The organism is Bacillus sp. REN3 (assembly GCF_017912555.1).
GTDB lineage: Bacteria > Bacillota > Bacilli > Bacillales > Cytobacillaceae > Mesobacillus.
The window spans coordinates 1-57671 of record NZ_JAERSD010000021.1 but is presented as its reverse complement, the minus strand read 5'-3'; the positions used below and the strand labels follow the sequence as shown (position 1 = coordinate 57671).

Annotated in this window: 53 protein-coding genes, 3 tRNA genes, 5 pseudogenes and 1 riboswitch; of the genes and pseudogenes, 16 read left to right on the top strand and 45 right to left on the bottom strand. The window is 44.6% G+C overall.

Annotation, left to right across the window (positions count from 1 at the left end; translation table 11 throughout):
* Positions 1 to 214: 214 nt before the first annotated feature.
* The 4 genes from cshA to JJQ88_RS16550 form a co-directional block, all read right to left on the bottom strand.
* Positions 215 to 1678 carry a degradosome RNA helicase CshA gene (gene cshA / locus JJQ88_RS16565; protein ID WP_210367166.1) on the bottom strand — a complete coding sequence of 488 codons (1464 nt, stop codon included), beginning with the start codon at positions 1676 to 1678 and terminating at the stop codon, positions 215 to 217.
* Positions 1679 to 2102: 424 nt separating this feature from the next.
* A complete protein-coding gene (locus JJQ88_RS16560) occupies positions 2103 to 2789 on the bottom strand; it encodes an alpha/beta hydrolase (RefSeq protein ID WP_210367145.1) in 687 nt (228 codons plus the stop codon).
* A 292-nt stretch (positions 2790 to 3081) separates the two neighbouring features.
* Positions 3082 to 4461: a UDP-N-acetylmuramoyl-tripeptide--D-alanyl-D-alanine ligase gene (locus JJQ88_RS16555; RefSeq protein WP_210367144.1), complete on the bottom strand. Its 1380-nt coding sequence runs from the start codon at positions 4459 to 4461 to the stop codon at positions 3082 to 3084.
* Positions 4462 to 4553: 92 nt separating this feature from the next.
* Positions 4554 to 5636, bottom strand: a complete 1083-nt coding sequence (locus JJQ88_RS16550) for a D-alanine--D-alanine ligase (RefSeq protein ID WP_210367143.1) — start codon at positions 5634 to 5636, stop codon at positions 4554 to 4556.
* A gap of 319 nt (positions 5637 to 5955) precedes the next feature.
* Here JJQ88_RS16550 and JJQ88_RS16545 point away from each other — a divergent pair, with 319 nt between their 5' ends.
* Positions 5956 to 7140, top strand: a complete 1185-nt coding sequence (locus JJQ88_RS16545) for a dicarboxylate/amino acid:cation symporter (protein ID WP_210367142.1) — start codon at positions 5956 to 5958, stop codon at positions 7138 to 7140.
* Positions 7141 to 7305: 165 nt separating this feature from the next.
* Here the strand turns inward: JJQ88_RS16545 and JJQ88_RS16540 are convergent, their stop codons facing one another.
* The 5 genes from JJQ88_RS16540 to JJQ88_RS16520 all read right to left on the bottom strand — a co-directional run bounded on the left by JJQ88_RS16540 (position 7306) and on the right by JJQ88_RS16520 (position 12507).
* Entirely contained in the window at positions 7306 to 7689 is a 384-nt protein-coding gene (locus JJQ88_RS16540) for a VOC family protein (RefSeq protein WP_210367141.1), read from the bottom strand.
* 45 nt (positions 7690 to 7734) lie between these two features.
* Positions 7735 to 9192, bottom strand: a complete 1458-nt coding sequence (locus JJQ88_RS16535; RefSeq protein WP_210367140.1) for a heme ABC transporter ATP-binding protein — start codon at positions 9190 to 9192, stop codon at positions 7735 to 7737.
* Positions 9192 to 10250, bottom strand: coding sequence for a FecCD family ABC transporter permease (locus tag JJQ88_RS16530; RefSeq protein ID WP_210367139.1), 1059 nt, complete (start codon positions 10248 to 10250; stop codon positions 9192 to 9194). Before JJQ88_RS16530 ends, JJQ88_RS16535 begins: the two co-directional genes overlap by 1 nt.
* Positions 10216 to 11181: an ABC transporter substrate-binding protein gene (locus JJQ88_RS16525; RefSeq protein WP_481748310.1), complete on the bottom strand. Its 966-nt coding sequence runs from the start codon at positions 11179 to 11181 to the stop codon at positions 10216 to 10218. The genes JJQ88_RS16530 and JJQ88_RS16525 overlap by 35 nt, the downstream gene beginning before the upstream one ends.
* 279 nt (positions 11182 to 11460) lie before the next feature.
* Positions 11461 to 11640: riboswitch (cobalamin riboswitch) on the bottom strand.
* Between the two features lie 90 nt (positions 11641 to 11730).
* Positions 11731 to 12507, bottom strand: a complete 777-nt coding sequence (locus tag JJQ88_RS16520) for a hypothetical protein (RefSeq protein ID WP_210367138.1) — start codon at positions 12505 to 12507, stop codon at positions 11731 to 11733.
* Between the two features lie 268 nt (positions 12508 to 12775).
* Here JJQ88_RS16520 and JJQ88_RS16515 point away from each other — a divergent pair, with 268 nt between their 5' ends.
* Complete coding sequence (locus JJQ88_RS16515; protein WP_210367137.1) at positions 12776 to 13939, top strand: FtsW/RodA/SpoVE family cell cycle protein; 1164 nt, start codon at positions 12776 to 12778, stop codon at positions 13937 to 13939.
* 193 nt (positions 13940 to 14132) lie between these two features.
* On the opposite strand, the gene JJQ88_RS16510 is transcribed toward JJQ88_RS16515, so the two are convergent.
* Positions 14133 to 14990, bottom strand: a complete 858-nt coding sequence (locus JJQ88_RS16510; protein WP_210367136.1) for a sulfite exporter TauE/SafE family protein — start codon at positions 14988 to 14990, stop codon at positions 14133 to 14135.
* Positions 14991 to 15127: 137 nt separating this feature from the next.
* On the opposite strand from JJQ88_RS16510, the gene JJQ88_RS16505 reads away from it, so the two are divergent.
* On the top strand, positions 15128 to 15706 hold the full coding sequence (locus JJQ88_RS16505; protein WP_210367135.1) for a YqaA family protein: 579 nt from the start codon (positions 15128 to 15130) through the stop codon (positions 15704 to 15706).
* A gap of 309 nt (positions 15707 to 16015) precedes the next feature.
* Here the strand turns inward: JJQ88_RS16505 and JJQ88_RS16500 are convergent, their stop codons facing one another.
* The 4 genes from JJQ88_RS16500 to cspD form a co-directional block, all read right to left on the bottom strand.
* Positions 16016 to 16153, bottom strand: a complete 138-nt coding sequence (locus JJQ88_RS16500) for a hypothetical protein (protein ID WP_210367134.1) — start codon at positions 16151 to 16153, stop codon at positions 16016 to 16018.
* 210 nt (positions 16154 to 16363) lie between these two features.
* Positions 16364 to 17005, bottom strand: coding sequence for an L-fuculose-phosphate aldolase (locus JJQ88_RS16495; protein WP_210367133.1), 642 nt, complete (start codon positions 17003 to 17005; stop codon positions 16364 to 16366).
* 515 nt (positions 17006 to 17520) lie between these two features.
* Positions 17521 to 18756, bottom strand: a complete 1236-nt coding sequence (locus JJQ88_RS16490; RefSeq protein WP_210367132.1) for an ATP-binding protein — start codon at positions 18754 to 18756, stop codon at positions 17521 to 17523.
* Positions 18757 to 19215: 459 nt separating this feature from the next.
* A complete protein-coding gene (gene cspD / locus JJQ88_RS16485) occupies positions 19216 to 19416 on the bottom strand; it encodes a cold-shock protein CspD (RefSeq protein ID WP_210367131.1) in 201 nt (66 codons plus the stop codon).
* A gap of 230 nt (positions 19417 to 19646) precedes the next feature.
* Here cspD and JJQ88_RS16480 point away from each other — a divergent pair, with 230 nt between their 5' ends.
* Positions 19647 to 19829, top strand: coding sequence for a hypothetical protein (locus JJQ88_RS16480; RefSeq protein WP_210367130.1), 183 nt, complete (start codon positions 19647 to 19649; stop codon positions 19827 to 19829).
* Positions 19830 to 20035: 206 nt separating this feature from the next.
* On the opposite strand, the gene JJQ88_RS16475 is transcribed toward JJQ88_RS16480, so the two are convergent.
* The 4 genes from JJQ88_RS16475 to JJQ88_RS16460 all read right to left on the bottom strand — a co-directional run bounded on the left by JJQ88_RS16475 (position 20036) and on the right by JJQ88_RS16460 (position 24956).
* Positions 20036 to 22249: an MMPL family transporter gene (locus JJQ88_RS16475; protein ID WP_246861237.1), complete on the bottom strand. Its 2214-nt coding sequence runs from the start codon at positions 22247 to 22249 to the stop codon at positions 20036 to 20038.
* 38 nt (positions 22250 to 22287) lie between these two features.
* Positions 22288 to 22683 (bottom strand): hypothetical protein, encoded by a 396-nt coding sequence (locus JJQ88_RS16470; RefSeq protein ID WP_210367129.1) that lies wholly within the window; start codon positions 22681 to 22683, stop codon positions 22288 to 22290.
* A 195-nt stretch (positions 22684 to 22878) separates the two neighbouring features.
* Complete coding sequence (locus JJQ88_RS16465) at positions 22879 to 24282, bottom strand: sensor histidine kinase (protein WP_210367128.1); 1404 nt, start codon at positions 24280 to 24282, stop codon at positions 22879 to 22881.
* Positions 24279 to 24956 carry a response regulator transcription factor gene (locus JJQ88_RS16460; RefSeq protein ID WP_210367127.1) on the bottom strand — a complete coding sequence of 226 codons (678 nt, stop codon included), beginning with the start codon at positions 24954 to 24956 and terminating at the stop codon, positions 24279 to 24281. Before JJQ88_RS16460 ends, JJQ88_RS16465 begins: the two co-directional genes overlap by 4 nt.
* A gap of 235 nt (positions 24957 to 25191) precedes the next feature.
* Here JJQ88_RS16460 and JJQ88_RS16455 point away from each other — a divergent pair, with 235 nt between their 5' ends.
* From JJQ88_RS16455 to JJQ88_RS16430, 6 genes are all read left to right on the top strand, one after another.
* The gene (locus tag JJQ88_RS16455; RefSeq protein ID WP_210367126.1) at positions 25192 to 26256 is read left to right on the top strand and encodes a M14 family zinc carboxypeptidase; all 1065 of its coding nucleotides are present in this window, start codon (positions 25192 to 25194) and stop codon (positions 26254 to 26256) included.
* 270 nt (positions 26257 to 26526) lie between these two features.
* On the top strand, positions 26527 to 26997 hold the full coding sequence (yiaA, locus tag JJQ88_RS16450; protein WP_210367125.1) for an inner membrane protein YiaA: 471 nt from the start codon (positions 26527 to 26529) through the stop codon (positions 26995 to 26997).
* 343 nt (positions 26998 to 27340) lie between these two features.
* On the top strand, positions 27341 to 27796 hold the full coding sequence (locus JJQ88_RS16445; RefSeq protein WP_210367124.1) for a DUF3995 domain-containing protein: 456 nt from the start codon (positions 27341 to 27343) through the stop codon (positions 27794 to 27796).
* A gap of 678 nt (positions 27797 to 28474) precedes the next feature.
* A complete protein-coding gene (locus tag JJQ88_RS16440; RefSeq protein WP_210367123.1) occupies positions 28475 to 28774 on the top strand; it encodes a DUF2089 family protein in 300 nt (99 codons plus the stop codon).
* The gene (locus JJQ88_RS16435; protein ID WP_210367122.1) at positions 28774 to 29058 is read left to right on the top strand and encodes a hypothetical protein; all 285 of its coding nucleotides are present in this window, start codon (positions 28774 to 28776) and stop codon (positions 29056 to 29058) included. Before JJQ88_RS16440 ends, JJQ88_RS16435 begins: the two co-directional genes overlap by 1 nt.
* A gap of 59 nt (positions 29059 to 29117) precedes the next feature.
* A complete protein-coding gene (locus JJQ88_RS16430; protein ID WP_210367121.1) occupies positions 29118 to 29771 on the top strand; it encodes a stage II sporulation protein M in 654 nt (217 codons plus the stop codon).
* Positions 29772 to 30124: 353 nt separating this feature from the next.
* Here JJQ88_RS16430 and JJQ88_RS16425 read toward each other — a convergent pair whose 3' ends face one another.
* On the bottom strand, positions 30125 to 30982 hold the full coding sequence (locus JJQ88_RS16425; RefSeq protein WP_210367120.1) for a PhzF family phenazine biosynthesis protein: 858 nt from the start codon (positions 30980 to 30982) through the stop codon (positions 30125 to 30127).
* 201 nt (positions 30983 to 31183) lie between these two features.
* The gene (locus JJQ88_RS16420) at positions 31184 to 31525 is read right to left on the bottom strand and encodes a winged helix-turn-helix transcriptional regulator (protein WP_210367119.1); all 342 of its coding nucleotides are present in this window, start codon (positions 31523 to 31525) and stop codon (positions 31184 to 31186) included.
* Between the two features lie 107 nt (positions 31526 to 31632).
* Between JJQ88_RS16420 and JJQ88_RS16415 the strand changes: the two genes are divergently transcribed.
* Positions 31633 to 32022: a RidA family protein gene (locus tag JJQ88_RS16415; protein ID WP_210367163.1), complete on the top strand. Its 390-nt coding sequence runs from the start codon at positions 31633 to 31635 to the stop codon at positions 32020 to 32022.
* A 368-nt stretch (positions 32023 to 32390) separates the two neighbouring features.
* On the opposite strand, the gene JJQ88_RS16410 is transcribed toward JJQ88_RS16415, so the two are convergent.
* The 10 genes and pseudogenes from JJQ88_RS16410 to JJQ88_RS16365 form a co-directional block, all read right to left on the bottom strand.
* Positions 32391 to 32843 (bottom strand): DinB family protein, encoded by a 453-nt coding sequence (locus JJQ88_RS16410; protein ID WP_210367118.1) that lies wholly within the window; start codon positions 32841 to 32843, stop codon positions 32391 to 32393.
* Positions 32844 to 33160: 317 nt separating this feature from the next.
* Positions 33161 to 34318: a mannitol-1-phosphate 5-dehydrogenase gene (locus JJQ88_RS16405; RefSeq protein WP_210367117.1), complete on the bottom strand. Its 1158-nt coding sequence runs from the start codon at positions 34316 to 34318 to the stop codon at positions 33161 to 33163.
* Position 34319: 1 nt separating this feature from the next.
* Entirely contained in the window at positions 34320 to 34754 is a 435-nt protein-coding gene (locus tag JJQ88_RS16400) for a PTS mannitol transporter subunit IIA (protein WP_210367116.1), read from the bottom strand.
* Between the two features lie 2 nt (positions 34755 to 34756).
* The gene (locus tag JJQ88_RS16395; protein WP_210367115.1) at positions 34757 to 36880 is read right to left on the bottom strand and encodes a BglG family transcription antiterminator; all 2124 of its coding nucleotides are present in this window, start codon (positions 36878 to 36880) and stop codon (positions 34757 to 34759) included.
* 258 nt (positions 36881 to 37138) lie between these two features.
* Positions 37139 to 38566, bottom strand: coding sequence for a PTS mannitol transporter subunit IIBC (locus tag JJQ88_RS16390; protein ID WP_210367114.1), 1428 nt, complete (start codon positions 38564 to 38566; stop codon positions 37139 to 37141).
* A 442-nt stretch (positions 38567 to 39008) separates the two neighbouring features.
* The gene (locus JJQ88_RS16385; RefSeq protein WP_210367113.1) at positions 39009 to 39176 is read right to left on the bottom strand and encodes a hypothetical protein; all 168 of its coding nucleotides are present in this window, start codon (positions 39174 to 39176) and stop codon (positions 39009 to 39011) included.
* An 11-nt stretch (positions 39177 to 39187) separates the two neighbouring features.
* A pseudogene (locus tag JJQ88_RS16380) lies at positions 39188 to 39356 on the bottom strand (ATP-dependent Clp protease proteolytic subunit); the annotation flags it as partial.
* Between the two features lie 493 nt (positions 39357 to 39849).
* Complete coding sequence (locus JJQ88_RS16375; RefSeq protein ID WP_210367161.1) at positions 39850 to 40578, bottom strand: MOSC domain-containing protein; 729 nt, start codon at positions 40576 to 40578, stop codon at positions 39850 to 39852.
* Positions 40579 to 40817: 239 nt separating this feature from the next.
* Positions 40818 to 41414, bottom strand: coding sequence for a TetR/AcrR family transcriptional regulator (locus JJQ88_RS16370; RefSeq protein WP_210367112.1), 597 nt, complete (start codon positions 41412 to 41414; stop codon positions 40818 to 40820).
* Between the two features lie 7 nt (positions 41415 to 41421).
* Positions 41422 to 42171, bottom strand: a complete 750-nt coding sequence (locus tag JJQ88_RS16365) for an alpha/beta fold hydrolase (RefSeq protein WP_210367111.1) — start codon at positions 42169 to 42171, stop codon at positions 41422 to 41424.
* Between the two features lie 509 nt (positions 42172 to 42680).
* Between JJQ88_RS16365 and JJQ88_RS16360 the strand changes: the two genes are divergently transcribed.
* The 4 genes and pseudogenes from JJQ88_RS16360 to JJQ88_RS16345 all read left to right on the top strand — a co-directional run.
* The gene (locus JJQ88_RS16360) at positions 42681 to 43337 is read left to right on the top strand and encodes a TetR/AcrR family transcriptional regulator (RefSeq protein WP_210367110.1); all 657 of its coding nucleotides are present in this window, start codon (positions 42681 to 42683) and stop codon (positions 43335 to 43337) included.
* The gene (locus JJQ88_RS16355; RefSeq protein ID WP_210367109.1) at positions 43327 to 44082 is read left to right on the top strand and encodes an ABC transporter ATP-binding protein; all 756 of its coding nucleotides are present in this window, start codon (positions 43327 to 43329) and stop codon (positions 44080 to 44082) included. Before JJQ88_RS16360 ends, JJQ88_RS16355 begins: the two co-directional genes overlap by 11 nt.
* A gap of 10 nt (positions 44083 to 44092) precedes the next feature.
* On the top strand, positions 44093 to 44761 hold the full coding sequence (locus tag JJQ88_RS16350; protein ID WP_210367108.1) for an ABC transporter permease: 669 nt from the start codon (positions 44093 to 44095) through the stop codon (positions 44759 to 44761).
* Positions 44762 to 44988: 227 nt separating this feature from the next.
* Positions 44989 to 45153 (top strand): annotated as a pseudogene (locus tag JJQ88_RS16345) (oxidoreductase); the annotation flags it as partial.
* A gap of 22 nt (positions 45154 to 45175) precedes the next feature.
* Here JJQ88_RS16345 and JJQ88_RS21910 read toward each other — a convergent pair.
* The 11 genes and pseudogenes from JJQ88_RS21910 to sigW form a co-directional block, all read right to left on the bottom strand.
* Positions 45176 to 45420 (bottom strand): annotated as a pseudogene (locus tag JJQ88_RS21910) (YolC/YozM family protein).
* Positions 45421 to 45725: 305 nt separating this feature from the next.
* The gene (locus JJQ88_RS16340; RefSeq protein WP_210367107.1) at positions 45726 to 46553 is read right to left on the bottom strand and encodes an NmrA family NAD(P)-binding protein; all 828 of its coding nucleotides are present in this window, start codon (positions 46551 to 46553) and stop codon (positions 45726 to 45728) included.
* Positions 46554 to 46927: 374 nt separating this feature from the next.
* A pseudogene (gene satA, locus JJQ88_RS16335) lies at positions 46928 to 47247 on the bottom strand (streptothricin N-acetyltransferase SatA); the annotation flags it as partial.
* Positions 47248 to 47307: 60 nt separating this feature from the next.
* Positions 47308 to 47451: pseudogene (locus JJQ88_RS21315) on the bottom strand (DUF3916 domain-containing protein); the annotation flags it as partial.
* Positions 47452 to 47571: 120 nt separating this feature from the next.
* The gene (locus JJQ88_RS16325) at positions 47572 to 48351 is read right to left on the bottom strand and encodes a TniQ family protein (protein ID WP_210367106.1); all 780 of its coding nucleotides are present in this window, start codon (positions 48349 to 48351) and stop codon (positions 47572 to 47574) included.
* A 262-nt stretch (positions 48352 to 48613) separates the two neighbouring features.
* Positions 48614 to 50416, bottom strand: coding sequence for a glutamine--fructose-6-phosphate transaminase (isomerizing) (gene glmS / locus JJQ88_RS16320; protein WP_210367105.1), 1803 nt, complete (start codon positions 50414 to 50416; stop codon positions 48614 to 48616).
* Positions 50417 to 50927: 511 nt separating this feature from the next.
* The gene (gene glmM / locus JJQ88_RS16315; protein WP_210367104.1) at positions 50928 to 52277 is read right to left on the bottom strand and encodes a phosphoglucosamine mutase; all 1350 of its coding nucleotides are present in this window, start codon (positions 52275 to 52277) and stop codon (positions 50928 to 50930) included.
* Between the two features lie 37 nt (positions 52278 to 52314).
* Positions 52315 to 53547, bottom strand: coding sequence for a CdaR family protein (locus JJQ88_RS16310; protein ID WP_210367103.1), 1233 nt, complete (start codon positions 53545 to 53547; stop codon positions 52315 to 52317).
* Entirely contained in the window at positions 53540 to 54367 is an 828-nt protein-coding gene (gene cdaA / locus JJQ88_RS16305) for a diadenylate cyclase CdaA (protein ID WP_210367102.1), read from the bottom strand. The genes JJQ88_RS16310 and cdaA overlap by 8 nt, the downstream gene beginning before the upstream one ends.
* 278 nt (positions 54368 to 54645) lie before the next feature.
* Entirely contained in the window at positions 54646 to 55284 is a 639-nt protein-coding gene (locus JJQ88_RS16300; RefSeq protein ID WP_210367101.1) for an anti-sigma factor family protein, read from the bottom strand.
* Positions 55285 to 55299: 15 nt separating this feature from the next.
* Positions 55300 to 55863 carry an RNA polymerase sigma factor SigW gene (gene sigW / locus JJQ88_RS16295; protein ID WP_210367100.1) on the bottom strand — a complete coding sequence of 188 codons (564 nt, stop codon included), beginning with the start codon at positions 55861 to 55863 and terminating at the stop codon, positions 55300 to 55302.
* Between the two features lie 199 nt (positions 55864 to 56062).
* Here sigW and JJQ88_RS16290 point away from each other — a divergent pair, with 199 nt between their 5' ends.
* A complete protein-coding gene (locus JJQ88_RS16290) occupies positions 56063 to 56233 on the top strand; it encodes an aspartyl-phosphate phosphatase Spo0E family protein (protein ID WP_210367099.1) in 171 nt (56 codons plus the stop codon).
* Between the two features lie 45 nt (positions 56234 to 56278).
* Here the strand turns inward: JJQ88_RS16290 and rocF are convergent, their stop codons facing one another.
* The 4 genes from rocF to JJQ88_RS16270 form a co-directional block, all read right to left on the bottom strand.
* On the bottom strand, positions 56279 to 57175 hold the full coding sequence (rocF, locus tag JJQ88_RS16285; protein WP_210367098.1) for an arginase: 897 nt from the start codon (positions 57173 to 57175) through the stop codon (positions 56279 to 56281).
* 195 nt (positions 57176 to 57370) lie between these two features.
* A tRNA-Ala gene (locus JJQ88_RS16280) sits at positions 57371 to 57446 on the bottom strand.
* Between the two features lie 3 nt (positions 57447 to 57449).
* Positions 57450 to 57524 (bottom strand) — tRNA-Gly (locus JJQ88_RS16275).
* A gap of 71 nt (positions 57525 to 57595) precedes the next feature.
* A tRNA-Lys gene (locus tag JJQ88_RS16270) sits at positions 57596 to 57668 on the bottom strand.
* Between the last annotated feature and the right edge of the window lie 3 nt (positions 57669 to 57671).

The following is a 57671-nucleotide window of genomic DNA, read 5'->3' as shown; positions in this document are numbered from 1 at the left end:
CCCGCTTCTCCTTCCGCGCACCTCTTTGGGATCAATCCACGCCCTTTCGTCTTCGTTCCCGTTTCTCCTCTCCTTACCCTGTTTGAGTACCCAAAAATAAATAGGATCCTCCATCATTCTCCCGTCTGCTGCTATGTGCTGTTTAAGCGGCTTCGTGTCCTTTTTAACCAAAAAACCCCCGATTCCACTAGGGAACCGGGGGGTTTTCCATTCATTAACGGTGTGATCTTGACTTCGGGCTTCCGCCTTCTCTGCTGCCGCCCGTACGTTTTGAGCCAGTTCTTGGCTTGTATGGTCCTTTTTTGCGGCCGCCGCTGTGTGAATCGTATCTTCTCCGATCCTGCGGTTTCTTGTCTCTTCTTGTTGGCAAAGGTTTTTCCTCCGTAAGCTTGACCGGAGTCATATCAGGTTCCTTCACCAGAATTTTCAAGACGGAGGCAACGACTGTCTCGGCGTCATGATTGTTTAATAGCTCCTGTGCCGCCTGGCGGTAGTATTGCAGGTTGTTCGAATCGATTGTTTGAGTGATCTTGTCAATGACAGCCCTTTGCTGGCCTTCAAGTGCTTCGTCCAGTGTTGGAGCTTTCATCTTTTCCATGCGCCTCTTCGTTGTTTTTTCTACCACATGGAGGTACGATGTCTCTCTATACGTCACGAATGTGATCGCCATTCCTGTTTTCCCTGCGCGGCCAGTACGTCCGATGCGATGGACATAGCTCTCCGGATCCTGCGGGATATCGAAGTTATAGACATGCGTGACACCAGATATATCAAGTCCGCGGGCCGCTACATCCGTAGCGACAAGGACATCGATGGAGCCTTCCTTGAACTTCCTCAAGACAGACATACGCTTGGCCTGTGTCAAGTCGCCATGGATGCCTTCAGCCGTATAACCGCGCAGGTTCAATGCTTCCGACAGTTCATCGACGCGGCGCTTCGTACGCCCGAAAATGATCGCAAGCTCTGGAGACTGGATGTCCAGCAGCCTTGTAAGAACATCAAACTTATTTTTCTCCTGCACTTCAATATAGTATTGCTCGATGGAAGGAACGGTCATTTCCTTCGCTTTTACACGAACGATCTGCGGATCGTTCATGAATCGTTCAGCAATCTTCTGGATCGGTCCAGGCATTGTGGCCGAGAATAGTAATGTTTGGCGTTCGTTAGGGATTTTAGCAAGGATTTCTTCGATGTCTTCGATGAAGCCCATGTTCAGCATTTCATCTGCCTCGTCGAGGATGACGGTCTCAACGTTGTCCAATCGGATCGTCTTCCTGTTGATGTGGTCGAGAAGACGGCCTGGTGTGCCGACAATGATATGCGGCCCTTTTTTCAACGCGCGGATTTGGCGGTTGATATCCTGTCCGCCATAAATCGCCAGGACGCCTACTCTCTTGCCGGAGCCAATTTTATATAATTCTTCTGAAACCTGGATAGCAAGCTCGCGAGTCGGCGCGATGATGATACCCTGGATATTGCGGTTTTCTTTCTTGATTTTTTCAACGAGAGGGATACCGAATGCTGCAGTCTTGCCAGTACCTGTCTGTGCCTGGCCGATCAAATCTTTGTTTTCGAGGCTGATTGGGATTGTTTGCGCTTGAATAGGGGTGGCTTCCTCAAAACCCATTCTCTTAACAGCTTTTAATGTTGCTGGGCTTATGCCCATCTCTTCGAACATTGTCAACTTTGCTCATTCTCCTTTGTATTCACGAATTTCACTTTGTCCAGTGCGGGCTCCAAGCCTCTGGCGGCGGGACTGGGCAATAGGTGCCTGCACTTTTCGTTTATTTAAGTGGCTGTTTAAGGATCCAAACCATCATTTCTGATTCTGGTTAGTATATTATACCGTTACGGCAAATAGGTGCTCGCACCTTGATTATTAAGCAGGGCTGAATCAGCGTATGCTCTAACGCGCTGAAGCACAGAACCTGAAATATTAGCAAAAAAAGACATTCTCCAGCTTTGGAGCATGTCCGCTTAAAGGATTTTCTCACATAGACACTTATTATTCATTATATCATTTTTGGGCGGGAAAGGCAATTCACGAAGTATGTCCTATACTAGGTGAAGCAAAAGAACCGTCCCCATGCTTCACCCATGCTTCATGAGGTTAAAAAGTCATGGACTGCTTGGAATAGTTGGTCTTTTTCGTTGCAGTGGCAGATCAGGTGTTTGGATTTTTTATAGTATAGCAGTCGTTTTTGGGTGGCGCCTATCTGTTGATATAGGTATTCGGCGCTTTTGGGCGGGACGATGCCGTCGCTTTCTCCCTGGGCTATCAATGTAGGTACCTTAACCTCGTGCAGGATCGGCCTGATCTGGTTGACAAGCCTGCGAAATTGCAAGGTCGCCGCCATCGGGGTTTCTTTGATTTTCCGTTTGTAACGAAGGTACAATTCATTTTCTTTCAATTTACCTCGGAAAGAATCCCTGGCCATTTCCTTGATATCGGCAAAAAGCTGCTTTGGGTTCACATAATAGGCCGCCGCACTTAACAGGACCAGCTTTTTCACCGGATATTTCGAAGCAAGGTAGCTTGCGATCAGTCCTCCCATTGAAAAGCCAATGACATAAACGGTGTCGCATTCCTGCAGGAGAGCCTGCAGCTCCCTTTCAGCATGGTCGATCCACTGTCCGTAACGGATTCCTTTCAGGCTAAGCTGGTCGCCATGGCCCGGGAGCGTAGGGACAGTTATTTTCCAATCGGTCCTTTCTTTTAAAAAATGGGCCAGCGGCTCTACCTCATAGGGCGAGCCAGTAAAGCCATGGATTAAAAGGCAGCCAATCATACAACCATCCCCATCGTTTTTCTCGTATATATTCATTCCCTATTTTAAACGATTTAACCTCTATTTTCATGAGATATCCGTTACAAATTTCACTTCGTACCTGCTGGTTCCATCATACTCGGGGAGTCAGCTGCGGGGCGGAAAAAAATAAAGCGGAGTTTCCGGAACTTCCGCCCAGGGATGAAAGAAGCGGAGCCAATAATGAACACTGTCCAGGGCATTGGGAGGGATGTCCTCGTTCCAAAATCAAAAATAAAAGATGCCCTTTGTTCGCCAAAGGGCATCTTTTTAGTTATTCCTGGAGGGCCTTGACGACTTCCTCAAGCTTCATCCCGCGGGATGCTTTAACCAGGACAATTGTTTCATTGTTGACGTATTTCTTCAGTTCACTGCTTAACTGCTCTTTATCGAAGAAAGCAAATACCCTGTCTTCATCGATGACTTCCTTTGCGCCCTTCGCGATTGCCGCGCTTAGTTTGCCGTAGGTGAACACATAATCGATTTTCCCGCCTTCTAGTGAAGTGCCGATTTTATAATGGTATTCCTCTTCAAGCGGCCCAAGCTCAAGCATGTCTCCAAGCACAAGGATTTTCCGGCTGTAACCTGTCAGGTTGGCAACAAGGTCTATCGCCGCATTCATTGAGGTAGGACTTGCGTTATAGGCGTCATTGATGATTTTTTCACCATGCGCGCCTTCAGACATTTCCATCCTCATATTCGTCAGCTTCAATCCGGCAAAGCCATCATTCATTTCATTGAATGGAACGCCGAGGAATTCGGCCGCCAGCATCGCAGCCAGCGCGTTGAGGATATTATGGTTCCCAAGCACCGGCAAATAGAAGCTTTGCTCGCTGCGGTTCGTGACGAACATGTTGCCATTTTCCATCGACTTAACGCTAACCGGATAAAGGTCATTGCTTTCGCTGGCTCCGAAGGTCTTAAGCTGGGCAGTCCCCTTGTACCCCTTCAGCCTTTCCTGCAGAAGCGGTTCATCGCCATGAAAAATGATCAGGCCATTTTCCTGCAAGCCGTTGATGATTTCCAGCTTCGCATCGGCAATCGCTTCCCTGGACCCAAGGTCAAGCAGATGCGATTCGCCAATGTTCGTGATGATCACTGCATTCGGCCGGGCAAGCTCCGTTAAAAACTCGATCTCACCTTTGCTGCTCATCCCCATTTCAAGCACAGCCACCTCCGTGTCTTCTTCGAGGCGGAGGATTGTCAGCGGAAGCCCAAGATGGTTGTTGAAATTGCCTTCCGTTTTCTGGACCTTGTATTTTAGCGACAGCAGGCTCGCTGTCATATCCTTTGTCGTTGTTTTTCCATTGCTTCCCGTGATCCCGACAACTTTCACATCAAGAGAGTCGCGGTAGCTTCTGGCCAGCTCCTGCAATGCCGCTGTCGGATCATCGACAAGGATGATTGGCAAATCCTCAGGCGGATTCGGAACATCCTTCTGCCATAATGCAGCTCTCGCTCCCTTTTCGATCGCCTGTGCGACGAATTTGTGCCCGTCGGTATGTTCCCCCCTGAAAGGAACAAACAAATTTCCCTTTTCCAATTTTCTTGTATCGATTGTGACGCCCGTGACGGTGACATTCCCGAATTCACCTGGATTGTTAACGGTTCCTCCGGCCATCCTGGCCATTTCGTTCAGCGTTTTTTGAATCATGCTACTTTCCTCCCATGGACGACAGAAATGAAGGAACACGGCGCACAAAAGCATGGATGCCCAGTCTGCCGTGTTTCCCCAATGGTGTTGATTTAAAATGTGTACTTTATCTTTTGTTTTTCAGTATGGCGTTCTATTGCGAGATTTACCAGCTTTTCGATCAGCTCTGGATAATCCACTCCCGTATGCTTCCACAAAAGCGGGAACATACTGAATGGCGTGAAGCCAGGCATCGTGTTGACTTCATTGATCAACAGCTGTCCATCCTTTGTCAGGAAGAAATCCGCCCTGACAAGTCCCGAGCAATCAAGCGATTTGAAAGCCTTGACCGCCATCTCTTTGATCTCTTCATATTGCTGCTCGGTAATTTCGGCAGGGATGATCATTGCTGTATCGCCATCTTCATACTTTGCTTTGTAATCATAGAAATCTTTTTTCGGAACAATCTCGCCGACTACGGAGCATTCAGGCTCTTCATTGCCGAGGACGCCGATTTCGATCTCCCGGGCTGTGACGCCTTGCTCGATGATGATCTTTCGGTCGAACTGGAATGCATCCTTGAACGCAGCCTCGAGTTCCCGCTTATTGGCCGCCTTGTTGATCCCAACACTGGACCCCAGGTTCGCCGGCTTGACGAAGCATGGGTAGCCGATTTTTTCTTCCACTAGTTTGTATGCCCTTTCGCTGTCCTTTTCCCACTCGCTCCGCAGGGCAAACACATAATCCACCTGAGGCAAGCCGGCCTGGGCAAAGATATTCTTCATAACGATTTTGTCCATCCCCGCCGCCGAGGCAAGGACACCATTGCCGACATAAGGAAGGTTCAGCAGTTCCAATAGCCCCTGGACAGTTCCATCTTCTCCATTCGGTCCATGGAGCAGCGGAAAGATCACATCAAGCGGCTGATCTGACTCCGCGTCGCCCGACTTGAACAATGCCGGTGCAAAAGAAGGAGATGGCAGGTTCGAGCCATTTCCGATCTCAAGCGCCTTGATGTTTTCAGGAGGTGCCTGCAACTGCGGTCCCTTCATCCATTCGCCATCCTCCGTTATGTATATAGGATATATTTCGAATTTGCCAAAATCCAATGCTTTCGTCACAGCCAGCGCTGTCTGCATGGATACTTTATGTTCAGCCGATTTGCCGCCATACAGCAGCCCAATTCTAGTCTTCATCTAAATAGCCCTCCAATAATTTTCATCCTCGTTTATTTTACCACTTTATTTTTCAAGAGAGGAAATGTCATAAATTTTTAATATAACTTCCCCAGCTTTACTATTTCCTCTCTAAAATGTATGAAACCTCTGGCTTGATTTAAAACCGGTCCGTTCAGGCAATCATCTAACATTTACAGGAAAACTTCCCATAATTAATGGGGAATATGCTATGTTAAAAAAAATAATAATTCTGTAAAATCCGAAATCCCTTAACATTTCTGGCCTCAACGTGTATAATCCACCTAAAACAAACAACTGAACATCGAGGGAGGACAAGATGAAAAAGTTAGGGTTATTGCCAAAAATCGTAATGGCTATCGCACTGGGGATCGGCGCGGGCTTGATTTTCCCAGAAAACGTCATCCGGATCTTTGCCACTTTCAACGGCTTATTCGGCAACTTCCTGGGATTTGCCATCCCGTTCATCATCATCGGTTTCATCGCTCCAGGAATCGCTTCATTAGGAAAGGGAGCCGGCAAACTGCTAGGCATTACCACTACGATTGCCTACATATCTACGATCGTCGCAGGATTGTTGGCATTCGTTACTGCGACGTTCCTTTATCCTATCATTCTGCAAAAGCAGGGATTGCAAAAATTCAAGAATCCGGAAGAAGCGCTGCTTAAACCTTTCTTCCAGGTGGAGATGCCCCCTGTAATGGGCATAATGTCCGCATTGCTGCTCGCCTTCATCCTTGGTCTGGGACTCGCTTCAATCAAGGGTACCACACTGCAAACAGCAATGGTTGATTTCAAGGAAATCGTTGAACTTGTCATTGAGAAAGTGATCATTCCTTTATTGCCTTTCCACATCTTCGGTATTTTCGCGAATATGACGCAAGGCGGCCAGGTTTCTGCCATCATGAGTGTATTTATCAAGGTTTTCGCCATGATCATCATCCTTCATCTTTTGTATCTGCTCATCCAATATACGGTTGCCGGCACTGCCGCAAAGCGGAATCCGCTGAAAATGCTGAAAGAAATGGCGCCTGCCTATATGACGGCACTGGGCACTCAGTCGTCCGCCTCGACGATCCCAGTAACCCTGAAGCACGCCCGCAGAATCGGCGCCCGGGAAAAAGTTGCCGATTTTTCGGTTCCGTTGCTGGCAACGATCCATCTGTCCGGAAGCACGATCACACTCGTAAGCTGCGGAATGGCCGTTATGCTTCTGCAGGGACAGGAAGCGACCTTTGCTGAAATGATGCCGTTCATCCTGATGCTCGGCGTGACGATGATTGCCGCTCCAGGCGTTCCAGGCGGCGCTGTCATGGCAGCCCTCGGGTTGCTGGAATCCATGCTCGGCTTCAGTGATACGATGCTGTCGCTGATGATTGCCCTTTACCTTGCGCAGGACAGCTTTGGAACAGCTACAAACGTGACAGGGGACGGAGCCCTTACCGTATTGGCCGACAAGCTGAGCGGTAGAAGCGAACGAAAAAAAGAAAGAGTTACCGCTTAATTTTTCATATTGGTGCTGACCGGGTGATTCTACCCGGTTCTTTTATTTAGTGAACTCATGAAACGTGGAACAATATCGTCCTGCTGGGAATCTGGCGGCTTCCTTAATATACAAAAAGCTCAGATGGACTCTGAGCTTTTGTTGTCTTAGCCAAAAGACTCTTTTTTAGCCAATTGGCGTGCAGATCTCAATATAATGCCCATCCGGGTCCGCCGCATAGGCAACAACCTGCCCCCAGGGCTTCTCATTCGGCTCTAGCAAGATCGGGACTCCGGCTTCCCTTAGTTCTTCAACCTTTCCTTTGACATCCTCAGTGACGAATCCAAGCTCAAAGGTTTGTTCCGTCCTTGGTCCATCCGGTATCGGCAGCTTCGTGATTTCCCTTCCGCTTGCTCTTGTATTCATGGAAAGGATGGTATGCCCGGTATCATATTCGATATAGGTGCCGAATTCATTCCGGAGCTTCAAACCTAATAGTTCCCCGTAAAAATGCTTTGTTTTTTCCAGGTCGGATACATACAGAATGACATAGCCCATTTTCATTTCCATTCAATCACCTCTTTAGTACATTTCGGTGTTCAGCGGAAAACCCCTTCATATAGTGGATTGGTAAGCCCTTCGGTATTTGATGATCGCATCCTTCGTACAGGAGTAAATGCCCTCACTGATCAACCTGCCTAGCGGCGCTGCCGTTCCGGCATACGGGATGTACTCGCCTTGCTGGGTTGCCGCGATGCAAAGGCTGTCCGTTGAAACCCCTGGTGATTGGATTTTGTCTTGCTTCCCTGCATCGAGCCAGCCATCTTCACTATCCAAATCCTCCAGTACATTGATTTTCGATTCGGATGCTGTCATGGCGCTCTGGATGAAGGCTTCCTCTGAAATCCTGCCATTAATGAACAGCCACGTATTGATGTTCCTCGGAAGATTCCGGTGGGCCGTTCCTGCCGAGACAACGATGAAAATCGACAGACCATCTTCCTCGAACAGCTCGAAAGCCGCAGTTTCAGGGTGGACAGCGGTCATCATCCCAACCGTTTCACTAGGCAGAAAGCCAAGCTGTACCAGGTATTCCGCCATCTCCGCCTTATGGTCGCTGCAATCATAATCGGCTGGCACCATCCGATTGACAAAGGCCCGGTGCCAGCCAATTCCGGCACCGGTAATGCCTGATGACATCGTCCTCAGCGGAATCGGCGACTGGATCACGATCCGGTCATCCAGGATATCCAGGACTCCAGGGCCTATTTTCATTTCCTTTACGGACGTATTTTTCCCTTCAGGAATCAACAGCAGCTGCGGCTTGGCAACCTCGGGATGCGGATGGTTCTTGATCTCGGTTTGGTATACATTTTTGATCCGTTCCTCTTTTAAAACTTCAGCTGGCGTATCCACAATCAGAATTTCCCCATTTTCCATGAGCAGAAGCCTGTCACAGTATAACGACGCCAGGTTCAAGTCATGGAAAATCGAAACAACGGTCAGCCCCTGGGCAGCCGTCCATTTTTTCAGCAAATCGAGCAGTTCCTTCTGGAACGACAGATCGAGGTGGTTCGTCGGTTCATCAAGCAGGAGGATCTTTGGCTGCTGTGCCAGCGCCTGGGCAAGGAACACCCTCTGCTTTTCCCCGCCGGAAAGCTCGACGATCGATTTTTCCTGAAGATGGAGGATACCTGTCTGCTCCATCACTTCATGGACGATTCGTTCATCCTCTGCGCGCCAGCTGTTGAACCAGCCCTTCTGGTGGGCGTAGCGGCCAAGCTCCACCGTTTCTTTAACGGAATAGGGAAAGGCCTGATCTGAATGCTGGGGGAGGACGGCCATCAGCCTGGCAAGTTCCTTTGGTGTGTAATCCTCTAGCGGGCGACCGTCAAGTTCGATCAATCCAGAATGGGCATTCAATGCACCGCTGATCATTTTCAACAGCGTCGTCTTTCCGCTTCCATTCGGACCCAGGACGCCGAAAAGCTCCCCTTTTTCCACTTCAAAAGAAAGGCCCTTCAACACCTCTGCTCCCAGATAGCCGCCCGTCAGTTCATCAACTCTTATCATCAGCCAGCACTTCTTTCCCTGCGATTTCTCATCAAAATCAGCGCGAATACCGGCGCGCCAATCAAGGCGGTAATGACCCCAATCGGCAGCTCGGACGGAGCGATGATCGTCCTCGAGACAAGATCAGCGAGGATCAGGAAACCGCTCCCGACCAGCACGGACAGCGGAAGCAAATGCTTATGGTCTGGGCCCCACAATATCCTGGCCAAATGGGGAATGACTAGCCCTACAAAACCAATTGTCCCCGAAACCGCTACTGCTGACCCGGTCAACAGCGATCCGGAAAGCAGGATCATCAGCTTCCGTTTTTCGACATTGACACCTAAATGCTGGGCCCGCTCTTCTCCGAAGGACATCGCATTCAATTCCCTTGTATTCGCGAATAAGATGATGGATCCTATGATTAAAAATGGTAAAATGATTTTTATATATTCCCAGCCTCTCATTGACACACTGCCAAGCAGCCAGCCGATGATCTGCCTTAATTCCTCTCCTGAGAGCGCAATCATCAAGGAGATGAAGGCCCCCAAGAAAGAACTTAATATGATGCCGGTAAGGATAATCGTTTCGACCCTCATCAGCCTGTCGACCCGCCGTGCGAAAAACAGCACGAACAGGACGGTCGCGAAGGCGAACAAGATGCTCAGCACCGGCAAAGTAAAGGATTGGACGACAGGCAGGGAGATGCCGAAGAATAAGGTGATGACCGCGCCAATCGAAGCTCCCGAAGACACTCCCAAAGTATAAGGATCTGCAAGCGGGTTCCTCAAAAGCCCCTGGAATGCGGCGCCCGCAACCGCTAGAGATGCGCCGACCAGCCCTGCGAGAATAACGCGCGGCAGCCTGATTTCCATCACGATGCTTGTCTGCATCGGATCGATCCCCTCGCCCTGCATGCCGAATATTCCAGCGCCAATGATCCTGATGATAGCAGGCACCGGAATGGAGACCGTCCCAATAGAAATCCCGAGCAGCATGGCTGTCACCAGGAAGGATGAGGCAGCGATATAGGCAACACTCTTCTTATTTAAAAATGTCCGGGTATATGGCTTTTGCAAGCTCCTCTGCTCCTTCTGCAAGCCTTGGGCCGGAGCGGGTAACGAGATCGGAGTGGACATCGTGAACCTGCTTGTCCTTGACTGCTTTCACTTGATTCCAGCCTTTGCGGCTTAGCACCTGCTCGGTCGGTTTTTCCGTATAGTAACCATAGGTTGTGATAATGACGTCTGGATCGCGCTCGACCATTGCCTCCTGGTCGACTTTCGCCCAGCCTTCCATATCAGATGCAGCATTCCTGGCGCCAATCAACGACAGCATGTCATCGATGAACGTATGTTTCCCTGCTGTGTAAATTTCCGGCTCTGGCGCTACTTCCACGAATACTGTCTTTTGCTCCTTCACAGCTTCCGCCTGTTTTTTCAAGTCAGCGAATTGGTTTTTCATGTCCTCAATCAGCTTGTCTGCTTTTTCCGGTTCGCCAATCGAACTCCCAATCATCCTGATTGATTCGTACACTTCATCGAAGGACTGGGCATCATTGACGACCACGACATCGATGCCGGCGTCCTCGAGCTGCTGCAAACCAGCCTTCACGCTATCTGCTGTCGATTCGTGGGCAAGTACAAGATCCGGTTTCAGGGAAATCATCTTCTCGATATTGATCTCCATGCCGCCAATTTTCTCTTTCTTCGCCGCTTCCTCCGGGTAATTATCGAAATCGGTCACTCCAGTGATCGCTTCCCCATGATCCAAGGCATAGACGATTTCTGTATTGCTCGGGATGAGCGAAATGATTCTTCCGGGTTTTTCCTCGATGGCAACTTCCTTATCCAGTGCATCTTTGACTTTTACCGGGAAGCCGGCCTTTTCTTCCAAAGACGCTTTGCCGCCTCCTGCGTCTTCCTCTTTCCCGGACTGCGCACCTTTGCAGCCGGCAAGCACAAGCGCGACGGCCATCATGATTAACAGTAATACATTCAGCTTCTTCAATTGTTTCTCCTCCATTTTGCCGGATGGCAATGTAAAAAATGTGACTGGTGATTTCCCGGTCCTGGCACAAAGCTTTCCGCGGACGTGGCAGGGAGCCGGTCCAGCTTCAGCGCTTAGCCCTTTGCGCTCCAACCAACAGGATTCAAATAACTCAGGCCTTTAACTTAGCCTTCCTCATAAAAAAACATCTCCGTCAGAAGAGGAGATGTCCGAGTAAGCGAATCTTTTCAATAGCCAAAAGATATAGAGCCTATCGGCACCTTCCTATCCTCGTAGGCTTTCTGGTGCAATGAACAGGCAGGTCTCCTGGCTCATGGGTAATCGCATGCAGCGCCTTCCCGTACTTCCGACAGTGGCATTGTGCTGCATGTTCCCATTTACAGTGGCGGGACCGCGTTGGACTTCCACCAACTTCCCTTTTAAGTCTTCGAAAAGACACCCGGTTCATTTCCATATGTAATTTCCGCTAATCCAATTATACACGAAGAGACGAAAAATGCTTCAAAATTTCCTGTTCAAATCATATATTTCAGCAGCAATCGGCTGAATTCACTGCGACAGCAGGCTCCATTCTTTCAGCTTTTTATCATATACCAATTTGCCATGGGGCTCGCCTTTGCTGGCTACTTTGAATTCATCATGCATATCATCCATATCGGTAAAATCACCGATGATCCAGATTGGGATTTCGAGCCGGTTGCGGTTTTGCTGGACTTTCCTCAGCGAAAACACCGCTCCTTCCTTCAAGGCGGGCATCAATGCCTTTAGAATTTCCTTGCTGACAGCAGGATACAGCTTCTTTTTCTTGATGCCGAGCAAAGTTTTCTCTGGCTTCAGTTCTCCCATTTTACCGGCAAGGACATTGCCAAGCATCCGGAAAAAATCGTTGAAATTCCGGTAATAAATTTTATTCAGCCAGCCATCCTCCCTGGCCAGGTAGGCAAACCGGTTGCCCAGATGATTATAGAATGGCAGCTTAAGATGATGCTTGATATGGCCGAGATAAAGGAGTTCGGCAATTTCCTGCCCCGTCAGGACATTCAATGCCTCCACTTCCTCGAAATCGATCCAGCAAAAATCACCATAGGCACTTACATTTTCAGCAGAAAGCTTGTGGATCCTGTCTTCCGGAACATAGTCGAATAAGGTGTGCCTGTTGAAATCGCCATCATCATATTTATGCTCGAGCAGCAATAGGTTGTTAAGTGAATCTCCAATTGAGCTTGCAAATTCAAAAAATTCTATTCCCGACGAAACGACATATTGATCGCGGTCATTCAGATGGACATAAATCGAATCCCGATAATATGGATGGGTCTTTTTCAAAGGCAAAACCTCCCGGACAATTTCTTGGATGAGACAGGAAAGGAAACCGCGCTTCCAATGTTTCCACTTCCTTACAGAACATACTCTTTCTATTCTATCAAAAAAATAGAAAAATATCTTTTTTCTGCTTCCGTCAGCAGCCCTTAGGATTTCGTAATTTAAATTGGAACTTTATTGTTCATAGTTCGTCTATTTATCATAAGATCATATTTCTAATCGTCCGGGGAAATGTTAGTCGATAGCATGAAATAAGCAAGGTGTGTTTTAAATGGATAAAGTAACAAAAAAGCCTGAGCGGTTCGACTGGACGCTCGCATTCATCCTCCTACTGCTGTTTATTGTCAGTTGCGCGGCGATCTACAGCGCCCAGCAGACAGATCAATATGGCGGGAATTTCTTGATAAAGCAAATTTTCTGGTATGTTTTCGGCTCGGGTATCATTGCTGTCGTGATGATGTTCGACAGTGAACAATATCGGAGGCTTTCATGGTATCTATACGGCTTTGGGGTATTCTTGCTCTTCTTCCTCCATTTTGCGCCATCGAGCATCGCAGAAGAGCGCAATGGCGCGAAAAGCTGGTTTTTCATCGAACCAGTCGGCTCCATCCAGCCATCAGAATTCATGAAGGTCTTCCTGATCCTTGCCCTCAGCAAGGTGATTTTTTTGCATCATGAAAAATATAGCATGAAAACGATCCGCTCAGACCTTCTCCTGTTTCTCAAACTTTCCGCGATCACCGGGCTTCCGCTTGCCCTGATTATGCTCCAGCCGGATCTTGGGACAGCTCTTGTCATCCTTGCCATCTTCACCGGTTTGATCCTTGTTTCGGGCATCAGCTGGAAAATCATTTTGCCGCTGTACGGAAGCGGGGCGGCTCTTGGAGCAGGCATTCTTTATCTCGTCATCTGGAAGCCTGAAATCCTCAAGATTTATTTGAAAGTGAAAACCTATCAGTTCGGGCGGATTTATGCCTGGCTCGACCCGGAAAGCTATCAGAGCGAGTATGGCTACCATTTAATGAAGTCCCTGATGGCGATTGGTTCAGGAACGATCACCGGAAAAGGCTTCAGCGAGCGGGAGGTCTACATCCCCGAAAGCCATACCGATTTCATTTTCAGTGTCATAGGCGAGGAGTACGGATTCGTCGGCGGAAGTATTGTCATCAGCCTGTTTTTCCTGCTGATCTACCATCTGGCAAAAACAGCGCTCGATACAAAAGATCCTTATAATACATACATAAGCGCCGGTGTCATCAGCATGATCACCTTCCACGTCTTCCAGAATATCGGGATGACGATCCAGCTATTGCCGATCACAGGCATCCCTCTGCCGTTCATCAGCTACGGCGGCAGCTCGCTCATGGGCAATATGCTGGCGATGGGCCTTATTTTCGGGATTCGCTACCACCATAAAACGTATATGTTTTCGTAAAGGGATAACCTCAAAGAAAGACTTCGCCCTAATTCACAGCTGCTATGTCAGTGACCGATACAAGAAAGGTTTTTCGAGCTTGCCGCGCCGGTTTTCCCGGCTTTGACTTTGCCTGCTGACAGGATACGTAGGCATTGGAGTGACCGATGGAATTGACCTCCTGCAAAAAAAGACTGGATGGATCCAGCCTTTCTTAATTGCCCCCGAGCTTTTCTTTTGTTATTTTTACGAAAGAGCGCTGAAGGAAATAGAGAATGAACAGGGCCATGATGATGAGGCCGGCTGTATTCAGGCTGAACAGTTTGAGGACGGCACCTGCGAGTGTTGCGAGGTATAGCAGGCCAAGCATCGCGTTCATTTCCCTGTTTTCAAAAAAATTCGTCAGCCGCGCGCCGAACTGGGAACCGATCAATCCACCGGCAATGAGCATCAGACCGATGAAATAATCGATTTGTGTTTCGATTGCGTAGGAAACAAAACCGACGCTGACAATCATCAAGACCGCGAACAAGCTGGTTCCGACCGCCTTCTTCGGATTGAAGCCAAGGATCGTGATGATCAACGGGACGATGATGAAACCGCCGCCGACTCCAAGGGATGCTGAAGCGAAACCGCCGATAAAGCCGACGGCAAGCAGTTTAGGCACCGAAAACGAGCCAGCGACTGCTGGTTCTGCTTCCTTTTTGACCTGACGGATCATTTTAAAAGCGAAATACGCCAAAAACACGATATAAAGGGAGGGAATGATGATTTCATCCCAGCCCCGCTCCTCCAGGTAATAGACCATGGGCCTCGCGATTTGTGTGGCTGCGATGCCGCTCGCGCCCATGATCAGCCCCTCTTTCCAAAGGATATTCTTCAACCGGATATGGGCAACGATTCCTGAAAGCGATGTGCCGACTGTAAAAAACAGACTCGTCGTAATGGCCTCGAGCGGAGAAAATCCTATCAGCAGCAGGATCGGTGTCAGGATAAAGCCGCCGCCGACTCCAAAGAATCCTGATAAGACACTGATCAGGATTCCAAGCAGAAAAAAGATTGCATAATCCATAGATGACATCCTTTTCATAAAAATTCATTGTATTGACAGGATAACACGTAGAGAGCAGATAGGAATATCATTGGCTCATCCTGTTTGTAAAATGATATACTTCTAACTATACCAACTATCAAAGGAGAAACTGCTAGATGCGTGAAATGATACATGTACTTGAGGAATGGCTGCTTGAATTCGGTTCCTGGGGGCTATTCATCGTCTCCTTCATGGAATCTTCTTTCTTCCCGATCCCGCCGGATGTACTGATGATCCCAATGGGAATCGCCAATCCTGACAGGGCACTCTGGTATGCTTTTATCACGACTGCCGGCTCCGTGCTAGGCGCCTTGCTTGGATGGTATATCGGCAGGAAGGTCGGACGGCCTGTGCTTCGCTATTTCATCAAGGAAGAACGGATTGCCACCGTTGAGAATTACTTTGCAAAATACGGCGCCATGGCGATTCTAATCGCCGGCTTTACACCGATTCCCTATAAAGTGTTCACGATTTTTTCCGGCATTGCCCGGATACGGATCCCGACGCTGATCATTTGGTCCATCATCGGCCGCGGTGCCCGCTTCTTCCTCGAAGCTGCGCTCATCATCGCCCTCGGCGAAAAGGCCATGCCTTTCATTGAAGAGAACTTTGCGGTCCTGACAGCTGGATTAGGCGGCATCGTCATTGTCGGCTACCTGATTTACCTCTTTGCCCGCAAATCGAAAAATGCGTAAGCCAGGCGTTGATGCCTGGCTTTTTGCGTCAGAAAAGATGTCTGTTCGGGAAGTTTTCCGCGCTAGCTGCTTTCTCTGCTCCGCCAATGGATAAAAGCAATGGGGCATCCGCGCTGATTGCGATTATTCCGGGATTTTGTCCATTCCCCAGGACTGCCGCCCCTTGAGACCGAACTCTTTCCGAATCACACGCCGGTATTTGGGAGTCTGATCAGACTTCAACAGGTTTTTCCACCGTACCTCTCCCAGATGTCCGATCATGCTCTAAAAATACCAAAAGGACGGCTTGAAAAACCGTCCTTTCCTCGTTTAGCTAAAGTTATCAATAAAAAAGATGACCAAAAAGATGATGAAAGCATAAAAACTAAGATGCAGCAGCACAGTCGTGAAGAAGCCTTTTACCTTATCAAGCGAAAAAGGTTCCTTTTTTCTCGCCCTTGCTCTCATTGCCCAATGCCCCCTTAGCAAAACTATCCAGCCTGTCCATTTTTTTCTTTAAAAATATCATAGCATATTCATGGGGCTTTGTGTTTCATTCCTCTTGTATTTCCTGTGGCAGTCCGCATGCCAGCGAGAAAAAACGAAGGACAGCTGCTTTCCGGTCCAATCTATTCCCATTAATTATAGCAAACTGGCAAAACCCGCTTGAAAAAAGGGTTACCTTTGCCCATAGCTTTCAAACTTCCTGGCAAGGCGCACCATCTCTTCATCAGGAAGCAGCTTTGGTTCGCCAATTGCTTTGGCCTGGCAAAAAATCCGGGCGCTGAATTCAATTTCTTCGGCGACGGTAAAAGCTGTTTCCATATTGCGGGCACCTGCAATCAGCCCATGATTGGCCAGCAGGACCGCGCGCCTTTCCACCATGCCTTCAAATGCGCGTTCCGCAAGCTCCTTCGTCCCAAAGGTTTCATAAGGAGTGCATCTTACATTCGGCCCTGCGAACGCCACAAGGTAGGAGACCGGAGGAAGGTCCCACCCAAGGGCGGCAATCGTTTTGGCGTATGGCGAATGGGTATGCACAAGCGCATTCAGGTCTTCCCGGCGCTTGTAAAAAATCAGATGCATATCGAGCTCGCTTGATGGTTTCCTGCTTCCATCCATTATTTTCCCTTCAAGATCCAGGACAACAACGTCCTCAGGTTCCGTCTCAAAATAATCCAATCCACTAGGACTGATTGCTACAAGTTTCTTTTCACGATGAAAGATGCTGAGATTGCCGCCTGTTCCTTTTGTCAGACCGCTTGTGATGATTTTCTTTCCATATTCGACGATTTTTTTTCGTTCTTCCAGAAGCAACATGGTCTTAGCCTCTCTTTCTATGCAAATTCTAAACCATTATTGTACACAATGGCCGCAGGCTGCATCCTTCAGGTCGGGGAAAAACCGTGCTCCCTTTATGAACATTTCCAATTTGAAACGCTTTAAACTTCCTCCTGACACGGACCTGGCCATCTTCAGGCCTGGCCAGATCCTTAACATACTCAAGCAGAAAATCCTCATACAGATGCAATTTGTGCTGAAGATTGAATCCAGCTGCAGGCAGAAGGCCGGGTTCCATCGCCATCGCCATGGCTTATTGGAGGCGCAAACGATGACTTTTTTCAGCAAAAAAAGAAAGGGCAAGCACCTATTCGATGGATTTTCACCTATCCATACAAAGGAAACGCTTCCATTTCCCCCAAATGAATGGAAGCTGTTCCGGCATCGCAAATAGTAATTGAAGTCCGGGATATTATCTGTTTGCTTGGATTTTTATGATATTCAGGAAATATCCACTTTCCATTTCCGATCAATGGGATTTGGATGGAGCTCCTTTATTCGCACGGTAAAAAAATGGTGAAGGTTGTTCCCTTTCCTTTCTGGCTGTCGACATGGATCTTGCCCCTCATCCTGTGAATGATGTCATAAGAAATCATCAGGCCCAAGCCCGTTCCTTTTTCCTTCGTCGAATAATATGGGTTGCCGAGCCTGCCCAGCTGCTCTTTGTTCATCCCGATGCCTTCATCCCGGAATTGCACTTTGATTAGATCCTTTTCGGCTTTCGCGATGATGTAAATACTGCCCCCTCCCGGCATGGCCTCTATCCCATTTTTGATGATGTTGATAAACACCTGCCTTAGCTCATGGGAATCCGCCTTGATCCAGAGATCCTTTTCGATGCCTTCCACTAACTCGGTATTCGAAAGATGGGAATACGATCTCATGAATTGGATGATTTCCTTCAAAAGCTGGCTCAAATCCAGCTTTGACGCTCCGCCTGTATTCGGCCTGGCCAGCGACAGAAAATTATCGATAATCGTCTGGGTCCTGTCGAGTTCCTGCAGTGAAATCGAAATGAAGAGCTGCTGATGTTCATCGAGGTTCTTTTCTCCCTGCAGAACCTGCATGAAGCCTCGGATCGTTGTCATCGGATTGCGGATCTCGTGGGCCACGGATGCCGCAAGCTGGCTGATTGCCGAGAATTTCTCAGCTTTCGTCAGTTCTTCCATCGTCCTGAGCTGGAACTTGGTTATTTCAATAATATAGATGGTGATGGAGAGCGCAACAATTGATACGAGCGAAAAGACGAACAAAAAATGATAATTGTGCGGATTCCCGGAATTCAGGATCGCAACAAGACGGGTTGCAGTGGTCAGTGTGTAGACTAAAAGGCCTAAAACAACCTTTTTGCCAATTGCACCGTCCCGGTATATTTTTTCCATGGCAAAAAATATGACGAGGACGACAGAATAATTGATGGCTGTAGCCAGGAGTTGATCGAAATGAATAAGGCTTTCCATCACGAGCATCAGCACGGTCAGCAAAAAACCATCTACCCTGCCCACGTAAAAAAAAGCGATGAAGATTGGGATCAATTTCAAATCGAATTCTATCCCGCCATCAAAATGGATCGGAAATACCATCGTCACGAGCATCGCCGTCAAAACAGAAAGCTTAAAAAACTGCCGCTGGTACACCTTCCGCCTCTGCATATGGAGAAAATTATACATAAAGCCGAGGGACATGATTACTGAAAAGTGTAGAATCAAATCTTTTAAAAAATCAACCATCCCACTTCCTCCAGATAGGTCCATATATGAGAAAAAATTCCTACATTTTTATTATCCATTGAAGGGCCGCAATCTTCAATTAAAAATTTCAGAGTTTTTAATAAAATAAAACTATCTCTGAAAATCAAAAGTTTTATACAGTGTCCCTTTTTCTTGTGCTATAATGAAGGTAACCATTTCTTTACCATAAGGAAAACCCCGCTTTTTTCGAAAGCGGGGTTTTTTGCTGCCTTGAAACATGGAGCTATCTGGAACGACCGAAGGATTGCAACTCCAGAATCGACCATTCCCGCATAGGACAAGCAAGCTGAAAGGGTTGTTCTTTTTCCTCCCGGGGACGGAAGACCGGCTGATTGACTTATGCCTCCAGCGGCTGGCAACAGGCTGATTTTCTGCTGCCAGCTTATAAAAAAAACAAGCCCTGGATATCCAGAGCTTGTTTGTATGTGCCAATCGTTATTATAGTTTTACAACGTTAGCTGCTTGTGGTCCACGAGCGCCTTGTTCTACGTCAAAAGAAACTTCTTGACCTTCTTCAAGGGATTTGAAACCTTCGCCTTGGATCGCTGAGAAGTGTACGAATACATCATCTCCGCCTTCGCGTTCGATGAATCCAAAACCTTTTTCTGCGTTAAACCATTTTACTTTACCGTTTTCCATTTTGTTGCCTCCTAGTGTGTATCCACACAATTTGTTACTATTCTTGCTCTCAGTGATATCAGGCGAAAATGTCCTTACATACCGAACAAAAATAATTCTCCCTTAGAATAACAGAATTAGAATGATAAAGCAAGCTTTACAGAATGGGTAAAATTGTCTATTCTCATGCTCCGCCCGAGCTCTGAAGAAAGTATGGTATAATGATCTTAACAGGAAAGGACGTGGAGTAATTGAAAAACTTGAACAGCTTATTCAAAGCCGGACAATCCGTCAGCATCAAGGAGACCGGTGAAAATGTCACAATTCTAAGGTCAAAGTACATCAAGAACATGAAAAGATTTTCTTATGTCGTCAAAGAATATCCCAGTACCTTCTATTTCGAAGAGGAACTGAAAGAATCGGAATCACTGTAAGAAAAGGGCTCGCTGCTCCCGCTACGGGGCTGAAGTTTCAGTGATTCCAGGAGACGGAACTGGACACAGGCCATCCGCTCGACTCTGGCGCTTTAGTAAGCACAATCCAGTATGCAACCGAACGGACCTGGATTGCTAGTCATTTGGTTTAAGTACAATCTCAGTTGCACACAAAAAACGTGTCCCGAAATTCGGGACACGTTTTTTTACGCCTGGGATGATGATTCCTCACCCTTTACCTTTTGCGGCCATAGGCTGTATTTTCCAAGCTTGACCATGATGGCCGGAACGAGGATTGTCCGGATCAAGAAGGTATCGATCAGCACACCAATCGCTACGGTGAAGCCAAACATGAACAGTTCCATAATCGGCTGGGTGATCAGGACAGCAAACGTCGCGGCAAGAATAAGTCCCGCCGATGAGATCACGCCACCCGTATGGGACAGGCCGAGGCCGATTGCTTCCTTGATTGGATGAATCCGCGCCTCTTCTTTTATCCGTGAAATCAGCATGATATTATAATCTACCCCTAGCGCTACAAGGAAGATAAACGTATAAAGCGGGATCCGGTAGCTGATTTCGGTATAGCCGAAGAATTCGTTGAAGATGAAATAGCCCGCTCCAAGTGCAGTAAAATACGAAAGGATGATGGTCGCCATCATATAAAGCGGCGCAACAACCGACCTTGTCTGCATGGCAAGCAGCAGGATGATCACAAGCGTTATCAACAGTACAACCACAACAGTATCCCGGTCGTTCACATCCCTGATTTCCGCTTGCTTTGCCGTTTCTCCCGCAAAATACAGGCTGGCATCTTCCAGTCCGGCAGCCTCTGTCAATTGATCTTCCTGGCCAGTGATCTTGTTGAATTGATCGAAGGTCTTCTGATCGTATGGATTCCCGGAGAAAACAAGCTCCAGCTTCGCTGCCTTGCGGTTCTCGGAAAACGAGGATTCAAGCCTCATTGCCTGCATCGGGTCCTTTGAGGCAAAATCCGGATTGACGGCCTCGACCCCATCCATCGCCAGCAGTTCCTCTCTTAATGATTCCAGTTTTGCCGGGTCCAATTCCTTTTCGCTTTCAACAATCACTGTTGTCGGAGCGAGTTCCCCCGGCGCGAAATTCTTCTCCAGGACCTCATATCCCTGACGCGATTGGATGTCGTCCGGGAAGGATTTTATCAAGTTGAATGAGTACTCGATATTCAATGTATTGAGAGCGATTGCTACGAGCGGGATCAGCACAAAGATACCGCTCTTCAAAGGATTGTTCACCACAACCCGGCTGAACCTGGTCCAAATATTCGGTTTGGCTGCCGCCTTGCTATCCACTTTTGGGATAGCCGGCCAGAATGCTTTTCTTCCGAACAGGACATACAGTGACGGCAGCAATGTCAATCCGCCCAACAGGATCAGGACAAGAGCAATTGAAAAGACCGGGGCAAAATTCCGGTAAGGCTCATAGATCGCGCTGAAAAGGACAAGCATCGCGGCAAGGACCGTCCCGCCGCTGTAAAGGATCGGTTCCCTCACACCTTCCATCGCGCGCTTCATCGCTATATATTTATCTTCTTCTTTCCTTAGTTCTTCTTTGAAGCGGGCGACAATGAACAAAGAATAATCAGTCAACGCAGCAAAAAGCAAGATCGACATGATCGAGGTCGATTGAGTCTCAATCCGCATTCCCGCTGAGCCGAACAAGCCAATCGTTTTGTTTACCACTTCATAAACAATCCCGGCGCCAAGCAATGGCACCAATGCCAGCAACGGTGAACGGTAAATCACGATCAGCAGGACAAAGATCAATCCGATTGTTCCGAGCAGGAGGACAATATCCGCCTGGGCAAAGATGCCGATCATATCAGCCACGATTCCAGCAGGACCGGTGATCGCCAGCTTCACATCGTCGCTGTCCTTCAGTTCCGTCTTTGCTATTTTTCCTAGTTTCTCAACGGTTTTGTTGATTACATCGCGTTCAAGGTTTTCCTTCAGCGCGACAGGCAAGATCAGCGTCGTCTTGTTTTCAGCTAAAAATGTTGCCTTGGCCTGCGGGGGCATCTTATGGAATGGAACAGCCCCTTTTACGGCTTCGATGTTAGCATCTTCTATCTTCTTGCTGATTTCATCAATGACTTTGAAATCGCCTTCGTTGAACTCTCCTTCTTTATTAAAGACAAGTAAAGCAGGCGTTCCTTTATCGTCCGGAAAATACTCTTCAATTTTCTCGTCCGCTTTAAGAGACACAGAGTCCTCCCGGAGCCCTGATTCATTCACGCTTGTTGCGTAATCACTCGCGCCCGGAGCCAGCCAGCCCATCAGCAAAGCAGCTGCCAGCCACAGGCCGACAATCCACTTCGAACCCTTCCTGCTCACTACTGAAAAACGGGAAGAGTCCTTTTTCATTTCTTTCTCTTTTGGCATATGTTTTCCTCATTTCTTTGAAGCATGGAGGATTTGCCTCATGCTTCCTTTCTTTTCGCAATGAAAAAAGTAGAAACTACAAATAGAACGAAGCTGACCAACAGGATCACGCCCCCGCCGATATAGAAAATGAGCGTCACAGCTTCAGGGAGATCGAACGGTTTTACATTATGGAGCCACATTCCGACAGTAAGCCCTGTCGTACCAATAATCGCAGTCCATGTATGCCATGCGGCCAGCTTTTTTGATGTAATCGTAAAAACCTCATAATATACAGCCCAGGCAAACAAAGTCAGCCAGCCAACCACAAGGATATGCGCGTGAACCGGACGGAATGCATAAGAACCGGAGCCCGCCATATGCGCCCCGAGCATCGCTCCAATCACTGAGAAAATTGCTGAAAACCTCAGTAATGTCAAATTTCTTCCATTCACAAAAAAACAACCCCTTTCATTATTCCAAAAAAAATACCTTCTGCCTACCAACGTTTCTCATTTTAAGAAACGAAAGTGAACAGAAGGTGAACAAGACATTACAAATCAGGAAGATTGCTTTGAAACGCGAAAGAGAAATTGTCATTCTGCCTTCCTGTTTGAAGCAGGAGAACCGTCCCTGTGCTTCACTCCACCTCAGCCGTTTGAAGCAGGAGAACCGTCCCCGTGCTTCAGTTTGATGGTGAATGTGGTTCCTTTTGCTGGTTGGCTGTTGACGGTTATGGTGCCGTGGTGGAGTTTGATGATGTGGCGGACGATGGAGAGGCCGAGTCCGGTGCCTTCGATTTCCCGGGAGCGGGATGGGTCGGCGCGATAAAAGCGCTCGAATATCCGCTCTTGTTCTTCCTTCGTCATCCCGATGCCGGTATCCCTGACGGCCACTTCGACAAAATCAGGCTCCTCCCTTAAGGTAAGCTCGATTTCCCCATCCTGCCTATTGTATTTAATCGCATTCGTCAAGAGGTTCTCCCACGCAGTATAAAGGAGTGATGCATCACCGGTAAAAAGAACATCTGGCAAATGGTAGCTCAAGGCGATCCCCTTTTCATCAAGCTGCCACCTGTATTTCTGCACCAGTTCCTTCAACTGGTCCCCGAGATTGAATGGAGCGGGCTTTGAATAATGCTCTTCTTTCTCCAAAGAAGTTAGCAGGAGCAGCTGCTTGGTCAATAAAGAAAGCCGGTTCGTCTCCTGGCGGATGACTTCGAGATACTGCCCCTTCTCCTCCCTGGAGAGATGATCTTTTTCCAATAAATGCGCGTACCCCTGGATATTCAATAGCGGCGATTGGAAATCATGGGATACATTCGAAACGAATTCAGTCCTCATCTGGTCCAGCTGGCTTAGCCTGCGTGACATTTCCTCGAAGCTTTTCGCCAGTTCCCCGAGTTCATCGTGCCGGCTGATGTCCAGTGTGATATCAAAATTGCCTTCCTGGATTTCCTTTGTTGCTGATGTCAGTTTCACAATCGGTTTCACCAGGAGTTTCGAAGCGGCCAGCACGAAAATGACACTGACGATGAACATGATCAAGATCATCCAGCCAAGCAGGACATGGATTTCGCTGAACAACAGCTTAATATCCGGCCGCAGGAACAACGCATATCGCTCTCCTTGATGGCTGAAAGGAACGCCAACCGTATTGCGCAGTTCATTGGCAAAGAAACCGGTCACGAATGTTTCCATCGGGAACTCCTTCATCCCATGATAGGCGTCACCGTCCAGCACTTTTTTGACAGCGTCGGAAGACAGGTTTTTCTTCTTAAAAGCTCCCCCGTAAAACGCTTCTTCCCCATCTGATTTCACAATATAAATCTGGTATCCGATTGCACCAGCACTCTCCAAATATGAATCCAGGTTGATATCCTCATTCTGCTCGATGTAAACTGTCAGATTTTGGGCGACGTTGACATTTTTCCGATCGTTCAACGGCTTTATATGCTGATGATAGTAAGTGTTGGAAATAAAAAAACCGATTAGGGTACTGGCTAAAATGATTCCGATGGTCGCAAGGATAAATTTTGAATAGATCGTCCTCATTTGTTCTGGACCTCGACCATATACCCGACTCCCCGGATTGTCTTGATTCCGAAATCATCCGTCAGTTCAGAAAAGCGGTCACGCAGTCTTTTGATATGGACATTCAGCGTCCGTTCATCCCCCATGAAGTCAAGGCCCCAAATCTCCTCGATCAGCTGGTTGCGAGTGAAAACCTGGTTTGGCTTGGATGCCATGTAGGAGAGCAGTTCGAATTCCTTGAGTGGCAGGACCACCGTCCTATCCCCAACCTGTACCTCAAAATTCTGCTGGTTGATCTTTACATTCCCGATTGTGATCACAAGGCTGCTCCGCTTCTGGTAGCGGCGGAAAAGCGCGTTGATCCTGAATATCAGCTCTTTTGGATCGAATGGCTTCACTATGTAATCATCTGTACCCGACAGGAAGCCAAGCTCCTTATCCTGGATCTGCCCTTTTGCCGTCAGCATGATGACCGGAAGATCGTGCAGTCCCCTAATTTTCTTCGTTAATTCATACCCATCCATCCCTGGCATCATCACATCCACTATCGCAAGATCAATGACATGGTCTTCGAGGGCTTTCAGGGCCTCCGTCCCGTTTTCCGCCTGATATACATAGTGACCCTCCTGCTGGAGCTGACTCTTCACTAAATAAAGAATATTCACATCATCATCAACAATCAAAATGGCTGCCATTCCTGTATCTCCTCACTATTACAATTCACACTTTTCATTATAGCCATTTTGACAGAGAATTGATAACCAGGGACCTTTTTCCCACCAAACCCATTTACCGCCGTTCCAAACTCCTTCCGAGGCACTTTTTAAACACACAAAATATGTATAAATAATAGGTCTGGTACTCTATTCATTATCTTTGAAATTTTCAGTAAAATTATTATTGGTAGAGTAATGAATAGGAGGAATATAAATGAATCTTAAAAAGAAAGTTTTGTCTGTCTCATTATCCAGTATGATGGCAATCGGGGCCATTACTGCTGTTTCCCTTCCGGCTGGGGCTGTTGGTAATGGCCCGAGCGCCGGGAACGGATCTGTACAGACTTCGATCTTGCATACATATGATGGTCTCGTAAATTATTTGAAGACACAGGAAGCCAAGCAGGATGCGATGGAACTTGAAGTCATCGGCCAGACGGTCAAAGGCCGCGACATTTACATGGCAAAGTATATTTCGGATCCGGCGAAACCAACGATCCTGTTTTTAACCCAGCAGCATGGGAACGAACAGCTGACAACAGAGGGCGCCCTTGAATTCATCAAGCATTTAGGAACGGAAAAAACGAAAGGCGTGCTCGACAACCTCAATATCCTTATCATTCCAATGCTGAATGCCGACGGAGCCATGGGGGATGTCAATTTCTCCCTTGAGGATTACCATGCTGATGGGGACCGCCATCTGACCCGCTATAATGCAAATGAGGTGGACCTTAACCGCGAACACGACAAGGCAGCCAGCGCAATGGAGCCAGAGGCTCGTGCATTGCATGAGAATGTTTTCGAGAAATATGAAATCGATTACATGATCGACCTTCACCACCAGGGAACGCTTAGTGAAACGGAAGGAAAGCTTGTATCTGGTTCGATCCTTCATCCAACGAATCCGAATGTAAAACCAGAAGTTCTTGAAGGCTCCAAAAAATTGGGGGCAGTCGTGTACAACGCCCTTGAAGATACTGGCTGGGGCCATATCGGCAAATATAACGGCGGCAGCGGAGCGAACATAGGTCGGAACGGGGCAGCCATCCGCTACGATATCTCGACACTGTTATTCGAAATGCGCGGCATGTCCGACCATTATATCGAATCCTACGCATTAGGCCAGAAGAGCAATGGCTACCTGATCAAGCAGACAATCATCACACTTGATCAAACGGTGCGGGCCATCGCTGATGGATCAATTGAATCGGCTGACACAAGCTTCTGGGATACTCTTCCTACCCAGAAGAACAGGCAGGGAGAAGAAGAGGACGAATAAGGTTTACGAAGCACGGGGATTCCCTGTGCTTCTTTTTTTTGCTGATGAACTTCTGCAAGATCATGCTGTTATCGAAAAAAGGCGGCTTTAGTGATGGTAAATATTTTCTATTTCCTGAATACATTAGTTCACAGATGGCCATCAAAACAGAAAAGTTAAAAAACATACAAAATTATCTGTTAATTGTAATAATTTTCTATATAATAGATTGAGAAAGGAACATTTTACACTATAATTACAGTGGAGATAAAAAATGGAGGCGGAAGTCGAATGTCTTTAGAGAATGATTTTCCATTGGATCATGGAAACAAAAAAGAATCAAAACTGAAAATTGAAAGGAAAGAAGGAGAGCCCACTCCAGCTTTCAAAGGAGCTACTTGGGCCGCACTGTTAGTTGGGATATCAGCCTATCTGATCGGTTTGTTTAACGCATCCATGCAGTTGAACGAAAAAGGATATTATTTTGCGGTATTAATATTCGGGTTGTATTCGGCAGTATCGTTACAAAAGGCTGTAAGGGATAAGGATGAGGAAATACCGGTTACAAGCATATATTATGGCATCAGCTGGTTTGCGCTTATTGTCTCGATTGCATTAATGGCCATCGGCTTATACAATGCAGGAAGCATTATTTTAAGCGAAAAAGGATTTTATGGGATGTCCTTTGTCCTTAGCTTATTTGCCGCTATCACGGTCCAGAAGAATATCAGGGATACACAGAGGGCCAGGGAAAGAGATTGAAGTCCGAGAAGCGCAGGGTTGTTGTGCCTGTGCTTCTCTTTCATATCCCATAAAGCACCTATGCAGTGCTTGAATCCCTCTTCTCCGCTGGATTCAAATCCATTGTCCACTCAAAGCATTCCTAATCCCTGCCCCCCTTTCAACTTATTTTTATAGGGAAAAGGGGGACAAAACCTTAAACTCCTTATGCAAAATTTTCATTATTTATACTATGCTATCTATACAGGGAAATCTCACCAGAGAAGAGCCTGCAGGGTCGCTTATCCGCAGGGAACAGGAAGCCTCACTGGAAAATATCCGCAGAAAAAATGTCCTATCCTAAGAAGAAGGGAATCCATTTACAATGCAGAAAAATCACATCTTTATCTATTCAGGGTTCGCCTGGTGCGTCGCCTTTGCCATGATTACTTTTTATTGGGCAAGCGGCGGCATGCTGGGTGTACGATCGCTGGGCGGCTTGATTTATCAAAAGGCACTGTCTGGAGAAGAAAGTTTTCTTTCCATCGTCAGATTAACAGGGTATGTAAAATTGTTTGGGGGATTTTTCTTATTGCTGCTTCTACGGGACTGGCCTGAGCCAATCAGAAAAATACTTTATTACCTGACACTTGTCGGTGGAGGATTTTTGTTTTTGTATGGACTCGCAAATTTCACTACACTGCTTCTTCATTGGTTTGATCTGTTGGAACTTGAACTGGACAATTATTCCCTTAAATGGCGGCTCTTATTCTGGGAGCCCTTCTGGATGCTTGGGGGCATATTATTTATTCAATCAGCGATAAAATTCAGGAGAAGATAAATGATTGTTTCATTGACGGACTATCTTTTATGGAACTGCGATTGCCTTGCTCCTAAGATCGGAATGCCGGTGAATGCAACGTCATCGCTAGTTCCAAACTTTTGCAGAAGCGCATGCACGTTTTCGCTCAAAATGGGTTCTAACTGAAAAAGCGGACTATTCCTTGTCAAAACCGATCAGTGAGACACCCTATTTTCTTCTGCAAAATTTTCATGGATTTGATTATCCTTATTCCCTTGCTGGCAAGCAGTTAATACGGCTTTTAAACTCAGGATCATTCATTACAGCAACCCGCTCTTTTTGCTCTTCAAAAATCGAACTGCTGTTTCAGTAGTATGGCAGAGTTCTCGACGACCCCCTCTTTTTCTTCCTTCGACATGCCAATACAGCCTTGCAAAAGTAACACTTCCAAAATCAATGACAAGCCTTCCCCTCAGCATTTCCATCCCCTGTCATTTTGGAACGAAATCAGCGCGCATAAGTGAGTCCAGCCTCCTCCTTGTTTGTTAAAACATCCCCTCGACTTCCAAATGATGTACCTTTTTAATGAAGCGTTACTCCTGCTACGGAGTATAGAATATGTTCCCACTCCCCTCCATTATTTTAATTTTTTTAAATAATCATTGAATAATATTAAATTTAAGTTTAATATTATTCAATGAAAGGGGAGGTCGAAAGTTGAACCGTGATGATGTACCAGAATGGATCTTGGCTTTAGATAAAGAATCACTTGAATTTATCAGGAAATTTATTATTAATTCGGGGTCATTGAAGGAAATTTCTAAAATATACGGAGTATCTTATCCAACAGTAAGAACAAAGCTGGATAAGCTTATACAGAAAATTGAGCTTAATAGCAAAAAAGAAGATGTTGAGTTTGTCAGTATGATTAAGAATTTGGTCATTGACGAACGGATCAGTTTAGAAGTCGCAAAATTAATCATTGAAAAATATAAAGCTGAAAGGGTTGATCCTTAATGCCTGGGATGTATGGATGGATTCTAGCCATTTTGATTATCGGCATTCAATTTTATTTATCAAGAAGGAGAAATGTTCTTTGGGGAGCGATCTTGCCTGCATTGTATTCAGTCTTCATCGTTGGTTGGTTTATTAAGAGATTTGGGCAAGAAGATACACTGTCCCTTGTATTGGCTGCTGTTGGCGGAATGGCTTTTTTATTGAGTGTCTGGATTAGTGGAAGGGAGGCTGTGAAGAAGAAAAGAAAAAAGGAATTGGAGAAAATGGAATTACAAGATATGTAAGACCATCGACTTGGCTAGGCATTCTTTGGGAAAATGGCTTTTGTTAGTGGAAGGAATGGATGATGAAGAAGCAAAATATCAATCATATAAAAAAAACAATCATCAATACATGGAAAAGCGCCTGGGTACATTTGAAAAAGTCTTTTTGGAAGTATTGGTCGTTATATTCCATCGTCCTGATCGTTGCCTATCTTATCACAGTATTAACTAATCCAAATATGAAAGAGCTTATTCTAGGGTTAGACGAAAACTTCAACAACGATGTCAGCGGAGAAGGCTATTGGGACCATACTATTTTTCTGTTTAAGAATAATTGGTTCGTTTGCTTACAAATTTTGCTTCTTGCCTTTATTCCGATTCGATTTTTATACACATTACCGCTTATTTCAACAAGCGCTGTGATTGGTGTTGCGGTCTATTTAGTCCAACAGGCTGATTTAAATGTTCTCCAGACATTCGGATTAGGCTTTCTTCCGCATGCAATTTTGGAACTTACCACATTTATTCTCGTTGCTTCCTATGGAAGTTCGATTAATAAAATTCTTGTTGGAAAAATAAAAAATATCTTTCGGAAACATAAAAAAACATTCCCACCATTCCGGGACCATTTAAAAGAAGCCTTTTTAGTTTTCACATTGGTGATCACTCCTTGTATTTTTGCAGCTGCTTTTATCGAAGGATTCATTTCGAGATATTTATTGCATGCCTTTTAGGACTCCTGACGGATTATTGCAGTGGCCAATCAGGCTTTAACGAATGTTTCTTCGTTTATGGCTATGTTAAATTTGGGATTGTGGATTTCCACTCCAGGCACCTCGGCGGACAGGAAGTCCTAGTGCCGACTTTGCCGCAGGACGCGGCGGTTTTAGTCGGCCGCAACAGAGGGGTATCGTTGAACGATTGAGCGTATAACACTTCAACCTGATTCCAACCAATCCGGCATTCTGCACAAGGCTATGTTAAAGACCAGTGTTGATTTTGGAATACCTGTCGGTTGGAGCGGAAGGCACGCAGGCTCCTCGAAAATGCTAAAAAGGCCGGCTGCATTGATCAAGCATGATCATGCTTAGTATAGCTTACCCTTTGCCAATATAACTGCTTTCCCGCCTACCATGACTCTTGGATAGTCTTTGTTAACTAATTTTGTCATGATAGCAGAAGGCCTTCCCATACTGTACCCTTGAAGGAAGGTGTACTCTTGATCAAATTGATGTAATACGTGATTCTTAAAAAGATAATATGTCAATGCCCCATTCGAAGTGCCTGTGGCAGCTTCCTCATCAATCCCATGGAGCGGGCAGAAGTTCCTGCTCTCTGCTATTCCTTCTTTCGTGTCCAACGTAAATGCATGGACTCCTCCCACCTTATTGGTCTTTGTGTATTCGGCTAGTTCTTTAAAATCAGGATCCAAAGCATGCAAAGCATCCCTTGTTTTTATTGGAAGCATAATATCCCATAGACCCGTGCTCGCGGCTTGAGGCACTAGATTGAACTTTGCATCTCCTATTTCGCTTTTATCCATCTTAAAAAGGCGAGCCAAGCAGTCATAATCATCAAATATCCTTCCCAATTCAGGTTCAGCCTGTTCCATGATTATGAATGATTTGCTTACCTCAACAGAAAGTGTGCCAGCGAGTGTTTTCATATAATAGCAATGGTTCTCCTCGATATCCCGGCTGTCCAATAGGGCTTTGAAGGATGCAATGGTCGCATGCCCGCAAAGTTCAACCTGCGAAGTCGGCGTGAAGAACTTTATTTCGAAATTTTTATCCCCTAATTTTTTGATAAAGGCTGTTTCTGAAAAACGGACTTCGGCAGCAAATTTCTGCATAAATTCTTCGTCTAAATGTTCATGGATGACTACGCCTGCCGGATTGCCGCCAAACTTTTTTTCTGTAAAAGCATCAATCACATAATAGAACAATTCCAATACTCCTTTATTTCGTGCCGATTTAGTTGCGGATGGCAATTTTTCAATGGAAATGCTATGGAGCCTGCAGAACCTAGTTCGGCAGCTTTTTCAACTCCCTCTCCTTTTACAGGCTCAACGAATCGTCTCACCGTACAGCTCCAGAAAGGAATCGCATCATCTGTTCGGGAATCCGAATATTTTTACAGATTCCATTTAACTATGTCGATTATTCGCTCCCCACTCACATAATTCTTCCAAAACAGGTAACAGCGTTCCTGCTTTATCCGTGAGGCTGTACTCGACTTTAGGGGGAATTTGAGGATACTCTTTCCGTTTGACCAAACCATCCGCTTCCAATTCCTTTAGTTGTGAGCTCAATGTCTTAAAAGTAATTCCGCCAATTTGCCTTCTCAGTTCATTAAAACGGACAGGTTGGTTTTCTGCCAACAGATAAAGAATGACCATTTTCCACTTTCCGCCGATCACTGAGATTGTATAGCCAAAAGGCGTATCTTGAATATTTTTAATTTTCCCTTTATATTCAGCCATCCCCATACGAACACTATCCTTTCAGGTAGTACCTATCAAAAAAGTGCGTACTACTTTTTTATTTGTGCTCAGTTTATACTGAACTTACTTTGAAGTAAAGGAGAGAAAACATGATGAATACTAAAACTTACAATCACGGTGTACCATGGGAGGAATCTTACGGTCTCACCCAGGGTTACAGCGTCAACGGTACTATCTACATTTCTGGTCAATTTTCCCACGACATGCAGGGGGAATTCGTCGGTGAGGGGGACTTTGAGCTGCAGGCCCGGCAGACACTGAAGAACCTCGATCGCGTGCTGGAGGGGTTTGGCGTTACAAGATCGAACATCGCTGAGATGGAGATCTTCCTGACGAACCCGCAAGAGCATTTTGAGCAATGCGTCGTCCTGTTCAAGGAGTATGTGGGCGACCATCGGCCGGCCGGCACCCTCATCGGTGTGTCAGGTCTGGCCTTCCCCCACCAACTGATCGAAATCCGGGCAGTCGCGCACACTGACTAACTTTTCGGACCATAGTACAAGCCAACCTTTCGTTTTTTGTCTGGGTTATTGAAGGAAGCACGAAAAGAAGAAAAAGAAAAATAAATTGAACAATACCCTATCATGTAGATAATTTCATAAAAAGGGTTACTTTCGAGGCAGCGAACCTTTTCAGGCTGTTCTTTCTCCTTCCTCAAAAAAGACCGGAGGGAACCAGGCATCCAGCCTGATTTCCCTCCGCTCCAGACATAAACACGTATAGTAGTCCCATTCAGCTTTTAGGACTGGGGTTGATTTTTTCAAGTGGGGATTCTTCACACCTCCCCAGTTGACCTTCCTTTTATCTATTACATAATAAACAGATTTGCCCGATTAGAGGAGAACAATCATCAGCGGAAGAACGGGATATCTTTGGCTCCTGCCATACGCGCGTAAATAAAAAGTTGGCCTTTATGGTGAATCTCGTGATCATACATTGCAGTCAGATACCTTTTCTTCGACCCTTGGAGTTTCGGGTGCGATGACTTATTTTCAGCCTCCAGATCTGCATCCGTCAATGATTCGTATGTAGCCTTTGTTTTTTTCGTGAAGTCCTTAACCGCTTTACGGACGTCTTCCATTGTCTTGCATTCGGGAATGTCTGGTAAAGCTAACTCTTCTGTCTTTACCATTGAAACGAACACATCATTCCATCCAGCAATATGCAAAGCCAATTCACCAAGTGCCATAGCCCCTTCCCATGGCTTGAAGTCCATATGTTCATCATCGATGGATCCCAGTAATTCCTCCAACACATTCCGATGTTGCAACCATTCATTCATCATTTGACTTGCTTGCCCCATGTTCATTCCTCCCTTATTGAATCTTCCATCCAAACCATAGAAACCATGATTCCTTATTCGCTAAAGAACCATTTAATTCCTTCTTTAACCTGATGGCATCTTTATTCTTCTGTACTTCAAAAAAATCTTCGAGATAAACACAAGGCAGAAAAGATCATACAAAGCAAAAAACTGCTCCTGATGTGGAACAGTCTTTTATTGTCTCATTCATTTAAATTCACACAGCAATTCAGTTAAGGAAGCAAGGAGTGCCTCCCGATGTGTCAACGATCATTCTAAACATTATTTCTATCTTCCCATCTACGGTGTAAATGAGTTTATTTATTTTGTTTTAATTGATTGTACTGGTTAACAATGCTTTTGGATAGCGGTGATTCGGGCGAGAGACCGGTTAAGCTTTCTATCACCTGTTCAACGCCGTTTTCCTGGATGGCAGCCTGGATTCTAGCAGCTTCCTCATCACCTTGATAATCGTATAACAACGCTGCTGCGACTCCTTTCAGGAGATACACGGGCTCTTTTCCAACTACTTCAAAGTACTGTCTCGCAGGGCTTACAAGACGGTCATTAGGACCGACTTTCCTGATTGGCGAGCGGCCGACTCTCGTCACCTCATCTACAATATGGGAATTAGAGAAACGCTGAAGGATCTTTTGGATATATTTAGCGTGTTCCGCAGCCTGGAATCCATATTTTTCAATCAAAAATTCGCCACTTTCATTCAGGGCACCTTTAACGAGCTCACGTATTTGCGGATTTTCCATCGCCTGATTGATTGTTTTCTGGCCGTAATAATAACCAAAGTAAGCAGCCAGGGCATGGCCAGTATTAACAGTGAATAATTTCCGTTCAATATATGGGACTAAATCCTTAACATAAGTGATTCCCTGAATATCTGGTTTTTCCCCAACAAATTTCGTTTCCTCTACTACCCATTCATAGAACGGTTCTACTTTCACCATAAGCTTATCTTCATTCGTCTGGTTTGGAACGATGCGGTCTACGGCTGAATCCGGAAAACCAAACTGGCCATTGAATTTAGCAATCTCGGCATCGGTTAATCTTTCATACACCTTCTCTTTTAAAAGAGAACTTCCGCCGATCATATTCTCACAGGCAATGATGTTCAGCGGTTTGTCTGACTGTTCAGCCCGTTTGCGCAATCCATCAGCAACCAAACCAGCAATTAACGGAAGAATATTTGGCCCGATCGCTGTCGTTACGAGATCCGCTTCCGCAATAGCCTGGATTGCCTCATTTGGATTGTTTGCGCTGTTAATAGCCCTGACATTTTTAATCATAATCTCTTGTTGCGACGGCTCCGCGAGAACAACTGTATATTCATTTTTTTCGTTAAGCAAATTGACAATTTCAGCATTCACATCCACAAAAACCGTTTCATAACCTGAATGATACAATAAATTTCCTATAAAACCGCGGCCTATGTTTCCTGCCCCAAAGTGAACTGCAAGCATATTAGTTTACTCCTTCGAAAATCGCCAGGATTTCTTCTGCTGATTTTGCAGCAATGAGCTTTTCGATATTTTCCTCTTCTGAACAAACGATCGCAATGTTGGATAAGATGCTTAAGTGCTCGTCATTCTTGCCAGCAATACCGATCAGAAGCTTAACGATATTGCCTCCTCCGAAGTCAATTCCGTCAGGCACCTGGACGAATGAAATTCCGGATTCTTTCACAAATTGCTTGGAATCCTCTGTGCCGTGCGGGATGGCTACGAAATTCCCCATGTAGGTAGAAGTCAATTGTTCTCTTTCCAGCATTTTTTCAATATAGTTTGGTTCGACATATCCTCGTTCAACAAGAACACTGCCCGTCAGCTTGATTGCTTCTTCCTTGGTGCTCACTGATTTATTCAATAAAATATTTTCTTTATTCAAGATTGATGACATGTTCAGACACTCCTTATATGTTTTATTTTTCCATCGATGAATTCCTTAAATCTTGATGATAAATAGGCTGCTATTTTTTCTTCATCATTCGATTCAAATAATGCTATGCTTTCCTTGCTTTCGATCAGCAATGAGCTTAAGTGGCTCAATACTTCCAATGCTTCTTCCGAAGACTCTTGAGGAGACAGCATCAAAAGCAGGAACTTCACATTCATTTTGACGCCATCCATGCCAGCCGTCACAATTGGATTTTCGAGCGAGTAAATCGTGAAGCTTGGCTGGATGATCTCATGCGAACGTGTATGGTATAGCGCCATGCTCGTTCCTGGAATACCCAGACCCCCCAATTTTTCCCTTCTGATTAAGGCATCTACAATGGCAGCTGTTTCGGATACCGTCTGTTTCTCGGCCAACCCTTGTACGGCTCGAAACAAAATTTCTTCAGTAGTTTTCCGTTCCCTTATTTCAGCCAATTCAAAACCTTCAAGGATGGCAGCAATGGTTCCCGTATACTTTTGCAGGGTTCGCATGCCTCTTATAAAATTGTGTGGATTTTTAAGATTGGCCTGTTCTTCCAGAGGGAAGGCAAAACGTTTTTTCGAGCTGTTCAGGATTTTATATTTATTAATAAATGTCCGAACCTTGGCGATCTCACCCCGGGTTAACATCGGGCTTACAATGATGTACTCTTTTTCGTAATCAGGAATAGGAATCGTCGAGATGATAAGCTCAAAGTCTGAGGGCTCGGTCTTTTTAAATTCCATCACCGATGCATTTTGGACATCCTTGAGCTCCGGAAACTCTTCTTGCAGCCTGGTCAGAAGCATTTTTGAAGTGCCGATCCCACTTGAGCATATGACCAGCGTTTTAAAGTTTGCAGACTCCCTTCGGCTTATGACAGCGGCTCCAAAGTGCATGACCAGATAGCCAATTTCCTCATCGGGAACATGATATTTTGTGAATACCTGCTCTGCAGCCTGTTTGACGATGAGGAACAATTCCGGGTAATCCATTTTAATCTTTTCTGCTAAAGGATTGCTGATTCCCATCCCATGCTTGATCCTGTACATTGCCGGCTTCAAATGGATGACCAGACCTTCAAATAGTGAGCGATTTGCCGACAAATCCGTTTCGATCCTTTTTTCAACTAAGTCAATCAAATTCTTTGCCTTGATCGCAACCTGTAAGCTGGATTCTTCTATTAGATACTCATGATCATGCCTTAGTTTGGCACCCTTTAAGTGCATGGTGATATAGGCTATTTCTGCTTTGGGCATTTTGATGTTAAAAACTTGCTCCAGTTGCGCGACAATCTTTTCAGCAAATCTATATTCCTTAGAGGACTGCTGTATCTTCATATAAGAGTGATTGATCGAAATTCCTTCCCCTTTTTGGATTCTCTCAACCGCCAGGGAAAGATGGACTATCAGGCCGATATAGGCACTATCGGCCATTGAAAAAGGCAGTTCCTGCATAATGGATTCCACTATTTTTTCAACAATCAGGAGTTTTTTCTTTTCAACCAGGCCCAAAAGCCTCTCAGAAATAGTATTGATATGCTGGGTTGAGCGTTTTTTGATACTCTCACGTGCCATAGAAAGGATTTCGGCTTCATCAAGATATTTTGATATCAGATTTCTCATTGCCCGTCTTTTGCCGGCTTCATCGCCCTCTAGTTCGACTCCATAACCCCTTTTTCTTATTAAGCTTAAGCCAAAGGGTTGTAGTCTGTCTTCCAATTTAGACAGGTCTGCACTGACTGTGGCAATCGTGACATTCAAATCATTAGCCAGTCCTAGCAGCTTTACTGGCCCCTTCGTTTCCAGCAGTTCGCATAGGATAATCGTTTGCCTTTCGTCAGGAGTGTATTCTGTATGAAAAAGATTAAACAAAAAAAGCTCTAATTGGCGTATTTTCTCCGGATTACCGGAGATTTGGACTCCGACTCCAGATTTTTTTTGCAAGGCAAGCTCATATTCCATCAGGATATCTTCTATATTCTTTAAATCACGATGGACCGTCCTGCCGCTCACACCAATACGGTCTGCCAGGTCCTTTACAGTTGTTTCTTCCTTTTCAGTCAGCAAGATTTCTAAAAGCTGCCTCTCTCTAGCTGAAATATACAAGAATGGTCACCCCCTATTCATATTGCAAACTCACAGGGTAATAGCGTCATGTTGTTGACAATAATTAAATTAAAGGCTTACATTTTTATTTTAAATCCGGAAAGATACTTTATTCAACGAATGATAAGTAGGAATTCGTCAGTCAAGTTGTTGACAAAATTTAATAACATGAAGGTTTCGTTCATTCCTCCCAAACACTAAGGATTGGATAGTGTATTCTATTGTGAAAAGCCCAGCCATAGCCGGCTGGGCTTAATGCTATTCTTTTTTCAATGAATCGATCAGTTCATCATACTTAGGGCTATTCAAGAAGTTGTCAACTGAAATATGTGCAGCATTTGGAAGTTTCGCTTTTGCACGATCTGTCAAATCCTTATGTGTGATAACGATATCCGCATCTTCTGGAAGATTATTGATGGCGGTATTGATGACTGTTTGGTCTAATCCTGCTTTTTGTACTTTATTTCTTAAGATTGAAGCGCCCATAGCACTTGATCCCATACCTGCATCACATGCGAATACGATTTTCCTTACATTTTCAGTTTTGACCGCCGTTTCAGCAGGCTGACTGTTCAACGCAGAAGAAACGGAGCTTTTTTTCCCTTTCATTTCTTCCATTTTGGCAGTTGCAGAAGTTAAATCTTCGTCTTTCACCTTGCTTGTTCTCAAGATAAACGATGCAATCGCGAATGAAACCGCCGCTGCCACAACCACTCCTGCAAGCGTTGCGAAATAACCGCCTTTAGGTGTCATCGCAAGAAGCGCAAAGATGCTTCCTGGTGAAGGTGCTGCTACTAGACCTGCATCAAGAAGGTTGAATGTGAACACTCCACTCACCCCACCAGCAATTGCTGCAACGATTAACATCGGCTTCATTAGAATATACGGGAAGTAGATTTCATGAATACCGCCAAGGAAGTGGATAATTACCGCACCAGGTGCTGTTTGCTTTGCAACTCCCTTGCCAAATAACCAGTAAGCAAGAAGGATTCCTAAACCAGGTCCAGGGTTTGTTTCAAGCATGAATAAAATTGATTTTCCTGCATCTGCTGCCTGATCGATTGCCAAAGGACTTAAAATACCATGGTTGATTGCATTGTTAAGGAATAATACTTTGGCTGGTTCGATAAAGATGTTGGCCAGCGGCAGCAGGTTCGCATTGATAATGGCCTCCACGCCTTTAGCAAGCACATTGCTTAATGCCTCAACAACTGGACCGATTCCTTTGTAGGCTAATAATGTTAAAAGACCTCCGAGGATACCTGCAGAGAAGTTGTTTACTAACATTTCAAAACCAGATTTTACTTTGCCCTGAATTGCCTGGTCAAATTTCTTGATCACCCATCCGCCAATAGGTCCCATGATCATTGCGCCCAGGAACATCGGAATATCCGTACCGACAATGACACCCATTGTGGCAGTCGCACCGACAACACCACCACGGCCATCATAAATCATCTTACCGCCTGTATAACCGATCAGCAATGGCAACAAGAATGTAATCATAGGTCCAACCAGCTTTGCCAGATCCTCATTTGGCAGCCAGCCAGTTGGAATGAATAGCGCTGTAATCAAGCCCCAAGCAATAAAGGCGCCAATATTGGGCATGACCATGCCGCTTAAATAACTTCCGAATCGTTGTATTTTGACTTTAAACTCTTGTTTATCGTTAACTGATTCGTTCACGTCGTTTCCCCCCAAAAAGAATTTATCCTTCTAAGTCAATGATAAAGCGTTTACAGAACTGTTTCAATTTAATGAAAAGTGTATTTTGGCAAAGGAATTGTTGACAAAATTAATCATTACTCTATTCTGACTGGAGGAAGTTTTTTATCATATCTTATCGGCGGATTTGATCACAAAAAAATTGACAAGGAGTTAGGAAGAGGGGGAACAAGCAAACAGTATGAAACTTTGTTAAGCAAGGGGTACGAATAGTTAAATGTTAAAGACTGCTCCAACCGCTTTTCATTACTTTTAAGTTAGTGGACAAGTACATTTATACTATAGGCTCCTCTCTATAAATATCTGAATGCATCTTTCAAGGGATCATATCTAAATTCAGTGGTTGTTGTATCGCCAGCTATTCCAAAAAAATAGGGAGGGCTATATAGCCTCTCCTTATTAGTTATTCAAACTCCTCCTCATTAAAAAGAGTGACTGCTCGAATGTTTGCAGTAGATTGCTGCTGCCTGACCCTGATTTTTGCTTCATCAATATCCTTTGCATGAACTTGTTGATAAAATACGACACCAGCAAGTTCATATTCAACGGTGAAAGTCTTTAATTCATCCACACTCATCACTCCTAACGATGGGTTAAGATTTTATCGATCAATCCATAACTTAGCGCTTCTTCAGCGGTTAAGAAGTTTTCCCGGTCAGTGTCTTTTTCTATTCTTTCTTTAGGCTGGCCTGGTCTTTTTTTATAAGATCTTGTTGAGATGGTCTCTAAGTCGTAAGATCCGTTTCGCGCATTTGTTAAAGTTAACCATTATCGTTATATTATAGGGCAATAAAGGGTGAACTAAAACCGATTTATGCAATTTTTTGTAAATTTTAGGATCAGGAAAAAGCACGGATGAAATTGGCATTTACATAAGAAAGTGAGTTTGGAGTAAAAGTGTGATTGGATGATTAGAATTCCATTAGGCCGCTACCTGCCGCAACAAGAAGAAAAGAAGGAGAAAAAGATAGCGGAAACCAGATTGGCCAAAGGGTGGGAAGCATATTGAGCAAAGAAGAAAGGCTCGACCGCTATGATCCAGCCTGAATCCGCAATGGTTTTGAATTTAAACATACGTTTGATTGAAAGTTGAAAAGTCATTTCCTTGGTGGCTGCATGTTCTTTCCCGATTCTCTTCCATTTCGGTACCGACTAGATAGCATTGGAAATCAACCTTTTTACGTGAAAAAGGAGAATATCAGATGACATATTAGAGAAAAGAATAAAGAAGGAAAACTCCTTATTTATTCTAGAAGAAGAATTTCATCTCCCACGCGAATTTCCCCGGTTTTTAGAACGTCAGCATAAACGCCAAAATAATTGTTCCTTTGTTTTACGACCGTTTTAAGCAACGTCGAATCCCTTTCCGCGCTATCAGGATTAACGGTAATGATCATACACCTTTCACAATGTCTTTTTAGTTGGATTTCAACATCCCTTCCTATTTTCATCCGTTTGCCAAACCATTTATCTTCTATAAATGGGATTTTTTCTTTTAATGAAATAAGTAAGTTCGGGCGGAAACGTCGAAAATCAAGCTCTGTTTTTCCCCACATTTCCTTCAGGTTTCCCAATGAAGCATCGGTCACCAGCTGAAGATGTTCCTCTTCAATTGCCCCTAAGGGTACTTGGGAAGGTGTATATGTAACCTGGGATATTCTTCTTTTCGATTTACTTTCAATTTCTTCCGTTAATTCTTCATTCTCCCAATCAACAATCTTGCCTTCTGGTGTAACTATTTCAACCTTAGGGTACTCTTCTAATAATTCTTCACCTGCAAATCTTGCTTTATATCGAACCATATCTGGAAATTGGGTTATTGTTAAAAACTTTCCAGGTCTTGTTTCATCCAAAAAAGCATGGCTTCGGTCTCCATACAAGCCATATTCCATTACCCTTGTTTTCTGGACGCTCTCTCCGTAAAAGGATTTTACCGGATGGCGAACACTTTCCTTAATATACCCAATTAACATAAAATTCTCCTCCAGCATTTTTGGTTGCATCCACCATTTCTTATTTCATCTGCTCTTATATACTGTATTTTTTTTTGAACGTTTCAATGAAATTAACAAAACAAACTAACTTTGTCAGTAATCCCTCTGTTCTTCCTTTTTTCCGCTCCGGACTATGTCGAATATTCTGACCATTTTATCAGGACAGAAGGAGGAATGCATGAATCTGCTTTTCATCCCTCCATTTAACAGATATCCTTTTACTCTTTTATAGGTGAGCAAAACTCCTGTATAATCTGTGCTTTTATTTCTTCAATGGGAAACTGAAGAGGATAGGTAGAGATCATGAGCATGATCCCTTGAAGAGTGGAGGAAAAGTATAACGACCGTTTCCGCGGCTCCTTGACGCCTAACTCTTCAAATATTTCACACTGGGCCTCAAACTGTTTGGCGTTTTCTTCAATTAGCATTTTACTGTATTTTATCAATTCTTCGTCTGCTTCTGGTTGTGTTTGTAAATGCATATAAAAACGAAATACTTGTGGATGTTGGGAAACGCCATTAATTGCTCCCTCAACTATATATTCAAGTTGCTCGATAGGTGTCTCCAGGGATCTGGCACCTTCCAATACATTGGCCACTTTCCTAATTCTTTCTTCGACCATAGTAGCAAGCAATTCCTCTTTACCTTTAAAGTAATTGTAAAGCAGACCTTTAGAAATGCCGGCTTTCTTGGCTACATCGCTGATAGAGGTAGCGTGATATCCCTGATTCATGAACAACTCCATAGCAGCACTTCGAATTTTCTCCTTTGCTAACTGGCGGATTCGTTCATTCTCCTTTTGATTTCTTGGCATCGCAATATCATTCCTTCATAAAGCCGGTAATTTTCTTATATAAAGTTTCAGGATGGGTGAGGGTGACCATATGGTCGGCATTGGAAATTTTCACAAACTTACTATTTGGCGCTTTTTGGAAACATTCTGCTGCTCGATGATTATCTGGCAGATCCTCTGTACCTATAATAAGTAATGTTCTGGCAGCTAATTCATCTAGTCTTTGAATAGCCGGCGGTTGCGGCCAAACCATTTCAAACGCTGGCCATTTTAACATTCTATTAAAATAATCCAGGTGCGATTGTAACATTAAATCCCTTTGTGGCCCTGACATTACGACTTTATATAATGTGCCACCTAGCGATCGTTCGATCATCTCATTTATATCTGGAGCAGCTTCATTAATCCTGTTTATATACGCTTTAAACTCTTTTGAATAGCTAAATCCTGACAGAGCAGGAGCAATCAAGATCAGATCGTCCACCCTTTCAGGGTAATTCAGAGCAAATTCAGTAGCAATCTGGCCGCCAATCGAGTGTCCTATGAGTGTTGCCTTATCGAGTTCAAGATGGTCAAGAAGCAACAGCAAATCTTCAACATAGTTGGCATGCTTTAAAGGAGATGGAGACTTGCCGATACCACGCCCATCAAAAGTAACGACCTTATAATGCCTGGCTAGAAGAGGTGCTAAAAATGTCCAATCCCTCAAGTCAATACCGCCACTGTGAAGAAGAACGACAGGATGCCCGTTTCCATTAACCTCATAATATAAATCCATCGCAAACCCTCCATTTTATTGTGGTATGTAATATCACTTTATTATTGAATGAACGTTTAGTCAATGAAAAAATAAACTTTAGGCTGTATAATTTTATGCGCCGCAGAAACAACCAGGGAGAATAGGGTATTTAAAAACTGAAAACCAAGAAAAACCAGAGGAAAATTGTCCAACTGGCATTTTTGCCTGGGCCAGTCTCTTGATTCTTTGTCGGATGGGTTGTCTGGTATAACATTCACGAAGGATGGAGAATTAACAAGCCCGATCCATTTTAGTGTTAAAAGGCTATGGTACATACATTTGAATGTTGTATACACTAAAAAATCCCCATGCATTATTGGGAGAAGTACGCTATTAGGCTGCTTTTCTTATCGGAATGCCGATGATGTAGGTAAATATGTTGGATTATGAGCAATAGTAAAATACATACAGGTGATGATTTACTTTCCATTCAAAATATGGTAACCTAAAACATACTGACGGTCAGTATGTAAAAGGGAGAGAAAAGTGTGCCAAGAAAAAACAATCCAAAAAAGACCATTGAATCCATCCTTTCCATTTCAGCTAAGTTATTTTTGGAAAATGGATATGACAAAACGAGTATCCAAGATATTATCAATGAGTTAGGGATGTCCAAAGGCGTAATATACTACCATTTCAAATCAAAAGAAGAAATTTTGGATGCGATCATCAATCAAACCTTCCAGGAATCCACCCAGCGTTTGAGCGAACTGGTACGCAGCACGCAGGCAGCCAACGCAAGGGAAAAATTAAGCATTGTGTTGGAGAAAAGCCTGGACAGCCAACAACAGTACTCTTATGAAGACGTATTGGAACCACATGTGAAAAATCCTCAATTCATCATTGCCAGCATCCAAAGTACATTGGAAAAGAGTGCGCCGATCTTGGAAAAGGTCATCCGCGAGGGAATGAAGGATGGCTCGATTATGACTGATCATCCAAAGGAATGTGCAGAGACATTTTTAATCCTGATTACAGTCTGGTGCAATCCAATATTTTCGCGGCGCAATCGGGAGGAAACGATCAAACAATTGAAGTTCTTGCAGCATACCATAAGGCTGTTGGGGATGGATATCATGAGCGATCGCCTCATTCATAAATTAGCAGGCCTTTACGAACAGGAGGGTGTCATCGATGGTGAATGACATTGCGATTCAAACACGCCGATTAAAAAAGGTATTCGATGGAAGAGAAGTTATCCAAAAATGTGATATGACTGTTCAAAAGGGCTCGATTTATGGTCTCCTGGGAGTGAACGGAGCGGGAAAGACGACCATTTTCAAAATGCTGATGGGTCTCCTGCAGCCTTCCGGCGGGTGCATAGAGATGTTTGGGAGGGACATTGCCGAAAACAAGGGTGGAATCCTCAGAAATATAGGAAGTATGATTGAAGTTCCAGTTTTTTATGAACACTTGTCTGCAGCAGAAAACTTGGACTTACATCTGTCGTATATGGGCGCTTCTAAAAGTGAGATAGGAAAAGTCCTGGAGTTGGTTGGATTGGATCGTTCAAGTAATCAGCCTGTTTCCCAATACTCCTTAGGAATGCGGCAACGGCTGGGCATAGCTAGAGCTTTATCCCATAAACCGAAAGTGTTATTGCTTGATGAACCGATTAACGGACTCGACCCATTTGGCATCCGGGAGATGCGAGAATTATTCCTGGACTTGAGCAAACAATCGCAAATCACCATCTTGATTTCCAGCCATATTTTAAATGAAATCGCCCAGATTGCAGATACAATCGGGGTGTTAACCGACGGTATCCTTGCAAATGAGGTTTCGATGTCTGACATCAAAGAGCGATTCGATGATGGCCTAGAGGATTATTTTTTTCAATTGATAAAAGGAGGGAACGGGGTTGATGAATTTAATGAGGTTGGAATTTAGGAAAGTCCCTATGAAGGCCTACATTATGGCAAGTTTGATCATTTGGATTTCCATGCTCGGGTTCATTTATTTATTTGCATATGCCCCGCGGATCGACCCAGATCCCGACATGCAGGTTTTTGCAGGATACGATAATCTTGTAGTCCTCTTTGGAGCTTTTAATATGGCAGTATTCTGTACGATGGCATCTGTTATGTATACAAAATTCATCATAAATGAATATGGCGGAAAAAGGGCCGTTTTACTATTCTCCTACCCTGTCAGCAGAAGCAAGGTTTTGCTTGCCAAGATTTATAGTGTCTCCCTCTTTGCCATTACTTCCATGCTGGCAACCTATTTATCCATCTTAGTCATATTCAGTATGACCGAGCGATTCTTCCCTATTGTCAATGATGAATTCACTTTGGCCATTTTAGTCAAAGTGATCAAGCTGGCCGGAATTTTTCCCATTACAGCTGCTGCAATATCCATCATTTCCGTTGGCATCGGTTTTATAAAAAAATCTGTTCCTGCTACCATTTTGTCAGCTATCCTCTTATCCTCGTTGTTATGTAATATCATGATGAACACATTAGGAAGCGAAAGCAGCGCCTTGGTCTTTGCAGGGATGTCTTGTTTGTCGGGAATCGCGGTCATTTTTCTGCTATTGAAAAATATTAACACCATGGAGGTAAATTGATGGAAAAGAACATCGATCATTTTCTTGAAGGCATTTTCGGAGGGGCGGGACTACATTTCGCTAATATTTCCTTCAGTCTGCTTCTTTTTTTCTTCGGAGTTTTCCTATTGAGGTCACCCCGACCGAAAAAAGCCGGAGGATGGATTTTAATCGGAATTGGTTGCATGGGGATATTGAGCGGAATGCTCCAAACCTTTTTTTAACCGGGAGACTCCAGCCCTCCTCCGAATTTAAATACAGAGATTGCTTCTGAGGCGATTAAGGAAGGTACTATTGACCTTGCTGCCTTTGGACGTCCTCTACTTGCTAATCCTGATTTCGTTCATAGAATTAAAGAAGGATTACCTCTTAAACCCTATCAAGCAGCAATTGATTTAAAACACTTGAATTAGGAAGATTAAACAGTGCGTTGGACTATTGTTGTTCAACGCATAGGTTATTATCAAGTTTGTTCAATAAGGAATTATTTCTTTTTGAAATTTCTATATTGTAATGGTTTAGATCTGCTTTAGATACCTTTTTTCCTAAATATTCCTGTAGTTTTTTCCACTTTTGACTTCGCCCATTACAATAGAAATCGTTGGGTCGGGTTCTGTATCACTTATTTTAAAGCTGACTAAACCATATTCATCAAATCCATTGTCTAGGACGGATCCAATTCGGCCATCTCGGCCTTACTATCATGGTTAGTAGCTACATCATCCTTATTGAAATAAGCATCATGTAGTAGAAGAACTAAAAATTTATTATAAAAATAGAAACCGATTTTTTCTTTTTCATTACATTCCCTTCCTTTCAAATTAATTATACAAGCCCAAATATTTGTTATAAACCTGACCCTTTTGTTGAATAAGAAAAAGCTGCCTGGTTTGGCAGCTGGGTTTTTAATAATAGTACCTAAGGTTAAATATGCTCTCCCTCTGACGTTAGTTTTAATTCCTCAAAAGTTTCCGGAATAATTTAATTAGCTGTTTGAATTTATAAAATATCCTGTATTCGCCTGAACCCACTCTTCGAAAGTATACGGCTTATGTCCTGTAACTTCCTCAACGGTCGACAATACCTTATGAGCGGATGGAGGCAGGTTAAGGTGCCAGTTAATCACATAGTCAATGGCATCTTCCTCAACACCCATCTTCCTCATCTGCTCACGTTCTTCTTCTTCGGAACTCTCAACAAATCGGATTTCCCGTCCGATAACCTTGCTAATAATCCCAACTTTATCTTTAACTGACAAACTCTCAGGCCCTGTTAAGGTATATATTTTACCTGCATGACCGTCCTCAGTCAGTGCGACTGCTGCGACCCTTCCAATATCAGCTTCATGAACAGGAGCAATTGGTGATCCCCCAAACAGATCTCGAACCAGCCCCTCGGAGCGTATGGAGTTTGCCCATTTTCTTGCATTTGCCATAAATTCAAAGGCTTGAAGTTGAGTCCACTCCATGGCACTTGCTTCAACAGCACTCTCAAAGGGGCCCTTCGCGCCGTTCCATAAAACAGTAACCCTGCTTACACCAGCTTTCTCAGCAAGACGAACGATTTCTGGTCCCGTTTGTAACGGAGTATATTCGGCGCCGGTAGTAATCAAATGCATACCGCTTAAGCCAGCCAAAGCAGAACCTAGCGTACTAGGTTCACTTAAGTCCCCCGCAACAACCTCCACACCTGCAGGCAGATTGGCCTTTAGTGGATTACGTGTCAATGCCCTCACTTTTTCCCCCTTTCGAATAAGTTGATCTACGACATGCCGCCCTACGGTTCCCGTTGCTCCTGCCACTAATATGGTCATTCAGTTCCATCCTCCCATTCTTGTTTCATCCCATTAATTTTCTCAGCCAAATTTTACCTTGCATCGGTTAAAGCACCTATTTTGTTGGTTTGGCCTCATTTATTTTCTTCTCAAATGTATTCGAAAATAAATCTCTTTAAACATTTATATAACCTTCGTTATTTATTTTTACATTAATACGAAATTATTACCTCCAGATATAGTTTGAAATCCCCTACAACTTTAGATGTAGAAATATAAAGAGCCTAACTTCCTTATTAAATAAACCGTTCAATAAGGTTTAGCAATAAAGTACGGAAACCTAATCCTCCCTGGATCTACGACCCACCAAATTACCATCAGTTATACTATTCAAATACTAAAACTACAATAAGTTAAAATTTATAGTACCAAAAAATCGCAATTTCATTTGCTGTTGGAAAGTTTGAATAAAGCATAGTATCAATTGCACCTATTACAAAGTGATTTTTGGCGTAAAAATGGCAAGCTGAAACATTAATATCTTGTGTTTCAAGCACTAGACCACTAAAGTTATTCTCCTTTGCCCACTCAATAGCTTTATTTAATAAAGCAGTTCCAACACCTTTTTTCTATATTTTTTTACAACAGCAATGTCCTCAATTAGTGCATAACCATTCCAATTAGAACGAATCTTAATCCGACCGATGCAGTTGTTTTCATCATAATAAAAAAATACAACAGTATAGATTCTATATTGATCCTGCGATGGTGTTTTTAAATTCTTTAAATAGCTAACCCTATTTATCAAAATTTGCATTATTTCTCGTCTTAATTTATTTGGAGCTTTAATAGTATCTATATATCCTTGATCAAAAGGCAAATGTAAATGCCAATAGCCAAGTCCATAATGACTCAGATTAAGCAATTGTGCTGTCATTTCATTAAAGGTGTTTATTAAATTCTTTTTCCTTCTTCTAAGACCTCTAACTTTCTTCTTAGAACCATTATCGAATTTCAATTGATTCATAATCCATCACCTTTTGTTATTAATGCTTGTTCAACTGCTAACCTGCTTCTTTTGTTCAAAATGTAAGGATATTAGAATCAAAATCAAAAGTAATCTCTGTAAACAAAAATCATTGTTATTAAAGAAAGAATGATATAGGCAATTGCAGTATATAACGCAAAGTTTGGTTATATTTTCGATAAATACTTCATCAAGACTGTGGTTATAAAAATAATCAATATTTTGAGTAAGCTCAGCAAGCTTAGTTAACACCACACTATCCATATTTTTTTCAGGTACGGAGATTAAAGATGGATTCGGTATCTCAAATTTATTTAAATCCTGTTTAACAATTTTGGTTTCATGCACATTTAAAGCTCTTACATGCTTATAACACACAAAAACACCTTGCGTCTGAAAGAGCCTTTGCCAGTAACCTTCACCGTTTTTCTGAAATTGTTCTTTTAAACAATAACTACAGTAATATAGATGTTCCTTTGATGGGACTTCGCTTAAACTGCCCCGACGCCTGTGAAGGAAATGTTTATTCTCGGTTTCATGTTCGTCTCGGGTTCTAAAAGGGGCTGCAAAAGGAAAGGTTGTATGACCTCTAATAAAGTATTCAGATGTATAATCATTGGAAAAGTGCTTCAATTTTTTCGAGAGGTTTTCCATATTACTTATGTACTCTCTCTTAATACTAACCATTGTTTTACCCATCAACTCATTATGAATTTGGTATCTAGACTTAATTCCTATGTGTTGAGAGTACCTTGCAATGAGGCTATAAACTGTTTCATCTTTATAAGGATGCGGGAAATAACTAATCATTTCTCTCTTCTTTCTAAACATTACTATCAAGTGGTGTAATATTCGTTATTTTCATTGTAAAAATAGACCAAAACAAGAAAAACTGCTCCCTAGGGAACAGTTTTTCTAATATTAGCTACTTGAATTTTATTTCAAATATCTTTTGGCTCATTCGCCAGTTTTAGGTAATACAGTAAAAAACTTTTTTATCTGGTAAAGAACTTTTTTGTATAGTAAAGAACTTTTTTTTATGAAACAAACGGCTTACCAATCCCACTCTACCTTACTCAACTGTAACCGATTTAGCCAGATTCCTTGGCTTGTCGACGTCACAGTCGCGGTGCAACGCTGCATAGTATGAGATCAGTTGCAGCGGGATTACAGAGATAAGAGGTGTTAACAGGCTGTGCACTTCTGGAATGACCAGGCGGTCTTCGTCTGTTTCCAGTCCTTCCATTGAAATGATGCACGGGTTGGCTCCGCGGGCAACGACTTCTTTGACGTTTCCACGGATGCTCAGGTTGACATAGTCCTGGGTCGCTAGGGCGATGACTGGCGTGCCTTCTTCGATCAAGGCGATGGTGCCATGCTTCAGTTCGCCGCCGGCAAAGCCTTCAGCCTGGATGTAGGAAATCTCCTTCAGTTTCAACGCGCCTTCAAGGCCAACGAAGAAGTCGATTCCGCGGCCGATGAAGAAGCAGTTTCTGGTGACAGTCAAATATTCGCGGGCGATGCTTTCAAATTCTTCTTTAGAATCGCACAGTGCTTCCATCGCTGTAGCGGCGATGCCCAGCTCTTGGACAAGGTCAAAGGCTGCTTCATGCCCAAGGCTGCGGCCAGTCACTTCAGCAAGGATTGCCAGCACTGCAAGCTGTGCAGTATATGCCTTTGTGGACGCAACCGCTATTTCAGGGCCTGCATGCAGCAACAATGTATAATCCGCTTCACGGGACAAGGTAGAACCTGGAACGTTTGTGATGGTCAGCGCTTTGTGGCCCTTTTCCTTCACTTGTACGAGAACCTGGCGGCTGTCGGCCGTTTCCCCGCTCTGTGAAATGAAAATGAACAATGGCTTTTTGGATAGAAGCGGCATGTTATAGCCAAACTCACTGGAGATATGGACTTCTACCGGGATCTTTGCCAATTTTTCAATGAACTGTTTGCCGACCAAGCCTGCATGGTAGGAAGTCCCAGCCGCGATAATGTAAATCCGGTCTGCTCCCTTCATGGTTGCAACGATGTCAGAGTCGATTTCCAGGGCGCCTTCGCCATCCTGGTAGTTCTGGATGATTTTGCGTATCACAAGTGGCTGCTCATCGATTTCCTTGAGCATGTAGTGTGGGTATGTTCCCTTTTCGATATCGCTCGCATCAAGTTCAGCCGTATAAGGAGAACGTTCGATGGTTTCTCCTTCAAGATTCTTGATTGTCACTTCATCTTTCGTGACAATGACCATTTCCTTGTCCATCAGTTCAACGTATTGGTTTGTTACCTGGATCATGGCCAGCGCGTCACTGGCGACAACATTGAAACCTTTGCCAAGGCCAACAAGCAGCGGGCTTTTGTTCTTCGCGACAAAGATCGTTTCATCATTTTGCTCGTCTAGCAGGGCAAGTGCATAGGATCCATGTAAAAGTGTCAGCGTCTTGCGGAACGCTTCTTCAACACTTAAGCCATCGTTCACAAACTGTTCAATCAGCTGAACGATGACTTCTGTGTCAGTCTCACTTTTCAATTGGACATCCTGTAAATACTCGCGCTTCAATAGATCGTAGTTTTCGATAACGCCATTGTGCACCAGGGTCAATCGGCCAGTCAAGCTTTGATGAGGGTGGGCATTCACCTTGCTCGGAACTCCATGTGTAGCCCATCGGGTGTGGCCGATTCCTGTGTTCGCCAGCACATCATAATCTACAGCGTCACGAAGGTCGGCAATCCGTCCTTTTTCCTTGAAAACATGGACGCCGTCAGCATTCATCACAGCGATCCCAGCTGAGTCATACCCTCTGTATTCAAGCTTTTCAAGACCTTTTAACAAAACTTCTTTCGAATCATGACTTCCAATATATCCAACAATTCCACACATAACTTCTTTTCCTCCTGTACGACAGGGGGCAAGAAGCCTTCTTAGGGGCAGCTTGCCCCCTTATCTCTTTTCACATTGGCAAGGTCAGCTTCCATTTATGTTATGGAGGACCTTTTTGCATTCCCTCCTCTTTGTCCATCAAGTTGCCCTGATTATTTAAAGAAGGGATTAACGGCTGTGTTTCAGCCGGGAGGCATCCGCCGAAAATTCGATAAACCTCCACCTCGTCAACTAATCCATATTCCGATCGAAGATTAGTTCAGGCGCTTATATGTTCCCTGCTTGAACCTCTGCCCACCTTTCTGACAATAGGATGGTGTCTTTGCTCTGCAAAAACAGGATAAGCATACACGATACCAGCACATTCGTCAATAGAAAAAAGGAAAATGGCCTACCCGTACTATATCCCCGTACGGACATACCGAAACCTCCCTCCATAAATAAATATGCATAAGGGCTTGAACGCGTACCCTTATGCATATCATTTTACTATTCATATTAAAATTCAATGTTATTCCTTTAGGCCCATTTCCTCTTTGACAACAGCAGCAATGCGATCAACATACTCCTTGCATAGTTCTTCAGTCGCTGCTTCGGCCATGACACGGACTAAAGGCTCGGTTCCGGAAGGACGGACAAGAATCCGTCCGTTGCCATTCATTTCCGCTTCAACCTGTTCGATTACTTGCTTGACTTTATCGTTATCCGTCACGTGGTGCTTGTCTGTCACACGGATGTTTACGAGAACTTGAGGATATTTCTTCATTTCTCCTGCAAGTTCAGATAACGGCTTATTGGTGGCCTTGATGATATTGACAAGCTGCAGCCCTGTAAGCAGGCCATCCCCGGTTGTATTGTAATCAAGGAAAATGATGTGGCCGGATTGCTCGCCTCCAAGGTTATATCCGTTCTTTTTCATTTCTTCCACTACATAGCGGTCGCCGACTGCTGTCTTGTCACTCTTGATCCCATGCTCCTCAAGCACCTTGTAGAACCCGAGGTTGCTCATGACTGTTGAGACAATTGTTGAATGCTTCAACTGTCCTTTCTCATTCATGTACTTTCCGCATATATACATGATTTGGTCGCCATCGACAATATTCCCTTTTTCATCAATCGCAATCAGGCGATCGCCATCTCCATCAAAGGAAAGACCTAGATCCGCGCCTTTTTCTTTTACAAAAGCAGCAAGCGCTTCTGGATGGGTGGACCCGACTCCATCATTGATGTTCAGGCCGTTTGGTGATGCCCCCATCGTTGAAAGGTCGGCATCAAGATCCGCAAATAAATGGGCCGCGAGCGAGGAAGTGGCGCCATGGGCGCAATCAAGCGCGATATGCAGGCCATCGAACTCCTCATCGACGGTTTGCTTAAGGTATTGAATGTATTTCTGTCCACCTTCGAAATAGTCGTTTACTTGTCCAAGATCTGCCCCGATTGGCCGTGGGAGATCGTCTGCCTCTAAATCCATTAAACTTTCAATTTCAAGCTCCTGGTCATCTGAAAGCTTAAAGCCATCTGGGCCAAAGAACTTTATGCCATTATCCGCTACGGGATTATGCGATGCAGAAATCATAACTCCTGCCTGGGCTCCGAGGGCCTTTGTCAAATACGCAACCCCTGGAGTGGAAATGACCCCTAGTCGCATGACTTCGGCTCCAATAGACAGCAGGCCTGCAACAAGTGCTCCCTCAAGCATATGGCCAGAAATCCTTGTATCGCGGCCGATCAATACTTTGGGACGGTCATGTTCCTTTGTCAGGACATAGCCTCCGAAACGGCCCAGCTTGAAAGCCAATTCCGGTGTCAATTCACTATTTGCTACGCCTCGTACTCCATCTGTACCGAAATATTTACCCATTTTTAAAATCTCTCCTTGTTTGAAAAATTGCAGTCGATTATGCTTCTTTTTTCGCAACCGTTATTTTGGCTTTTTCATTGGCCAGCTTCCAATTAACATTACGTGGCGCTGTTACCTTTATCGCCACCTCATGCTCTCCTTCTTCCAACCCTGACGCATCCACGGTCAGCTTGAAATCATCAGCAGAAAGCGAAGAAACAATGTCACTCGGCCCGGAAACCGTTATATTCGTTTGTCCGTTGGCCGGATTAAGGAAATCAGCCTCGTAATTAGCACGGATTCCTGTCATTGAAACCGGGACATTGGAGATTGTTCTTTCTGTCTTATTCGTTGCTTTGACGGTTACTTTCACCATTTCCGGCGAGACACCAACAACCCCATTTGCGATGATCACAGGGAGGTTCAACTCCGTATCCCCTTTGATTCTGCTGACATCGACCTCGACCCGGGCACTTTCTACTTCAGATAAGACATCCGGGGCAGCAATGATCTGAACTTGCTTGGTTCCGAGTGAAATCGATTCGATCGTCACTCCGCTTGGCGGCGTTCCTTTTCTCACAATTTCAAGCGGAACCTCTTTGCTCGAACTTTTCACCGGTATTGTCACTTCGACTGTTGAAGGTTCAATTGAGACCTCAAGTTTATTCATGTTTTTATCAAATACTAAGACGCTTGCCTCGCGGGTTATCGTATCTGACACCTTTCCACTTGAGTTGACAGTCGCTTTTACAAAGCTGATCTGTTCGATAACATCCTTTGCGCCCGTTACCTGGACAGTTCCAGGCTTAACCGTTGGCTTTTCAGCTATATAGCCATCCTCGACAAGGTTCCTGCTGAATTCCGCATCCACCTTGAATTCCTTTGTTACCTTTTCCTGGATGGACACATTCGCAGAGCCTGGTTCAATTGTTGCTGTGATTCTCTCAGATAAATCCTTTATCGTAATCGGAACTCTCTGTTCCCCTATTTCAGCATCAGTCAGATCGACAAATACTTCAAAATCCCTTAGTGCCCTTGCCTGCTGGACAATGTTCTTCGGGCCCTGCAGGTTGACCGTTACTGTTTCAGGCACTCCGGATACTACAAGATTATCGGTATCATAATAACTTTTGACCGGTACATCCTCAATGACTTCAACCTTTTCGTCGGAAGGAACATTCACATCCCTTTGTTTATCCAGATTCCCTTTTGGAACCGATCCGAACAGCAATACAGCAAGAACTAAGGCGACGCCTTTCATGAACCATGGATTATCCAGAAGTCTATCCATTTTTCTTCCCCCTCCAACTCCAGCGGGTAGAAGCTGCCTGCTTGATTCTTGATGCGGAAATCAGTTCAGCTGTGAGCAATTCCCTTAATGTTTCCCCGGTCAAATCACGATAAAGCTCACCATTCCGGGTGACGGAAACACTGCCGGTTTCTTCAGATACGACAACTGTGATGGCGTCGGTTACTTCACTGATTCCAAGGGCTGCCCTGTGTCTGGTTCCCAGTTCTTTCGAAATGAAAGGGCTCTCCGACAGCGGCAAATAGCAAGCAGCGGCAGCAACCGTATTTTTCTGGATGACGACTGCACCGTCATGCAGAGGTGTATTAGGTATAAATAAGTTGATCAATAATTCAGATGAGATTTTGGATTGCAGCGGGATGCCTGTTTCGATGTAATCGCTCATCCCTGTCTCCCGTTCAATCGAAATCAATGCACCGATCCGGCGCTTGGCCATGTAATCGGCTGCCTTAATAATCGCCTCTACCACTCTCTCCTCATCTTCCTCTTCCTGGAGGCCGCCTCTTGAAAACAGCCTTCCTCGGCCAAGCTGTTCAAGCGCCCTTCGCAGCTCCGGCTGGAAAATGATGATGATAGCAAGGAATCCCCAGGTCAGGACTTGTTCCATCATCCAGCTTAACGTATTCAGCCCGAAGAAATCACTGACAAATTTTACGATCAGGATCACGAAAATCCCTTTTAAAAGTTGTACAGCCTTTGTTCCCCGTATAATCGCAATCAGCTTGTAAATGACGAACCACACCAGGAGAATGTCAATAATATTGGCTAGATATTCTAATATATTGAAATCCGCAAACGACATTGCACTTCCTCCATTAGGTTAATAAGAAAAGCGCAAGCGCCTTGGTCAGCCCCTGCAGGGATAAGACAAACCGCGAGGTGGCACAGTTCCTCTGCCACCACGGCGGTACAGCTTATGCCCCAAAGGGCTGGGCGCTGGAGCTGGTAATTTCCCGAAGTAAATATATACTTTCTGATCTCGTAAAAAAAGCGGAAGTTGACCAATTCACTTCAGCTATATGCGTTTATAACTTTCTTATTATAACACAAGAGCCGGCTATTGATAAAAAAACAGTCACCCTATTGGAATGACTGTTCTCTTCCTTGATCATCAAAGAGATTTGCCGTATTCTTGGCTGTCTGTTTAATATGGTACCAAATCCATTCGAAAACCTCATTCACTTCATGGATTTCACCAGTTACATTTCCTGCGGAAGCAAGGTAATTCTCCCCGTTGATGACGGTAACATCCCCCTGGACTTCCCCTTCGATTTTCAACTTGCCATTCCGGACCAGGACATCCCCCTTGACCACTTCACCTTCAGGGACAATGACCGTGTCATTCTCGACCACCAGGTTAGGCTGTTTCGATACGGAGAATTGATGCTCCTGGTTCCATGTTGAGAAAACGCTGCCCGTCATCAAAGCAATGAACAGGGAGGCAGCCGTCAACAGCGGGTGTCTCCTGAACCAGCGTTTTATTTCTGTCTTCTTTGTTTCTTTCGGCAGCCTGTTCATGACCTTCGAGGTGAAATCTGCCGATGGCTGGATATGTGACGTACTTTGCACAAGCGCGACCGCTCTTTTCAATTCCCTGAAGTAATCCCGGCAGTCGCTGCAGCTTTGCAAATGCTCTCTTAAGACATTCTCATGCTCTGTCGATATTTCATCATCTAAAAACTCATGCATATAGTCAATAACCTGTTCGGGGCATTTCATTTCCTTCACCTCACTTTATACGTATCGCAGCTGCTGCCTCAAGGCTTCCCTGCCGCGATGGATCCTCGTCTTCACCGTGCCAAGAGGCAGATCCAAAATTTCGCTGATTTCATTCAGGCTAAGCTCTTCAATATACTTCAATACGATGACCGACCTGTATTTATCGGGTAATTTTGAAATTTCTTTTTGAATCGTCTCCTGAAGCTCCAGGCTTTCCACTTCTTCCTCAGGCAATGCTTCATCCGACGGAACCTGGGAATACATTGTCAATCCTTCCGTGCCTGGCACCTCAGCATCAAGGAAATAATCCGGCTTCTTCTTGCGGATCCGGTCAATGCAAAGGTTGGTTGCAATCCTGTACAGCCAGGTGGAAAACTTCAGGTTTTGATTGAAACTGTTAATATTGATATAGGCGCGGATGAATGCTTCCTGCGCAATATCTTCCGCTTCATGTCTGTTCCCAAGCATCCTGAAGCAAAGCTGGAATACCTTGTCCTTGTATATTTCTACAATTTCTTCATAGGCATCTTTGTCGCCTTTGATCACTTGCTTTATTCTGGTCTTAACAATGTTCTCCATAATTTACCTCCGCGCTTTATGCGGCTAATCGATATACGAATCGATTCCGGGAAAGGTTTCATTTTTTATTTATATTTCTTCGTTTTAAAAACTGCTCAACAAGAACATATTAACAAATTTTTACTAATAAAGTTTGAGGAATTTCAACATGGGGTATAAAAGGACTATATATTCAATGAGAAGGCGAGGGAATTTCGCTATGTGTGCTGAAGCTTTGCTGAGGGATATTGAGAAATACAGGAAAGAAATGGTTGATCTAGCTGCTAAAACCTCGCTATCGAATCAAAATGTTATCGATGTCAGCACGAAACTCGATTGCTTGCTAAATAAATACTATCATTTATCATCGGATAAAACAGCCCTTTATTAATAGGAAGGAGCAGCAGCCTTTAGGCCGCTGCTCCTATTTTTATGATCATAAAAGTTTTTCTCCGAATAAGGACCCCATCAATGCCACTGCCGCAATGGCTGTCTTATTCTTCTCATCCAGAATCGGGTTGACCTCGACGAACTCGGCTGATGTGATGATCCCGGATTCCGCGAGCATCTCCATTGCCAGATGGCTTTCACGGTAGCTGATCCCTCCGGTGACCGGAGTCCCTACGCCGGGTGCGTCAGCTGGGTCCAATCCATCCAGGTCAAGCGATAAATGAACTCCATCTGTTTTATCTTTTAAATAGTCAATTGTTTCTTCCATTACTTTTGTCATGCCAAGTCGGTCGATTTCATGCATTGTGAAGACTTTGATGCCTTTTTCTTTGATCAAGTCCTTTTCACCCTCGTCAAGTGCTCTTGCCCCTATGATCACGATGTTTTCCGGTTTCACTTTCGGAGCATACCCGCCTAATTGGGTCAGTGAGTCATGACCTAAACCCAGGCTTGCTGCCAGCGGCATGCCATGAATGTTGCCAGACGGTGAGGTTTCAGCAGTATTCAAATCGCCATGAGCATCATACCAGATGACACCAAGGCTCTTATAATGCTTAGAAACACCTGTCAATGTGCCGATGGCAATGCTATGATCGCCACCAAGGACAAGCGGGAAAGAGCCGGACTCGATAATTTTGCTCACTTCTTCAGACAGCAGCAGATTCTTCTCGGCAACGAGCTCCAGATTCCGAAGATTGCTGTTTGGATCGATTTTCACCTCTGGCCTGCCTACAGCAATATCCCCCAAATCTTCGATCTCATCAAATAAATCCTTCAGTCTCTCATGGATGCCTGCGTAACGGATAGCACTTGGGCCCATGTCGACTCCCCTTCTCATCTGGCCAAGGTCCATGGGCATGCCGATCATCGAAAGTTTCTTCATTTTACCCCCTGCTTTCCCTCTGTTTTCCTTTATTTTAACCGCTTTCAGGAAGATGACTCAACTGGACAAATTCTTGAATATATATACAGTTCGGAATAGAAAGATAAGTGATCCGGAATTGATTCATTCGAATCCAACCATAAAAAAACCATAAATCAAAAGATTTATGGCTGAATTGGTGTTTATGTAGTGTGATGGTGGAGCCTAGCGGGATCGAACCGCTGACCTCCTGCGTGCAAAGCAGGCGCTCTCCCAGCTGAGCTAAGGCCCCATCTGGAGCGGAAGACGGGATTCGAACCCGCGACCCCAACCTTGGCAAGGTTGTATTCTACCACTGAACTACTTCCGCATATGGTTTATTATAACCAGGAAGACCCCTAAAAATAAAGAGAAATTATCTTTAGGGGTCCTGCACTTGAGTGAGCCATGAAGGACTCGAACCTTCGACCCTCTGATTAAAAGTCAGATGCTCTACCGACTGAGCTAATGGCTCTCA

What these genes read in the sequence shown, in the direction of transcription:
- rocF (WP_210367098.1), bottom strand. Translation starts at nt 57,175, where the DNA reads ATGAAGAAACTTTCGATGATCGGCATGCCCATGGACCTTGGCCAGATG.
- JJQ88_RS16475 (WP_246861237.1), bottom strand. Translation starts at nt 22,249, where the DNA reads ATGCCAAAAGAGAAAGAAATGAAAAAGGACTCTTCCCGTTTTTCAGTA.
- JJQ88_RS16495 (WP_210367133.1), bottom strand. Translation starts at nt 17,005, where the DNA reads ATGTTGCTTCTGGAAGAACGAAAAAAAATCGTCGAATATGGAAAGAAA.
- sigW (WP_210367100.1), bottom strand. Translation starts at nt 55,863, where the DNA reads ATGGAGAACATTGTTAAGACCAGAATAAAGCAAGTGATCAAAGGCGAC.
- JJQ88_RS16350 (WP_210367108.1), top strand. Translation starts at nt 44,093, where the DNA reads ATGAAGGCCTACATTATGGCAAGTTTGATCATTTGGATTTCCATGCTC.
- cspD (WP_210367131.1), bottom strand. Translation starts at nt 19,416, where the DNA reads ATGGAAAACGGTAAAGTAAAATGGTTTAACGCAGAAAAAGGTTTTGGA.
- JJQ88_RS16405 (WP_210367117.1), bottom strand. Translation starts at nt 34,318, where the DNA reads ATGCTTGCAGTTCACTTTGGGGCAGGAAACATAGGCCGCGGTTTTATA.
- JJQ88_RS16430 (WP_210367121.1), top strand. Translation starts at nt 29,118, where the DNA reads ATGATGAAGAAGCAAAATATCAATCATATAAAAAAAACAATCATCAAT.
- JJQ88_RS16325 (WP_210367106.1), bottom strand. Translation starts at nt 48,351, where the DNA reads ATGATTAGTTATTTCCCGCATCCTTATAAAGATGAAACAGTTTATAGC.
- yiaA (WP_210367125.1), top strand. Translation starts at nt 26,527, where the DNA reads ATGTCTTTAGAGAATGATTTTCCATTGGATCATGGAAACAAAAAAGAA.
- JJQ88_RS16465 (WP_210367128.1), bottom strand. Translation starts at nt 24,282, where the DNA reads ATGAGGACGATCTATTCAAAATTTATCCTTGCGACCATCGGAATCATT.
- JJQ88_RS16340 (WP_210367107.1), bottom strand. Translation starts at nt 46,553, where the DNA reads ATGACCATATTAGTGGCAGGAGCAACGGGAACCGTAGGGCGGCATGTC.
- JJQ88_RS16490 (WP_210367132.1), bottom strand. Translation starts at nt 18,756, where the DNA reads ATGGTTGATTTTTTAAAAGATTTGATTCTACACTTTTCAGTAATCATG.
- cdaA (WP_210367102.1), bottom strand. Translation starts at nt 54,367, where the DNA reads ATGTCGTTTGCGGATTTCAATATATTAGAATATCTAGCCAATATTATT.
- JJQ88_RS16550 (WP_210367143.1), bottom strand. Translation starts at nt 5,636, where the DNA reads ATGAAGACTAGAATTGGGCTGCTGTATGGCGGCAAATCGGCTGAACAT.
- JJQ88_RS16510 (WP_210367136.1), bottom strand. Translation starts at nt 14,990, where the DNA reads ATGGATTATGCAATCTTTTTTCTGCTTGGAATCCTGATCAGTGTCTTA.
- JJQ88_RS16415 (WP_210367163.1), top strand. Translation starts at nt 31,633, where the DNA reads ATGAATACTAAAACTTACAATCACGGTGTACCATGGGAGGAATCTTAC.
- JJQ88_RS16310 (WP_210367103.1), bottom strand. Translation starts at nt 53,547, where the DNA reads ATGGATAGACTTCTGGATAATCCATGGTTCATGAAAGGCGTCGCCTTA.
- JJQ88_RS16540 (WP_210367141.1), bottom strand. Translation starts at nt 7,689, where the DNA reads ATGGAAATGAAAATGGGCTATGTCATTCTGTATGTATCCGACCTGGAA.
- JJQ88_RS16400 (WP_210367116.1), bottom strand. Translation starts at nt 34,754, where the DNA reads ATGTCATCAATCTTGAATAAAGAAAATATTTTATTGAATAAATCAGTG.
- cshA (WP_210367166.1), bottom strand. Translation starts at nt 1,678, where the DNA reads ATGTTCGAAGAGATGGGCATAAGCCCAGCAACATTAAAAGCTGTTAAG.
- glmM (WP_210367104.1), bottom strand. Translation starts at nt 52,277, where the DNA reads ATGGGTAAATATTTCGGTACAGATGGAGTACGAGGCGTAGCAAATAGT.
- JJQ88_RS16300 (WP_210367101.1), bottom strand. Translation starts at nt 55,284, where the DNA reads ATGAAATGCCCCGAACAGGTTATTGACTATATGCATGAGTTTTTAGAT.
- JJQ88_RS16460 (WP_210367127.1), bottom strand. Translation starts at nt 24,956, where the DNA reads ATGGCAGCCATTTTGATTGTTGATGATGATGTGAATATTCTTTATTTA.
- JJQ88_RS16420 (WP_210367119.1), bottom strand. Translation starts at nt 31,525, where the DNA reads ATGGGGATGGCTGAATATAAAGGGAAAATTAAAAATATTCAAGATACG.
- JJQ88_RS16355 (WP_210367109.1), top strand. Translation starts at nt 43,327, where the DNA reads ATGGTGAATGACATTGCGATTCAAACACGCCGATTAAAAAAGGTATTC.
- JJQ88_RS16560 (WP_210367145.1), bottom strand. Translation starts at nt 2,789, where the DNA reads ATGATTGGCTGCCTTTTAATCCATGGCTTTACTGGCTCGCCCTATGAG.
- JJQ88_RS16435 (WP_210367122.1), top strand. Translation starts at nt 28,774, where the DNA reads ATGCCTGGGATGTATGGATGGATTCTAGCCATTTTGATTATCGGCATT.
- JJQ88_RS16365 (WP_210367111.1), bottom strand. Translation starts at nt 42,171, where the DNA reads ATGGATTTATATTATGAGGTTAATGGAAACGGGCATCCTGTCGTTCTT.
- JJQ88_RS16455 (WP_210367126.1), top strand. Translation starts at nt 25,192, where the DNA reads ATGAATCTTAAAAAGAAAGTTTTGTCTGTCTCATTATCCAGTATGATG.
- JJQ88_RS16535 (WP_210367140.1), bottom strand. Translation starts at nt 9,192, where the DNA reads ATGATAAGAGTTGATGAACTGACGGGCGGCTATCTGGGAGCAGAGGTG.
- glmS (WP_210367105.1), bottom strand. Translation starts at nt 50,416, where the DNA reads ATGTGTGGAATTGTTGGATATATTGGAAGTCATGATTCGAAAGAAGTT.
- JJQ88_RS16545 (WP_210367142.1), top strand. Translation starts at nt 5,956, where the DNA reads ATGAAAAAGTTAGGGTTATTGCCAAAAATCGTAATGGCTATCGCACTG.
- JJQ88_RS16445 (WP_210367124.1), top strand. Translation starts at nt 27,341, where the DNA reads ATGCAGAAAAATCACATCTTTATCTATTCAGGGTTCGCCTGGTGCGTC.
- JJQ88_RS16500 (WP_210367134.1), bottom strand. Translation starts at nt 16,153, where the DNA reads ATGAGAGCAAGGGCGAGAAAAAAGGAACCTTTTTCGCTTGATAAGGTA.
- JJQ88_RS16505 (WP_210367135.1), top strand. Translation starts at nt 15,128, where the DNA reads ATGCGTGAAATGATACATGTACTTGAGGAATGGCTGCTTGAATTCGGT.
- JJQ88_RS16290 (WP_210367099.1), top strand. Translation starts at nt 56,063, where the DNA reads ATGTGTGCTGAAGCTTTGCTGAGGGATATTGAGAAATACAGGAAAGAA.
- JJQ88_RS16555 (WP_210367144.1), bottom strand. Translation starts at nt 4,461, where the DNA reads ATGATTCAAAAAACGCTGAACGAAATGGCCAGGATGGCCGGAGGAACC.
- JJQ88_RS16515 (WP_210367137.1), top strand. Translation starts at nt 12,776, where the DNA reads ATGGATAAAGTAACAAAAAAGCCTGAGCGGTTCGACTGGACGCTCGCA.
- JJQ88_RS16410 (WP_210367118.1), bottom strand. Translation starts at nt 32,843, where the DNA reads ATGGGGCAAGCAAGTCAAATGATGAATGAATGGTTGCAACATCGGAAT.
- JJQ88_RS16370 (WP_210367112.1), bottom strand. Translation starts at nt 41,414, where the DNA reads ATGCCAAGAAATCAAAAGGAGAATGAACGAATCCGCCAGTTAGCAAAG.
- JJQ88_RS16375 (WP_210367161.1), bottom strand. Translation starts at nt 40,578, where the DNA reads ATGTTAATTGGGTATATTAAGGAAAGTGTTCGCCATCCGGTAAAATCC.